Raw genomic sequence first — 56,120 nt, forward strand, 5'->3', positions numbered from 1 at the left:
GTCCGGGGCGAAGACCTCGTGGACGATGGCGTTCAGCTCCTCGGCCGACGCCAGGTCGTGGCCGAACGGCTTCTCGATCACCGCTCGCCGCCAGGAGCCGCCCGTCTGGTCGGCCAGCCCGTGCTTCTTCAGCTGCTGGATCACCACCGGGAACGACTTGGGCGGCACCGACAGGTAGAACGCGAAGTTGCCGCCCGTGCCCTGCGCCTTGTCCAGTTCCTCGATGGTGCCGCGCAGCCGCTCGAACGCCTCGTCGTCGTCGAAGGTGCCCTGGACGAACCGCATCCCCTGCAGCAGCTGCTGCCAGACCTCCTCGCGGAACGGGGTCCGCGCATGTTCCTTGACGGCGTCGTGCACGACCTGGGCGAAGTCCTCGTGCTCCCAGTCGCGGCGGGCGAAGCCGACGAGCGAGAAACCCGGCGGCAGCAGCCCGCGGTTGGCGAGGTCGTACACCGCGGGCATCAGCTTCTTGCGGGACAGGTCGCCGGTGACGCCGAAGATGACCAGGCCCGACGGCCCCGCGATACGCGGGAGCCGTCGGTCTGCGGGGTCACGCAGCGGATTGCTGCTTGACAATTTCTAGTCCTCCGAGGGAGCGAGGCGCTGCAGCTCGGCCTCGGTCGACTTCAGCAGGTCGTTCCAGGAGGCCTCGAACTTGTCGACGCCCTCGTCCTCCAGGAGCTGGACCACCTCGTCGTACGAGATCCCGAGCGCCTCGACGGCGTCGAGGTCGGCGCGGGCCTGCGCGTAGGTGCCGGCGACGGTGTCCCCGGTGATCACACCGTGGTCCTCGGTGGCCAGCAGAGTGGCTTCCGGCATGGTGTTCACCGTGTTCGGGGCCACCAGGTCGGTGACGTACATCGTGTCGCTGTACGCCTTGTCCTTCACACCGGTCGACGCCCACAGCGGACGCTGCTTGTTGGCGCCCGCCTTCTCCAGCGCCGCCCAGCGGTCGGAGGCGAAGGCCTGCTCGTACTCCTGGTAGGCAAGGCGCGCGTTGGCGACGGCCGCCTTGCCGCGCAGGGCCTTGGCCTCGTCGGTACCGAGCGCGTCGATCCGCTTGTCGATCTCGGTGTCCACCCGGGAGACGAAGAAGGACGCCACGGAGTGGATCAGGGACAGGTCCAGGCCGCGCTCCCTGGCCTTCTCCAGGCCGGTCATGAACGCGTCCATGACCTTGCGGTACCGGTCCAGCGAGAAGATCAGCGTGACGTTGACGCTGATGCCGTTGCCGATCGTCTCGGCGATCGCGGGCAGACCCGCCTCGGTGGCCGGGATCTTGATGAAGGTGTTGGGCCGGTCCACCAGCCAGGCCAGCTGCCGGGCCTCGGCGACGGTCGCCCGGGTGTTGTGCGCCAGCCGCGGGTCCACCTCGATGGAGACCCGGCCGTCCTTGCCGCCGGTGGCGTCGTGGACCGGGCGGAGGATGTCGGCGGCGTCGCGGACGTCCGCCGTGGTGATCATGCGGATGGCCTCTTCGACCGTCACCTTGCGGGCGGCAAGGTCCGCCAGCTGCTGCTCGTAGCCGTCACCCGACGAGATCGCCTTCTGGAAGATCGTCGGATTGGTGGTGACGCCCACGACGTGCTGCTGGTCGATCATCTCGGCCAGGTTGCCGGACGTGATCCGCTTGCGGGACAGGTCGTCCAGCCAGATCGCGACGCCTTCCTCGGAGAGGCGCTTGAGTGCGTCTGTCATGGAAAATGCATCTCCTACGTGTCGTATACGAGCGTCAGCGCCGCGCGTCGGCGAGCGATTCCCGGGCGGCGGAGGCCACGTTCTCGGCAGTGAAGCCGAACTCCCGGAAGAGCACCTTGCCGTCTGCGGAAGCACCGAAGTGCTCCAGGGAGACGATGCGGCCGGCGTCCCCCACGTACTTGTGCCAGGTCAGGCCGATGCCCGCCTCGACCGCGACACGGGCCTTCACGGACGGCGGCAGAACGCTGTCCCGGTACCCCTGGTCCTGCTCCTCGAACCACTCCACGCACGGCATCGACACCACGCGGGTCGGCACGCCCTCGGCCTGCAGCCGCTCGCGCGCCTCGACGGCGACATGCACCTCGGAGCCGGTGGCGATCAGGACGACCTGCGCCGCGCCGCCGTCGGCCTCGAAGAGGACGTAGCCGCCCCGGGCCGCGTCGTCGTTGGGCTCGTAGGTCGGCACACCCTGCCGGGTCAGCGCCAGACCGTGCGGGGTGCCCTTGCCGTACTCCTTGGTCCAGCGCTGCAGGACCTCGCGCCAGGCGATCGCGGTCTCGTTGGCGTCGGCCGGGCGGACCAGGTTCAGGCCCGGGACGGCGCGCAGCGAGGCCAGGTGCTCGACCGGCTGGTGGGTCGGGCCGTCCTCGCCCAGGCCGATGGAGTCGTGCGTCCACACGTACGTCACCGGCAGGTGCATCAGCGCCGACAGCCGCACCGCGTTGCGCATGTAGTCGGAGAACACCAGGAAGGTGCCGCCGTAGATACGGGTGTTGCCGTGCAGCGCGATGCCGTTCATCTCCGCGGCCATCGCGTGCTCGCGGATGCCGAAGTGGATGGTGCGGCCGTACGGGTCGGCCTCCGGCAGCGGGTTGCCGGCCGGCAGGAACGACGACGTCTTGTCGATCGTGGTGTTGTTGGAGCCGGCCAGGTCGGCGGAGCCGCCCCACAGCTCGGGGATCACCGCGCCCAGCGCCTGCAGCACCTTGCCGGACGCGGCGCGTGTGGCCACGCCCTTGCCCGCCTCGAAGACCGGGATCTTCTCCGCCCAGCCGGTGGGCAGCTCGCCCTTGGCCATGCGGTCGAACTCGGCGGCGCGCTCGGGGTTGCCGTCCCGCCACTGCTGGAAGGACTTCTCCCAGTCGGCACGGGCCGCCCGGCCCCGTTCCAGCGCCTGCCGGGTGTGCGCGAGGACGTCCTCGGCCACCTCGAAGGACTTGGCCGGGTCGAAGCCGAGGACGCGCTTGGTGGCCGCGACCTCCTCGTCGCCGAGGGCGGAGCCGTGGGCGGCCTCGGTGTTCTGCGCGGTCGGGGCCGGCCAGGCGATGATGGAGCGCATGGCGATGAAGGACGGCCGGTCGGTGACCTTCTTCGCCTCCTCGATCGCGGCGTGGATCGCGTGCGGGTCCAGGTCGCCGTCCGGCTTCGCCTCCACCCGCTGCACGTGCCAGCCGTACGCCTCGAACCGCTTCTCCGTGTCCTCGGAGACGGCGGTCTCGGTGTCGCCCTCGATCGAGATGTGGTTGTCGTCCCACAGCAGGATCAGGTTGCCCAGCTTCTGGTGGCCGGCCAGCGAGGACGCCTCGGCGGAGATGCCCTCCTGCAGACAGCCGTCACCGGCGATGCAGAAGATGAAGTGGTCGAAGGGCGACTCGCCCCGCGGGGCCTCCGGGTCGAACAGGCCGCGCTCGTAGCGGGCGGCCATCGCCATGCCCACCGCATTGGCGACCCCCTGGCCCAGCGGGCCGGTCGTCGTCTCCACGCCCGCGGTGTGCCCGTACTCGGGGTGGCCGGGGGTCTTCGAACCCCAGGTGCGGAACGCCTCCAGGTCTTCCAGCTCCAGGCCGAAACCGCCCAGGTACAGCTGGGTGTAGAGGGTCAGGGAGGAGTGGCCGGCGGACAGGACGAAACGGTCCCGCCCGGCCCAGTCCGGATCGGCCGGGTCGTGCCGCATCACCTTCTGGAAGAGGGTGTAGGCGGCGGGCGCCAGGCTCATCGCCGTACCCGGATGGCCGTTGCCGACCTTCTGTACGGCATCTGCGGCCAGGATGCGGGCGGTGTCGACGGCCCGGCGATCCAGCTCGGTCCACTCGAGGTCTGTGGTGGTCGGCTTGGTGCTCACCCTGAGTCAGGGCTCCTCTCCACATGTCGGTTGCCGGTGTGCGTGGGCGCCCACCGGCTGCCGGCTGTCTCGGCATCGGCCGGCCGCCGACGAGCCTACCCCCGTAAACACGTGCGTTTTTCCGCTGGATTCCAGAGTGCCGGGACTCGGTCGGGTCCGCCTCCCGACTGGGCGAAACGGCATTCGGCAAGTGAATACGGAGGCGCTCATCTGACCGCTCAATCGACTCCCGCCGCGCACGTCGGAGCATGTCCGCCAAACACGACCCGACCCCCGCGAGGGCCGGGGTAAGGGCAACGTCTAAAGTGGCGTGGTACGCGCGAGCCCATTACCGCCGCTTCACACGGGGGCTCGCTGGGATGTCTCTGTCAGGGGTGTGCGTGACGGCCGTTGAATCCCGTCCTGCGGATGGGGGCACCGCCCATGCCGTTAAGGCGATGGGGGAAATCGGGACGAGCCAGGGCCCGAGTCGCCGGCCGCTCGGGGCCCGTGTCAAGGCGTTCGTGGCGCTGACCAAGCCACGGATCATCGAGCTGCTGCTGATCACCACCGTTCCGGTGATGTTCCTCGCCGAGCAGGGCGTGCCCGATCTGACGCTGGTGCTGCTCACCTGCGTCGGCGGCTACCTCTCCGCGGGCGGCGCCAACGCCCTGAACATGTACATCGACCGCGACATCGACGCGCTGATGGACCGCACCTCGCAGCGCCCGCTGGTCACCGGCATGGTCAGCCCGCGCGAGGCGCTGGCCTTCGGCATCGCCCTCGCGGTGGTCTCCACCCTGCTGTTCGGCCTCACGGTCAACTGGCTCTCGGCCTGGCTGGCCCTCGGCGCCCTGCTGTTCTACGTCGTCGTCTACACGATGATCCTCAAGCGCCGGACCTCGCAGAACATCGTCTGGGGCGGCATCGCCGGCTGCATGCCGGTGCTCATCGGCTGGTCGTCGGTGACCAACTCGGTGTCCTGGGCGCCGGTGATCCTGTTCCTGGTGATGTTCTTCTGGACGCCGCCGCACTACTGGCCGCTCTCCATGAAGGTCAAGGACGACTACGCGCGCGTGGGCGTGCCGATGCTGCCGGTGATCGCCTCCAACAAGGTCGTCGCCAAGCAGATCGTGATCTACAGCTGGGTGATGGTCGCGGTCTCCCTGCTGCTCACCCCGCTCGGCTACACCGGCTGGTTCTACACCGCCGTCGCCCTGGTGGCCGGCGGCATGTGGCTGTGGGAGGCGCATGGCCTGCAGAACCGTGCCAAGGCCGAGGTCACGGGCGCCAAGCTCAAGGAGATGCGGCTGTTCCACTGGTCGATCACCTATGTGTCGGTGCTGTTCCTGGCGATCGCGGTGGATCCGTTCCTGCGCTGAACGCGCCTGCCGAGTACCCGTGTGACGGGAGGGGTGCTTGGCCAAGGCCACGCACCCCTCCCGTCGCCGTTTGATCTACCCGCCGGTAGCATCCTGACCATGGCAGACACGCAGCAGGCTGACTCCCGGGCCGAGCGCAAGGTCGCACGACTGGCCCGGCAGATCGACTCCTTCGCCAAGGCCCACGGCGGCGCCGGGGGCCAGGTGGCCTACCTCGGCGAGCGCGGTGCCCGGATCGTGCTCGTGGGCGAGGACGGCGGCTGGGGCGACCTGGTCGCTCCCTCCTACGAGATCGCCGAGAAGGCGGTGGAGAAGTCCGGGATCACCGTCCACGAGGCCTTCGACGGCGACTTCGCGGCCAAGGTGCGCACCGGTCCGTACGAGTGGTCGCGCATGGCCGGAATCCAGTTGGGCGGCCCGAGCAACACCTGACACCGGGGTCACCCGTTAGGACTGTAGAAGCCGTCAGGCCCAGGCCTCGCACCGGCACGGTCCAGTCACGGGGAGCCCGGATGATCGAAACGCCGTCCCTGGTGGACCAGTACTGCCACGGCGTGCTCAGAACAGAGCTGGGCCTCGGCACCTTCGAGGCCCAGCTGGCCCGCACGGAGGGCCCGCCCGCCCCGGGCACCACCCTGTTCGACACCCAGACCGGGTTCGCGGTACGCCGCTGGTGCCCGCCGCTGCTGGGCCTGGAGCCGCACTGCCCGCCGGCCCGCTATCTCGCCCGGCGCCGGGAGCTGGGCGTACTGGAGGCGGACCGCAGGCTGCTGCGTGGCAGCGGTATCACCACCTACCTCGTCGACACCGGTCTGCCGGGCGATCTCACCGGCCCCGGCGAGATGGCCACCGCCTCGGCCGCCGAAGCCCACGAGGTCGTGCGCCTGGAGCTGCTCGCCGAACAGGTCGCCGACACCTCCGGCACCGTGGAGTCCTTTCTCGCCAACCTTGCCGAGGCGGTGCACGGCGCGGCCGGCCACGCGGTCGCCTTCACCTCCGTCGCCGGCGTCCGGCACGGGCTCGCGCTCGCACCCGAACCCCCGGGGGCCGGGGAGGTGCGCGGCGCCGCGGCGCGCTGGCTGTCCGGGCGCGAGGTCGGCGGTGAGCTCAGCGACCCGGTGCTGCTGCGCCACCTGCTGTGGATCGCGGTGGCCTCCGGGCTGCCGCTCCAACTGCACGCGGGGCTCGGCGAACCCGGTCTGCGGATCGACCGCACCGACCCGGTGCTGCTCACCGACTTCGTCCGGGCCACCGCCGGTCTCGGCACCGACCTCGTCCTGCTGCACGGCTACCCCTACCACCGGCACGCCGCCCATCTGGCCGGCGTCTTCCCGCACGTCTACGCCGACTCCGGCGCCGCTCTGGTACGCACCGGCGCCCGCGCGGCGACCGTCCTGGCGGAGATCCTGGAACTGGCCCCCTTCGGCAAGATTCTGTTCTCCAGCGGCGCCCAGGGCCTGCCCGAGCTGCACGTGGTGGGCGCCCGCCTGTTCCGAGAGGCCCTCGGCCGGGTGCTCGGCGCCTGGGTGGCCGAGGGGGCGTGGTCCCTGGCGGACGCCCAGCGCGTGGCCGGAATGATCGCCTCGGCCAACGCGGCCCGGGTGTACGGGCTGGGATGACCCCCAGACTGGGCGGATGACGACCGAGCCCCCACCCGCGCGGTTGCCCACCGCCCGCCCGCCCGCCGTCCTCGGACCCGCCGTCCCGGCGTCGTTGTCCGGGCCCGGGTCTGCCGGAGAGGTGCCGCTTCGGTCCGGTGCCGCCGGGGTGGTGCCGCCCGGCTCCGTGGTTGCCGCGGTGGCACCCGCCGCGCCCCTGTCCGCGGGACCGGTGGCGACGCGCGCCCTGATCGACCGCTTCCTCACCGCCCTCGCCCCGCCGGCCCCGGCGGCCGTCTGGGCCCATGGCTCACTGGCCGGCGGCGACTACCAGGAGGGGCGCAGCGACCTCGACCTGATCGCGGTACTGGACCGGCCGGTGACCCCGGAGACGGTCTGGCGGCTGGCCCTGCTGCATGCCCGGCTCCGCGGCGACCCGCTCGCCGCCGGACTGCACTGCACCTACCTCGCCCCCGGCACCACCGGCGACGCCGCCCGCCGCCACCTCACCTGGGCGCACCGGCAGTTGCTCAGACGCCCGGTCACCCCGGTCACCCGGCGGGAGCTGCACACCTTCGGCCGGGTCCTGCACGGAGCGCCGCCCGTCGAGCTGCTGCCCCCGGTGCCCGACGACGAGCTCGCTCGCTTCGTCGTCCGGGACCAGCGCGACTTCTGGCGGCCGGCCGTACGCCGTCCACACCTGTGGCGGCGGGACGCCTGGGTCGACCTGGGCCTGCTGACCTTCGCCCGGGCCGCCGTCACGGTGCGCGAGAACCGGCTGATCTCCAAGCGGGAGGCGCTGGACGAGCTGCCCGGCCTGGGAGCGCCCGGCGAGCTCGTGGCCGACGTCCGTGGCCGCCGCTACGGCGGCGCAGCCCCCGCCGCCGCGGGCTGGACCGCCCGCCGGGCGCGGCTGACCCGGTCCTACCTGGGGCCGGCCATCGACAGGCTGGTGGCGTCGTACGCCTGAGTCCCGGGCTCCGGCCGCAGCGGGCCGGCCGGAGCCGCCTCCGGCCGCTCGCGCAGCGCCAGCATCACCCGCAGCACCGCGATCCAGGTCACGGCCGAGCCGAACATGTGCAGGCCGACCAGGATCTCCGGCAGATCGGTGAAGTACTGGACATAGCCGATGGCGCCCTGCGCGAGCAGCACCAGGAACAGGTCGCGGGTGCGGGCCGACGGGCCGCTGGGCGCGTCGACCGCTTTGAGCACGAACCACAGGGCGAAGGTCAGCGTCACCACGATCCAGGCCAGCACGGCGTGGATCTTGCTGATCGTCGCCCAGTCGACCGGCATCCGCTCGACCTCGCTGGAGTCGCCCGCGTGCGGGCCCGCGCCGGTCACCACCGTGCCGACCGCGATCAGCAGCACGGTGGCGGCGACCAGCACCCACACCAGCTGCTGCACGGCCGGGCCGGCCAGTGGACGCGGTGCCGCATCCCCCTCGCGGGCCCGCTGCCACATCACGGTGGCGACCGCGATCAGGGCGGTGGACAGCATGAAGTGCGCGGCGACCGTGTAGGGGTTGAGCCCGACCAGGACCACGATCCCGCCGAGGACCGCGTTGCCCATCACGACCCAGAACTGCGCCCAGCCCAGCCGGGTCAGGACGCGCCGGTACGGCTTCGTCGACCGGGCGGCGATGATCGCCCAGCCGACCGCGGCGCACAGTACGTACGTCAGCATCCGGTTGCCGAACTCGATGGCGCCGTGCAGGCCCATCTCACGGGTGGCGGTGAGCGAGTCGTCGGTGCACTTGGGCCAGGTGGGGCAGCCGAGCCCCGAGCCGGTCAGGCGCACGGCACCGCCGGTGACGACGATGACCACCGCCATGACGAGAGCGGCGAACGCCGCCCGGCGGACCGTCCGGGGGTCCGGGGTCCAGCGCGCGGCGATGAAGGCGAGCGGGTTGCGCACGGCCGCTGTGGCGTCGGCGCGGGTCAGGTTCGGCACGCGCCCCATCGTAGGCCGAGGCTTGTGCACGGTTTCACGAGGGTCCTCCTGTCCGGGCCCCACCCCGCCGGGCCGCTCACTCCCAGCGGAAGAACCTCCCGGCCGCCGCCAGTCCGGCGACCGCCCAGACGGCCATGATCCCGAGGGCGCCCCAGGGCATCCCGGCGCCGTGCTGGAGCACATCGCGCAGTCCGTCCGACAGCGCGGAGATCGGCAGCAGCCCCAGGACGGCCTGGGCCGCCTCCGGGAACCTGTCCAGCGGGACGACGACGCCGCCGCCCACCAGCAGCAGCAGAAAGACCAGGTTCGCGGCGGCCAGCGTGGCCTCCGCCTTCAGCGTGCCGGCCATCAGCAGGCCGAGACCGGAGAACGCCGCCGTGCCGAGCGCCAGCAGCAGCAGCACGGCGACGGGGTTGCCCTGCGGTGACCAGCCCAGCCCGAAGGCGATCGCCGTCAGCAGCACCACCTGGAGCACCTCGGTGACCAGGACGGAGAGCGTCTTGGCGGTCATCAGGCCCCACCGCGGCAGCGGAGAGGAGGCCAGCCGCTTCAGTACCCCGTACCGGCGCTCGAAGCCGGTCGCGATGGCCTGGCCCGTGAACGCCGTCGACATCACGGCGAGCGCCAGGACGCCGGGGGCGAGGAAGTCGACGGCCTCCCCGGCGCCGGTGTCGACGATGTCCACCGAGCTGAACAGCACCAGCAGCAGCGCCGGGATGACCACCGTCAGCAGCAGCTGCTCGCCGTTGCGCAGCAGCATCCGGGTCTCCAGGGCGGCCTGGGCCGCGATCATACGAGGGAGGGGCGCAGCGCCGGGCCTCGGCGTGTACGTCCCCGTACCGGTGGTCGTGGTCACGAGCGCAGCTCCTTGCCGGTCAGCTCCAGGAAGACGTCCTCCAGGGTGTGCCGCTCCACCGAGATCCGGTCCGGCATCACCCCGTGCTGGGCGCACCACGACGTCACCGTCGCGAGCAGCTGCGGGTCGACCTTGCCGACCACCCGGTAGGAGCCCGGGGTCAGCTCGGCCGCCGTGCTGTCCGCGGGCAGCGCCTTGAGCAGGGACCCGACGTCGAGCCCGGGACGGCCGGAGAACCGCAGGGTGTTCTCGGCGCCGCCCCGGCACAGCTCCTCCGGGGAGCCCTGGGCGACGACCCTGCCCGCGTCGATGATCGCGACATCGTCGGCGAGCTGTTCGGCCTCGTCCATGTGGTGGGTGGTGAGGATCACCGCGACACCGTCGGCGCGCAGCTCCCGCACCAGCTCCCAGGTGGCGCGGCGGGCCTGCGGGTCCAGCCCCGCGGTCGGCTCGTCCAGGAACACCAGCTCCGGACGGCCGACCACGGCCATCGCCAGGGCGAGGCGCTGCTGCTGGCCGCCGGAGAGCCGGCGGTACGCGGTCCGGCCGCAGGAGCCCAGCCCGAGCCGCTCGATCAGGGCGTCCACGTCCAGCGGATGCGCGTGCAGCTTCGCCACGTGCCGCAGCATCTCGTCGGCCCGCGCCCCGGAGTAGACGCCGCCGGACTGGAGCATCACGCCGATCCGGGGCCGTAGCCGTTCGGCCTCCCGGACCGGGTCGAGGCCCAGGACGCGTACCGTGCCGGAGTCCGGTCTGCGGTAGCCCTCGCAGGACTCGACCGTGGTCGTCTTGCCCGCCCCGTTGGGGCCGAGCACGGCGGTCACACCCGTTCGGGCCACCAGGTCGAGGCCGTTCACCGCGGTCTTCGTGCCGTACCGCTTCACCAGGGCCTGGACCTGGACCACGGGCTCGCTTCGCATGGGTCACGAGTCTAGGTAGCCGCGCGGCGTCCCAGGCGCGGGGGTGCGTGGCGCCCTCCTCACGGGGCCGGTCTCACGGGGCCGGCCGAGCGGCAGCCACCGCTCGGCGTGGGCCACCGCGTCCGCCACCGGGAAAGCCTGGCCTCGCGCCGCGCCGGCCGTCCTCCGCGCCACCGGCCGGTCCCGTGCGGCGTCATGGCCGGCGGGCGGTCCCGCCCGGAAGCCTCCCCGAGAGGGGTTTCACACGCCACCGTTTCTGATCGATCAATGATCGTTTTCGCAGGTCAGGTTAGCTTTACCTAAGTGACGCACGGCACCGCCGGGTGATCCCGACGCCGCTTGCCCGCCTTTGGCGAATTACGCAACAATGGCGTTGTGAAAAACGTCGACGAGGCCCCCCACGAGGAGCTCGCGACCGGTGAGCGGTCCACCCGCAACCGGGTCGCGCGATCCGTCCTGGACCACGGGCCCTCGACCGTCGCCGAGCTGGCCGGACGCCTCGGCCTCACCCAGGCAGCCGTCCGCCGGCACCTCGACGCGCTGGTCACCGACGGCGTCGTGGAGGCCCGCGACCGCCGTGTCTACGGGACGCGCACCCGTGGGCGCCCCGCAAAGGTGTTCGCCCTGACCGACTGCGGGCGGGACGCCTTCGACCAGTCCTACGACAAGCTCGCCGTGGACGCCCTGCGCTGGATCGCCGAGCAGGAGGGCGGGGAGCAGGCGGTCGCCGCCTTCGCCCGGGCCCGGATCGCCGCCCAGGGCGCCGCCTACCGCAAGGCCGTCGAGTCCGCGCCGCCGGAGCAGCGCACCGAAGCGCTGGCCAAGGCCCTGAGCGCGGACGGGTACGCTGCCACCGCGCGCAGCGCACCGGTCGGCGAGCAGCTCTGCCAGCACCACTGCCCGGTCGCCCACGCCGCAGAACAGTTCCCGCAGCTCTGCGAGGCCGAGACGGAGTTCTTCGCCGAGCTGCTCGGTACGCATGTACAGCGGCTGGCGACCATCGCCCATGGCGACGGCGTCTGCACGACGTTCATCCCCAAGACTTCTCCGACACCCACCAAGACCCACCACGCATCTGCAAGCACGGCCGGGAGGAACCCCGCATGACTCTCCCCACGGAGACTGCCCACCCCGAACTCGAGGGCCTGGGCAAGTACGAATACGGCTGGGCCGACTCCGACGAGGCCGGTGCCGCAGCGAAGCGCGGCCTGAGCCAGGCCGTCGTCCGTGACATCTCCGACAAGAAGTCGGAGCCGGAGTGGATGACCAAGCTCCGTCTCAAGGGCCTGCGGCTCTTCGAGAAGAAGCCCATGCCGAACTGGGGCTCGGACCTGTCGGGCATCGACTTCGACAACATCAAGTACTTCGTGCGCTCCACGGAGAAGCAGGCGGAGTCCTGGGAGGACCTGCCCGAGGACATCAAGAACACCTACGACAAGCTGGGCATCCCGGAGGCGGAGAAGCAGCGTCTCGTCGCCGGTGTCGCCGCCCAGTACGAGTCGGAGGTCGTCTACCACCAGATCCGCGAGGACCTGGAGGAGCAGGGCGTCATCTTCCTCGACACCGACACCGCGCTGAAGGAGTACCCGGAGCTCTTCAAGGAGTACTTCGGCACCGTCATCCCGGCCGGTGACAACAAGTTCGCCGCGCTGAACACCGCCGTGTGGTCGGGCGGCTCCTTCATCTACGTGCCGAAGGGCGTGCACGTGGAGATCCCGCTCCAGGCCTACTTCCGGATCAACACCGAGAACATGGGCCAGTTCGAGCGGACCCTGATCATCGTCGACGAGGGCGCCTACGTGCACTACGTCGAGGGCTGCACCGCTCCGATCTACAAGTCGGACTCGCTGCACTCCGCGGTCGTCGAGATCATCGTCAAGAAGAACGCCCGCTGCCGCTACACGACCATCCAGAACTGGTCGAACAACGTCTACAACCTGGTGACCAAGCGCGCCGTCGCCTACGAGGGCGCCACCATGGAGTGGGTCGACGGCAACATCGGCTCCAAGGTGACGATGAAGTACCCGGCCGTCTACCTGATGGGCGAGCACGCCAAGGGCGAGACCCTGTCCATCGCCTTCGCCGGCGAGGGCCAGCACCAGGACGCCGGCGCCAAGATGGTCCACATGGCGCCGAACACCTCGTCCAACATCGTCTCGAAGTCCGTGGCGCGCGGCGGCGGCCGTACCTCCTACCGCGGTCTGATCGAGATCGGCGAGGGCGCCCCGGGTGCGAAGTCCAACGTGCTCTGTGACGCTCTGCTCGTCGACACGATCTCGCGCTCGGACACCTACCCGTACGTCGACGTCCGCGAGGACGACGTCTCCATGGGCCACGAGGCGACCGTCTCCAAGGTCTCCGAGGACCAGCTCTTCTACCTGATGAGCCGCGGTCTGAGCGAGGACGAGGCGATGGCGATGATCGTGCGCGGTTTCGTCGAGCCGATCGCCAAGGAGCTGCCCATGGAGTACGCCCTGGAGCTCAACCGGCTGATCGAGCTGCAGATGGAAGGCGCGGTCGGCTGACCGCACGCCTGAGAAGCAGCAGCAGATTTCTGACGCAGGAAGAGAGCACAACGACAGCCATGGCTGAGGCCCAGAATATCCCCGTCGGGTCGACCACCGCGGGCTCGATCGCGGTCGCCGCCGAGTCGACCGTCGCCACCCGCATGAGCGCGCCCCCGTCCTTCGACGTGGCCGACTTCCCGGTCCCGCACGGCCGCGAGGAGGAGTGGCGGTTCACGCCGCTGGAGCGGCTGCGCGGCCTGCACGACGGTACCGCCGTCGCCACCGGCGAGGGCGTCAAGGTTGCCGTCGAGGCCCCCGAGGGCGTCACCGTCGAGACCGTCGGCCGCGACGACGCCCGGGTCGGCAGGGCGGGCACCCCGGTGGACCGCGTCGCCGCCCAGGCCTACTCCGCCTTCGCCCAGGCCTCGGTCGTGACCGTCCCGAAGGAGACCGTCCTCACCGAGCCGATCCGCATCGCCGTGCACGGCGAGGGCGGCACCGCCTTCGGCCACCAGGTCATCGAGCTGGGCGCGTTCGCCGAGGCCGTCGTGGTCATCGACCACACCGGCGACGCGGTGCTCGCCGCCAACGTCGACTACGTCCTCGGCGACGGCGCCAGGCTCACCGTCGTCTCCGTGCAGGACTGGGACGACAAGGCCGTGCACGTCGGGCAGCACAACGCCCTCGTCGGCCGCGACGCCGCCTTCAAGTCGGTCGTCGTCACCTTCGGCGGCGACGTCGTCCGGCTGCACCCCCGCGTGGCGTACGCCGGTCCCGGTGGCGAGGCCGAGCTGCTCGGCCTGTACTTCACCGACGCCGGCCAGCACCAGGAGCACCGTCTCCTGGTCGACCACAACGTCCCGCACTGCAAGTCCAACGTCGTCTACAAGGGCGCGCTGCAGGGCGACGACGCGCACGCGGTGTGGATCGGCGACGTGCTCATCGAGGCCAAGGCCGAGGGCACCGACACCTACGAGATGAACCGCAACCTGGTGCTGACCGACGGCGCCCGCGTGGACTCGGTCCCCAACCTGGAGATCGAGACCGGCGAGATCGTCGGCGCCGGCCACGCCTCGGCGACCGGCCGCTTCGACGACGAGCAGCTGTTCTACCTGATGGCCCGCGGCATCCCGGAGTTCGAGGCCCGCCGGCTGGTGGTCCGCGGCTTCTTCGCCGAGCTGGTCCAGCAGATCGGTGTCCCGGACATCGAGGAGCGGCTCATCGCCAAGATCGAGCAGGAGCTGGAGGCCTCGGTCGCATGACCTTCGTACGCGTCTGCGGAGCGGGCGAGCTGGAGGAGGACACCCCCAAGCGGGTGGAGATCGACGGCACGCCCATCTCCGTCGTGCGGACGGAGGGCGAGGTCTTCGCGATCCACGACATCTGCTCGCACGCGAACGTCTCCCTCTCCGAGGGCGAGGTCGACGACTGCCACATCGAGTGCTGGCTGCACGGGTCGCGGTTCGACCTGCGCTCCGGCAAGCCCGACGCCCTCCCGGCGACCCGCCCCGTCCCCGTATACCCCGTAAAGATCGAAGGGGGCAGCGTCCTTGTCGACGTACGCGCCTCCCTCACCCAGGAGTCCTGAGGCACCCATGGCAACGCTTGAAATCCGAGACCTGCACGTCACCGTCGAGGCCGACAACGCCACGAAGGAGATCCTCAAGGGCGTCGACCTCACCGTGAAGCAGGGCGAGACGCACGCCATCATGGGCCCCAACGGCTCGGGCAAGTCGACCCTCGCCTACTCCCTCGCGGGTCACCCCAAGTACACGATCACCGGCGGCACCGTCACCCTCGACGGCGAGGACGTCCTGGAGATGTCCGTCGACGAGCGCGCCCGCGCCGGCGTCTTCCTCGCCATGCAGTACCCGGTCGAGGTCCCCGGCGTCTCCGTCTCCAACTTCCTGCGCACCTCCGCCACCGCCGTCCGCGGCGAGGCCCCCAAGCTGCGCACCTGGGTGAAGGAGGTCAAGGAGGCCATGGAGCGCCTCAACATGGACCCTGCCTTCGCCGAGCGCAACGTCAACGAGGGCTTCTCCGGCGGTGAGAAGAAGCGCCACGAGATCCTGCAGCTGGAGCTGCTCAAGCCGAAGATCGCGATCCTCGACGAGACCGACTCCGGCCTGGACGTCGACGCGCTGCGCGTCGTCTCCGAGGGGGTCAACCGGGTCCGGGAGACCGGCGAGGTCGGCACCCTGCTGATCACCCACTACACGCGCATCCTGCGCTACATCAAGCCCGACCACGTCCATGTGTTCGCCGACGGCCGCATCGCCGAGTCGGGCGGCCCCGAGCTGGCCGACAAGCTAGAGGCAGAGGGCTACGAGGCGTACACGAAGGGGGGCGCATCCGCGTGACACACATGCCGGGCCTCCTCGACACCGAGGCGATCCGCAAGGACTTCCCCGTGCTGGACCGTCAGGTCCACGACGGCAAGAAGCTCGTGTACCTGGACAACGCGGCGACCAGCCAGAAGCCCCGCCAGGTGCTGGACGCACTCAGTGAGTACTACGAGCGCTACAACGCCAACGTCCACCGTGGCGTGCACGTCCTCGCCGAGGAGGCCACGGCGCTGTACGAGGGCGCGCGGGACAAGGTCGCGGAGTTCATCAACGCGCCCAGCCGCGACGAGGTGATCTTCACCAAGAACGCCTCCGAGTCGCTCAACCTGGTGGCGAACATGCTGGGCTGGGCCGACGAGCCGTACAAGGTCGACGCCCAGACCGAGATCGTCATCACCGAGATGGAGCACCACTCCAACATCGTGCCGTGGCAGCTGCTGGCTCAGCGCACGGGCGCGAAGCTGAAGTGGTTCGGTCTCACCGACGACGGCCGTCTGGACCTGTCCAACCTCGACGAGATCATCACCGAGAAGACGAAGATCGTCTCCTTCGTGCTGGTCTCCAACATCCTGGGCACCCAGAACCCGGTCGAGGCGATCGTGCGCCGCGCCCAGGAGGTCGGCGCCCTGGTCTGCATCGACGCCTCGCAGGCCGCGCCGCACATGCCGATGGACGTGCAGGCCCTGCAGGCCGACTTCGTCGCCTTCACCGGCCACAAGATGTGCGGCCCGACCGGCATCGGCGTCCTCTGGGGCCGCCAGGAGCTCCTGGAGGACCTGCCTCCCTTCCTGGGCGGCGGCGAGATGATCGAGACGGTGTCGATGCACTCCTCGACCTACGCCCCGGCCCCGCACAAGTTCGAGGCGGGCACCCCGCCGGTCGCCCAGGCGGTCGGTCTGGGCGCGGCCATCGACTATCTGCGGTCGATCGGCATGGACAGGATCCTCGCCCATGAGCACGCTCTCACCGAGTACGCGGTGAGGCGCCTGCTGGAGGTCCCCGACCTGCGCATCATCGGCCCGACCACGGCCGAGGAGCGCGGCGCGGCGATCTCCTTCACCCTCGGCGACATCCACCCGCACGACGTGGGCCAGGTCCTCGACGAGCAGGGCATCGCCGTCCGGGTCGGCCACCACTGCGCCCGCCCCGTCTGCCTGCGGTACGGAATTCCCGCGACCACGCGAGCGTCGTTCTATCTGTACTCCACGCCGGCGGAGATCGACGCGCTGATCGACGGCCTGGAGCACGTACGGAACTTCTTCGGCTGAGGGGCGTGCTGAAACGGTGAAACTGGATTCCATGTACCAGGAAGTCATCCTGGACCACTACAAGAACCCGCACGGGCGGGGCTTGCGGGATGGCGACGCCGAGGTACACCACGTGAACCCGACGTGCGGCGATGAGATCACCCTCCGTGTGAAGTACGACGGCACGACGATCGAGGACGTCAGTTACGAGGGCCAGGGCTGCTCGATCAGCCAGGCCTCGGCCTCCGTGCTGAACGAACTCCTGGTCGGCAAGGACCTCGCCCGGGCGCAGCAGATCCAGGAGACCTTCCTGGAGCTGATGCAGTCCAAGGGCAAGATCGAGCCCGACGAGGCGATGGAGGACATCCTGGAGGACGCGGTGGCGTTCGCCGGGGTGTCGAAGTACCCGGCCCGGGTCAAGTGCGCCCTGCTGAGCTGGATGGCCTGGAAGGACGCGACGGCCCAGGCGCTCGAGGGCGCCGGCGCCGAGAAGGAGACGGCATGAGCGAGACCGTGGAGATGAAGCCGGCCTCGGAGGAGGAGCTCCGCGAGGCCCTGATGGACGTCGTCGACCCCGAGCTGGGCATCGACGTGGTCAACCTGGGCCTGATCTACGGCATCCACGTCGACGACGCGAACATCGCGACCGTCGACATGACCCTGACCTCGGCGGCCTGCCCGCTGACCGACGTCATCGAGGACCAGGCGAAGTCCGCCACGGACGGCCTGGTCAGCGAGTTGCGGATCAACTGGGTCTGGATGCCGCCGTGGGGCCCGGACAAGATCACCGACGACGGCCGGGAGCAGCTGCGGGCGCTGGGCTTCAACGTCTGAGGCTGAGCGGTTCATCGGTTCGGAGAACGGCGGCACCTCCGGGTGCCGCCGTTCTGCCGTTCTCGTGCGCCCGGACCCGCCGTTATGTACGCTCGTACACATGGGATATCTGCTCCTGGCCGGAGCCATCGCCGCAGAGGTCGCCGCCACCACCGCCATGAAGTACAGCGACGGCTTCACCCGACTGCTGCCCTCCCTGCTGACCGCCCTCGGCTACATCGTGTCCTTCGCGCTGCTCGCCCAGACCCTGAGAACCGTCGCCGTCGGCACCGCCTATGCCATCTGGGCGGGCGTCGGCACGGCGGCGATCGCCACGATCGGAGTGATGTTCCTCGGCGAGGGCATGACCGCGGTCAAGGCACTCGGCATCGCGCTGATCATCGTCGGCGTGGTGGTGCTGAACCTGGGCGGAGCGCACTGATGCCCCGCCGCTACGACCCCGACCGGCGCCGGCGCATCATCGAGGCCGCGATCCGCGTCGTCGGGACCAAGGGCATCGCCGGCCTCAGCCACCGCACGGTGGCCGCCGAGGCCGACGTCCCGCTCGGCTCCACGACGTACCACTTCCGCACCCTCGACGAACTGCTGGTGGCAGCGCTGCGACAGGCGAACGAGGGCTTCGGCAAGGTCCTCGCGGCCCATCTGGGCCCGGCCCACCCGCACCCCGACCTCCCCCGCGAACTCGCCCGCGTCCTCGGCGAGTGGCTGGGCGGCGAGGGCGTCGAGCTGGAGTACGAGCTGTACCTCGCCGCGCTGCGCCGCCCCGCGCTGCGCCCCGTGGCCGCGGAGTGGGCCGAGGACGTCGGCGCACTGCTGTCCCGGTACACGGACCCGGTGACGACCCGGGCGCTGGTGGCGCTGATGGACGGCATCTGCCTGCAGGTGCTGCTGACCGGGGTGCCGTACGACGAGGGGTACGCGCGCGAGGCGCTGACCCGGGTGCTGGGCCGCCCGGACGGCGCGGACCGTCCCGACCGCCCGGACCGTCCCTGCCGCGCGGACCGCCCGGACCGTCCCGGCCGCCCCGTTCGCCCGGTGCCGCCCGGCACGTGAGACACCGCGCGGCCCGGTTCGCCCGTGGCGGCCCCCGCCGGTTAGGTTGCCCTCATGACCGACACGACTGCTTCCCGCACCACCGGTGCCGTGGCCGCCGGCCTCGCCACCGTCACCGCCGACGGCACCGTCCTCGACACCTGGTTCCCGGCCCCCGAGCTGGTCGCCGAGCCCGGCCCCTCCGGCACCGAACGGCTCTCCGCCGAACGTGCCGTGGAACTGCTCGGTGACGGCGCGGCTGCGGCGGTCGGCCCCGACGCCCGCCGCGGCGTCGAGGTGGTCGCGGTCCGCACGGTCATCTCCTCGCTCGACGCCAAGCCGATCGACGCCCACGACGTCTATCTGCGGCTGCACCTGCTCTCCCACCGCCTGGTCCAGCCGCACGGCCAGAACCTGGACGGCATCTTCGGCTTCCTCGCCAACGTCGCCTGGACCTCCCTCGGCCCGGTCGCCGTCGACACCATCGAGAAGGTCCGGCTCAACGCGCGCGCCGAGGGCCTGCATCTCCAGGTCACCTCGATCGACAAGTTCCCGCGCATGACCGACTACGTGCTCCCCAAGGGTGTCCGTATCGCCGACGCCGACCGGGTCCGGCTCGGCGCGCACCTGGCCGAGGGCACCACGGTCATGCACGAGGGCTTCGTCAACTTCAACGCCGGCACGCTCGGCACCTCGATGGTCGAGGGCCGTATCTCCGCCGGTGTCGTGATCGGCGACGGTTCGGACATCGGCGGCGGCGCCTCCACCATGGGCACGCTGTCCGGCGGCGGCAATGTGCGCATCACCATCGGCGAGCGCTGCCTGGTCGGTGCCGAGGCGGGCGTCGGTATCGCGCTCGGCGACGAGTGCGTCGTCGAGGCCGGCCTGTACGTCACCGCGGGCACTCGCGTCACGATGCCCGACGGGCAGATCGTCAAGGCCCGTGAGCTCTCCGGCGCCTCCAACATCCTCTACCGCCGCAACTCGGTCACCGGCACGGTCGAGGCCCGTCCGAACAACGCGGTGTGGGGCGGCCTGAACGAGATCCTGCACAACCACAACTGAATCACTGAGACCCGGACCGCCCCGGTGCCCGCCCGCGCGGGCACCGGGGCGGTCGGCCGTCAGGCCTCCAGGTCGTAGAGGAAGAACTCCTCCCAGGAGCCGCCGATGGTGGCGGAGCGGGCGCGCAGCACGTACTGCAGCGAACCGGTGTAGCCGTTCTCCATGGCGACGAAGTTCTCGTTCAGCGTGGACTGCAGCGCATAGCGGTCCAGCTCGTCGTTGTACCACAGGACGAACCGCTCCCAGCCGCCCACACTGGTGGAACGGGCCCGCAGCATGTTCTGCGCATTGCCGGTGAAGTTCTTCTCGACCGCCACATAGAGGTCGTTCGCGAGCGACCTCAGGGCGTACGTCCCGGTGCTCTCGTCCCACTCGAGGGCGAAGCCCTCCCAGGAACCGGCGTACACCTCGGACCGGGCGCGCAGCGCGCCGGTGTTCGGGGCGGGGTAGGTCTTCTCGGTCGCGACGAACTTCTCGTTGCGCACCGACTGCACGGCTATCGGCTCGGGCTCCTCGGCCAGGGCGGAGGCACCGTCGGCGGAGGCCCCACGCGAGGCGCCCTTCTCCGTGCCGATCGGGGCCAGTTCGGTCCCCTCCACCACCTCCCAGCCCGTGGGCGCGGCGGCAGCGGGCGCGGCCTGGGGGGCGGCACCGGCCACGGGCGCGGTCAGCGCGGAGGCCGCGAGCACGGCGCTCAGGGACACCAGGACGGAGGTCATGCGTCGCACAGATCTTCCTCACATGTCGTCAGAACGGGGTTCCGGAGCTGGGGACGACGGGGCCCACAAGAGCATCCAGGCCGCCCTCTCGGGAAAACGCGGCACGACCGGTGCGCCGGTCGATCCCTGGCATTCCGAGGACGGATTCCGCTGCATGGCGACACATCCCCGAATGCATCGGCGCCCCCCGCAACTGCGGTCAGTGCCCTCCCCGGGCACTTCGGCAGCGCCCCGCCACTCCGGCGAAGCCGCCTCAGAGTAACGGCTGGGGCGGGAATTCCCGCGGTGATTGAACCGGTATCCGAGAAATACGGAGCGGATCTCCCGGCATTATCGATTCCGCTGATTCCCCTTAATGTCACAGCAACCCCGGGTTTCCGTGCCGACCGGCCGGCCGGTGGATCCGGGCCGGTCCAGGCCGTGACCTCGTGGTGGTCCTGACAGATGAACAGCCCGGACGCGGAGTCCGATCACACGTCGAGCCGACGAGCCGACGAGCCGACGAACTTACGAACCCGCGAACCGGCGAACCCACGGAAAGAGGACCGGACATGGCTGGGACGACGAACGAGCGAGCACGGATCACGGCCCGACGACTGGTCGGCGCGGCTGTCCTGGCCCTGGCCTGCTGGCTCCCGGCCATGGGCGCCGCGCACGCCGACGAGACCCACACGGCCTCGCACAACGGCCACAGGGTGGGCCTGGTCAACGTCAACATCGGTCAGATCGACGACCCCATGGAGGACGTGCTGGAGCACACGCTGCTGCTCGGCGGCGGGCAGACCTGGAACTGACCGGGGAGTGGCAGGCCGGTCGACGGCTCCGGGCCGAAGCCACCCCACGCCACGCAGCCGGCCAGGACGGTCGCCGGGGCTTGGAACGAGCCAGGCGGCCGTCCTCCGGGACGCCCCGGCGGGACCGGACCGGCGTGACGACTCGGCGTGACGACGGGCCCGGCCGTCTCGGGCCGGGATCAACCGGTGGCGACCAGACGCTCGTAGGCCGCCCGCAGCCGGTCCGCGGTCACCGGGTCCGCGGCCCGCAGCGGTGCGCGGACCGGGCCCGCGGGCAGGCCGAGGCCGTTGAGCAGAGCCTTGGCCGTGACGGTCCCCGGCAGGCCCGCCGCCATCATCGCCTCGACCAGTTCGGACGCCCTCAGCTGCAGGCGGGCCGCCTCCGCGGCGCGCCCGGCCGTGAAGGCGTCCAGGATCGCGCGGACGCGGTCCGGGACCACGTTCGCCACCGTGCTCACGTACCCCGTGCCACCGGTCGCGCAGAGCGGGAGCACATGCTCGTCGCAGCCCGCGTAGAAGGCCAGTTCGGTGCGGGACAGCACCCGCTGGGCGCCGAGGGCGTCGTACGAGCAGTCCTTGACGGCGACGATCCGCGGGTGACCGGCCAGGCGGACCATGGTGTCCGGCTCGATACGGGTGCCGGTGCGGCCCGGGATGTCGTACAGCATCACCGGCAGCCCGGACGCGTCGGCGACCTCCCGGAAATGGGCCGCCAGCGCGTCCTGCGGCGGCCTGCTGTAGTAGGGCGCCACCACCAGTACACCGTCGGCGCCGGCCTTCTCCGCCGCCAGCGTCAGTTCCACGGTGTGCCGGGTGTCCGCCGTGCCCACCCCGGCCACCAGCGACGCGTCGTCCCCGACCGCCTCCCGCACCGCCGTGATCAGCGCGGCCTTCTCGGCGTCGGTGGTGGTCGGCGACTCGCCCGTCGTGCCGGACAGCACCAGCCCGTCGCAGCCCCGCGCCACCAGCCGGGCGGCCAGCCGCTGGGCACCGTCGAGATCGAGGCCGCCCGCCCGGGTGAACGGCGTGATCATGGCGCAGAGGGCGCGGCCGAAGGGGGCGGCGCCGGGGGGATGGGTCGTCATGGGAGTAGTGTCGGCACCCTCCGCAGTCAAGCTCCACTTAATTCTTCTTAGGATTACCGTTAAGGAACGCTGAGATGATCCTCTCGGGGCGGGCAGGGTAGCCGCGGCCCGCCCGGGGTACCCGGCGGTTCCGGACCGGGGGCAGGCGAGAGGTGCACCGATGACCGACGCGACGAGCGGAGACGGAAGGGGTGGGGCCAAGGGGCCCGACGAACTGCGCCGGCAGCTCCGGCAGGGCCCGGCCAAGGGCCGTGCGGGGCACGGCAGGGGCGGACGCGCCCGGGAGCGCGACGTGCCCGGGCCGGTGCACACCGCGGTCCGGCTGGGCCACCGGAACCCGCCGCCGGCGCTGGTGGCGGGTGCGGCGGCGGGCGCGGTCGTCGCGGCGGGCGTGTGGTGGCGGCGCCACCACGGGCAGCACTGAGCCGCCCGGCACCGGTCCCCGCGTCCGCCCGTCCCCGGTCCCGCTTGACCTCAAGCGGACTTGAGGTCGGAGGGTGGTGCGTACACCCGACGACCACCGTCCGGAGGCCGGCATGACCGTACGTACCGACGCCCACCCCTATCTCGTCCGCCCGGATGTCGGCGCACCCTTCTTCAGCACCTGGCACGTCGGGACCCCGGAGCGCCAGCGGCGGGCCGTCGAGGCGATCGCCGGCACCTGGACCGGCCGGCCCTGGCCCGACGACGGCCTGAAGAGCTACCACGTCTACACCGGGCACGACGGAGCGACCCTGCTGCACCACTCGCAGTGGGCGAGCGAGCAGGTGTACGAGGAGTTCTTCCACACGCACCGGCAGCAGCGCAACGACGAGATCGACACCGCCGTACCCGGCATCGAGCGGCTGTGGCTCGGCAGGTACCGCCGCTACCGCAGCAGTCCCCGGCCGGCGGCGGCGCCCGTGCCGGGCTGCATCGTGATCGTCGACGTCGAGTTCGACGGCCCCGACCCGCAGCGGCAGCGGGACTGGGCCGACGCCGTCCTCGAAGCCCTGGAGAACGACCCCGCCCTGCCGCCCGGCGCCGTCTCGGCCCACCTCCACCTCGGCACCGACGGCACCCGTGTCCTCAACTACGCCGAATGGGAGAGCGCCCAGGCCCACCTGGACGCCCTCGCCGCACTCGGCGACGCCATCGGATCGCCGACGGCCCGGTGGGAGCGGGTCCGGACCTGGTCCGGCCTCAGGAGCAGCACGGTCGCACGGTACGACCACGCCCTCGGCCTCGTGCCGGACTGAGCCGCCGGGACCCGCGCGGACCCGCCCCCGCCCGCGAACCGGCCGCTAGGGACGGAAGCGCAGCACCTGCGGGTCGTGGTCGCTGATCTGGTCGTGGAACTCGGCGTTGATGTGCACGCTGTCGTAGGACAGACCCCAGCCGCGCCGGATCGACGGGCTCACCAGGATCTGGTCCAGAACCTGGCTGTTGCCCTGGTAGACGTACGAGTAACGCTCGCTCCGGGGCAGCGACTTCACCGCCGACCACAGCGCGCCGCCGTCCTCCAGCAGCCGGGTGGTCTCGGAGAACTCGAAGTCGTTGATGTCGCCGAGGACGACGACGTCCGCGTTCTTCTGGACGTCGAGGATCTCCTTGACGAACGTGTTCACCGACGCCGCCTGGAGGTGCCGCTGCGCCTCCGAGCTCCGCGCCGGCGGCTGGTACTGCGAGGTCAGGGCCTGGTCGCCGCCCTTGGAGGCGAAATGGTTGCCGACCACGAACACCGTCCGGCCGCGGAACACGAACTCGCCGGCCAGCGGCTTGCGGCTGTCCTCCCAGGCGGCCCCCGCCGGGTCCACCCGGCCGGGGGAGGCCGTCAGGGCCGCCCTGCCGTACACCTCCGTCACCCGGGTCCCGGTGGTCGCGTCGCCGCCCGGACGGTCGGTGAAGGAGACCCGCTCCGGGTTGAACAGGAACACCGTGCGGATGTTGCCGCCCGGCTGTCCGCCGTCGGCCTTGTCGACCGGGTCGATCCCGCGCCAGTCGTAGCGCGGGCCGCCGGCCGCCACGATCGCGTCGATCAGCTTGCCGACCGTCTGGTCCGCGGCCACCGTGCCGTCGTCCTTCGCACCGCTGTTGTCCTGGATCTCCTCCAGGGACACGATGTCGGGCGAGGCGAGGTTGTCGACGATCGCGGCGGCGTGCGCGGCGAAGGTGTCGTCGGACGGGTCGAGGTTCTCGACGTTGTACGTCGCCACCGCCAGCTCGCCGCGCCGCTGGGCGCGGGTCGTCTCGCGCTCCAGACCGCCGCTCTCCGGCGTCCCCAGCTCGTTCGCGACCAGCGTGTAGCCGCCGTACTGGCTGTAGTCCAGCGGGCCGGAGGTGGTTCCGGTCAGGCGGTCCCCGACGTGTGCGTCGGGGAAGTCGGCGGCCCTGCCCAGCGACTGGATCTGCAGCCGGCCGGTGTTCTGCGAGGTGTAGGAGCCGTAGACGGTGCCGCCGCGGCGGTTGCGGTGCTCCCACGGCTTCACCGTCACCCACAGCTCGGTGTACGGGTCGGTGGCGCCGACGACGCGGGCGTCCGCCACCTGGACGTGCATGCCTTCCAGGGACTCGTAGTAGTCCAGGGCGTACCAGTGCGGGCGCAGCGGCCGATGGTTGATCGAGCCGTCCTCGGCCTCGTCCCCGGAGGGGGTGTAGAGGTACGGCACCGACCAGGAGTGGATCGTCCTGGCGGGCGGGAGCGCGTTGCCGCCGGAGACGACGGTGACCGTCGGGCGGGTGATCTCGGTCAGCGACTGGTTCCCGGAGGAGGTGCCGCCGGGGACGTACTCGGAGACCGTGCCGGAGACGGTGACCGCGTCCCCGACGGCGACCTTCGGCGTGGAGCCGGTGTAGACGAACAGACCCTCGCTGGTGGCCGGGTCCGCGTCCGGGCGGGGGTCCTGTATCCAGAAGCCCCGGGAGGAGCCGTAGGTGCGCACACCGGTGACGATTCCGGCCACGTCCGTGACCTGCTGCCCGGCGTACGGGGAGAGACGGGTGGTGCCCTGGATGTCATGGATGCGCACGGCGTCGGCGGCGTGCGCGGGTGAGGTGACGACGACCGTGGACGCGCAGCAGACGGCGGCAACGGTGAGCGCGGCGAGGCGCGCGGACGACTTGCTCGGCAACGGGATCCCTCCGGGGACGTGATTCAGCGCCGGGACGAGGGCGGACGTGGGACGGACGTACGCGGACGTGGGAACACGCCCGTGGATCTGGGGGCGCGAGGGGCCGCGGTGCACCACGGAATCTGAGTGAACACTTGTCCCCCGCTTTCTACGCGCGTCAATCTCCTGTGTGGCCACGCCAGTTGTCAAGGTTTCGGCCATGTACGGCCGCAGACGGGGAGATGAACCGGACGTCATGGGTGGAAACCCGTCTAGGCTGAGCGGTTGAGCCGTACGGTGCCCGCAGAGCCGTACGGCGGCCAAGGCACGCACGAGGAGAAACAGCCGATGTCAGACAGCTCCACCCTGCCGCCCGTGCGGCTGTATCCCGAAGCGGAGCTGGCCCGGGACGCCCTGTCCACCCCGCTGCTCTCCCGCGCCGCCCGGCTCGCCCGCTGGGCCGGACCGGACACCCGCGTCGACGCGGGCGGCCAGCTCGTCGACGACCAGCTCCCGGCCGCCGCCGAGGAGCTCGGCCTCACCGGCGAGGACGCCACCGCGTACGCGAGCGAGGCCTGGAGCGTCGCGGTGGACGCCGGGCTCGTCGAGATCACCGACGAGGAGCAGGGCACCGTGGCCGCGGGCGAGGACCTCGCCCTGCTCACCGGCGGCTCCCCGCAGGACGTGCTCGGCGTGTGGCTCGCCGCCCTGGAGACGGTGCTCGCCGACGCGAGCGCCCCCGACCTCGGCGGCCTGGTCGACGCGATGGCCGGGGCCGACGGCGAACTCGACCTGTCCTCCCTCGACTGGGACCCCGAGGCCGAGGCGGAGTTCCTCGACGGCGTGCTCGGCAACCTGTACCTGATCACCGTCGGTGAGGGCGGCCCCGGCGACACCCCGGTGCCGCTGCCCGCGCTCGCCGCCTCCGTGCTCGTCCCCGACGACATGGACGAGCCCACAGACGACGTACTGGAGCAGGTCTCCGACGCCATGGTGCGGCTCGACGACCAGTTCCGGCTGCTGGAGCCGATCGGCCTGGTCGCCTACCAGCCGGTCGACGAGGCCCTGCTCGCCGACACCGGCGACGACCCCGCGGCGACCGTCGAGGACACCGACGTCTCCCGCTACGGCATGGTGCGGCTCACCCCGCTCGGCCGCTACGGCATGCGGGCCCGGCTCCAGGAGGCCGGATTCACCGCACCCGCGGTCGGGGACCTGGCCGGCAAGGACGCCGACGCGCTGCTCGACGGCACCGCCGCCTTCCCGTCGGCGGCGGCCCACGCCGAGACCGAGCACTGGCTGGCCGGCCGCGAGCCGCTCGCCGCCGCCCGGGACCTGCTGGCCGCGGCCCGCGGCTCCGACGCCGGGGCACCGCTGCGCCGGCTGCGCTGCCAGCAGGCGCTGTCCCTGGTCGGCGCCGAGGCCGAGCCCGCGCTGCGCGAGGTCCTCGACGACGCCGAGCTGGGCGGACTGGCCCGCGTCTGGCTCACCGAGCACGGCGCCGCCGACGTCCCCGCCCCGCCGGAGGCCATGGTCTTCTGGCTGACCGTCGACACCGTCGCCGCGCAGCTCGCCGCCGAGGGCAACTCCGAGGAGCTGCGCGCCCTGGTGGAGGGCCTGGCGCAGCAGCACAGCGGCTTCTTCGACACCGCCTGGCGGGTCGACCACCCGGCCACCGCGGACGTCCTGGAGGCGATGGGCCGGCTCCACCCGGACAAGAAGGTTGCCAAGGAGGCCCGCAAGGCGGCGTTCAAGGCGCGCTCGCAGCACGGGAGTCAGTGACCGGGGCCGGGAAGCCGGGCGGCCGGATTCACGCAAGCGGGCCCGGCGTCGTCGACCGCCGTTCAACTGGAGTTCAGCGGGGGGCGGGACGGTATCGCGGACCCGAGGTCCGGCACCCTCCACGGCACGCCCACCGTCACAGGAGACACCATGTCGCTCACCCGCAGGGACTTCGCCAGACGATCCGCGCTCTCCGGCGCCGGTGTCGCACTGGCGGGAAGCGTCGGCGCCCTCGCCTCCGCCCCCCACGCGCTGGCCTCCACGGACACCGAGAGCGTGGGGGAGGAGCGCGACCACGACCGCTGCGGCATCGGCTACGGGCCGCTCCTGCCCGACCCGGACGGCATCGTCGCCCTGCCCGCGGGCTTCTCGTACCGCATCCTCACCCACTGCGGCAGGACGCGGCTGGAGTCCGGCGAGTTCACCCCCGCGGAGCACGACGGTACCGCCGCCTTCGACGGCCCGCGCGGCACCACCCTGCTGGTCAACAACCACGAGATGGACGGCCCCCGTTCCGAGGCCGAGTTCCCGGTCCCGCTCGCCGACGGCCTCGTCTACGACCCCGCGGCCCCCGGCGGCTGCACCGTCGTCGAGGTCCGCCCCGACGGCCGGGTCGCCGAGTGGGTCGGCATCGCCGGCACCGCCAACAACTGCGCGGGCGGCTCCACTCCCTGGGGCACCTGGCTGACCTGCGAGGAGAACGCCGACCGGGCCGACGAGAACGGCATGACCAAGGATCACGGCTATGTCTTCGAGGTAGACCCCTGCGACCGGCGCGCCAACCGCGACCCCGAACCGCTGAAGTTCTTCGGCCGATTCGAGCACGAGGCCGTCGTCATCGACCCCCGGCGCGGCCACGCCTACCTCACCGAGGACGCCGACGAACCCAACGGCCTGTTCTACCGCTGGACCCCGCCCCGCCACTTCGCGTACGGCCACCGCAGTCTCCGTGGCCTCGCCGACGACGCCGGTGTCCTCCAGGCGCCCCGGTGCTTCGACTCCGGCGGCCGGTACGTCGACGACCTCTCCCGCGCCACCCGGACCGGCACCGTCTACGGCGTCGACTGGATCGACGTCCCCGACCGGGACGCCCGGACCGTCGCGATCCGCGAGCAGTTCGGCCCCGGCGAGGTCACCCGCGCCCGCAAGCTGGAGGGCATGTGGTGGGGCGACGGCGGCGCCTACCTCGTCTCCTCCTACGCCCGCGAGGACGACAGCCCCGGCCGCCCGCACGACGGCCAGGTCTGGTTCTACGACCCCCGGCGCCGCACCCTCACCCTCAAGGTCCTCCTCGGCGTCAACCCCGACCCGTCGAAGGACGGGCACTACGACGGCCCGGACAACATCACCGTCTCGCCGTACGGCGGCCTCGTCATCGCCGAGGACGGCGAGGGCGTCCAACACCTGTTCGGCGCCACCGACAGCGGACGCACCTACCCCATCGCCCGCAACGAGCTGAACCTCGGCACCGAGGAGGAGCCCGAGTACAGCGAGTTCACCGGCGTCACCTTCTCCCCCGACGGCCGCACCCTGTACGCCAACATCCAGGAGCCCGGCATCATGCTCGCCATCACCGGACCGTGGAAGCGGCAGCGGCGCCGCTGAACGTAATTCGCTCGCCCGTTCCCGGGCCGCCCTCCTACAGTGATGAACGTCCAGGTGCGCAGGCAGGACCTACTTCCACTGATAATGGGGCGGTCGCGGGTTCGAGTCCCGCCGCCGGCACAACGCGCCGGTGTAGCTCAGGGGTCAGAGCACCTTGTCGGTCCGCCGATCTGAACTCTGGACAGTGAACGTCGTGTGCACCTCCCGGTGCGCAGGCAGCGGCTACTTCTCTTTCACAGAATCCGGGCCGCCGCCGACTTGATCTCGGGAGGCGCAGCGCCCGGTGGATGTCCGGTACGCAGACGCGGACCCGGGCGTCTTCCCGCTGCCGCGCCTCCCTCCGGAGAATTCGGGGGAATTCACCATGGCGCGTTTCAACACCAGGGCCGCGAAGGCCCGGCCGACCTCGCGCGTGACGTCCACGGGCCGGGTGCTGCGCACCTACGAGGGCGGCCGGGGCCGCGAGCGGGACACCCGCTCCGAGCTCTTCCTGCTCGCCGTGTCCGACTTCGTGACGCAGCAGACCTTCTACGAGTCCGGTGACGACCGCGACGACCGCTTCGCCCGGCTGGTCCGCGAGCTCGCGGTGAGCGACCCGGCGTGGACGGCGGGCCTGCTCGGCTGGCTGCGCGGCGCGGGCCGTCTGCGCACCGCCTCGATCGTGGGCGCCGCCGAGTACGTCAAGGCCCGCCTCGACGCCGGCGCCACCGACGGCCCGGCCAACCGGCAGGTCGTCGACTCCGTCCTGCAGCGTCCCGACGAGCCCGGCGAACTGCTCGGCTACTGGACGGCGGCCTACGGGCGCGCCGTGCCCAAGCCGGTCAAGCGGGGCGTCGCCGACGCCGTGCGGCGCCTGTACCATGCCCGGTCGCTGCTGAAGTACGACACCGCCTCCAAGGGCTACCGCTTCGGCGACATCCTCAACCTGGTGCACGCGGCACCGGACCCGGACAAGCCCTGGCAGGGCGAGCTGTTCCGGTACGCCCTCGACCGCCGGCACCACCCGGAGACGGCGGTGCCGCCGGCCTCCGACCGGGTCCTGACCGCGCACCGCGAGCTGATGGCGGTGCCCGTGGCGGAGCGCCGGGCGGTCGTCACGGCACCCGGCGGCGCCGAGCGGCTCGCGGCGGCCGGGATCACCTGGGAGATGCTGGCGGGCTGGCTGCAGGGGCCGATGGACAAGGCGGCCTGGGAGGCGGTGATCCCGTCCATGGGGACGATGGCGCTCCTGCGCAATCTGCGGAATTTCGACGAGGCCGGTGTCGGCGACGAGGCGGCGGAGCAGGTCGCGGCGCGGATCAGTGACCCGGCGGAGGTGGCGCGCTCGCGGCAGTTCCCGTTCCGGTACCTCGCCGCGTACCGGCATGCGCCGTCGCTGCGCTGGTCGTACCCGCTGGAGCGGGCGCTCGGCCACTCGCTGGCCCAGGTGCCCGCGCTGCCCGGCCGGACGCTGGTCCTGGTGGACCGCTCGGGCTCGATGTTCTACGCGCGGCTCTCGGACCGCTCGGAGCTCACCCGGGCCGACGCGGCGGCGATCTTCGGTACGGCGCTTGCGCTGCGCGCGGCCGAGGCGGATCTGGTGGAGTTCGGGACGTCGAGCGGCCGGGTGCGGTTCCGGCGCGGGGAGTCGGTGCTGAAGGTCCTGGGACGCTTCGGCGACCTGGGCGGCACCGACACCACCGAGGCCGTCCGGCGGCACTACCGGGGCCATGACCGGGTGCTGATCGTCACCGACGAGCAGTACGCGTACAGCCGCCACGGCGACCCGACCGAGCAGGTCCCCGCGGACGTGCCGGTCTACACCTGGAACCTGGCCGGGCACCGCGCGGGCCACGGGGTGTCGGGCACGGGGAACCGGCACACCTTCGGCGGTCTCTCCGACGCCGCCTTCCGCATGGTCCCGCTGCTGGAGCGGGCGCGGGACGCGGACTGGCCCTGGGCAGGCTGAGCGGTGCGGCCCGCACCCCCGTCGCGGGGTGCGGGCCGCCGCCCCGCGGTCACAGGGCCTGGGCGGCCGGCTTGACCATCCCGCGGACCGTGCGGGACTTGACGAAGCTGCCCATGGCGGTCATCTCCCACTCGCCGGAGAACTGGCGGATGAGCTTCGCCATCAGCACGCCGGTCTGCGGCTCGGCGCCGGTGAGGTCGAACCGGACCAGTTCCTCGCCGGTGGCGCCGTCCAGGAGGCGGCAGTAGGCCTTGGCGACCTCGGTGAACTTCTGGCCGGAGAAGGAGTTGACGGTGAAGACCAGGCCGGTCACCTCCTGCGGGAGACGGCCGAGGTCGACGGTGATCACCTCGTCGTCGCCACCGCCCTCGCCGGTGAGGTTGTCACCGGAGTGGCGGATGGCGCCGCCCACGATCTGGAGCTTGCCGAAGTAGCAGCTGTCGATGTGGTTGCGCTGCGGACCGTAGGCGATCACGGAGGCGTCCAGGTCGATGTCCTTGCCGCGGAAGGCCGGCTCCCAGCCGAGGCCCATCTGCACCGAGGACAGCACCGGCCGACCGCCCTTGACCAGGGAGACGGTCTGGTTCTTCTGCAGGCTGACCCGGCCCTTGTCCAGGTTGATCTTCCCGGCGCCCGGCGCGGCCGCGGGGGCCGGAGGGACGGCAGGCGGGGTGGCAGGAGAGGCGGGCGCCGTGGCGGGCGGGGCGGCGGGCGGCTGCGGCGGGGCCGTGGGCTGGGCCGGGGCGGCCGGCTGTGCGGGGGCGGCCGGCTCCTCCACCGAGACGCCGAAGTCCGTGGCGATGCCGGCCAGGCCGTTGGCGTACCCCTGGCCGACCGCGCGGGCCTTCCACGCGCCGTTGCGCAGATAGATCTCCACGATCACCAGGGCCGTCTCGGAGCCGAGCTGCGGGGGCGTGAAAGTGGCCAGCACGCTGCTGTCGTCGGCGCTGCGGATGGTGGCGGTCGGTTCGATGCCCTGGAAGGTCTGGCCGGCGGCGTCCGGGCTGGCGGTGACGACGATCTTCTCGATACCCGGCGGCACGGCGGCGGTGTCGACCGTGATCGCGTCGGGTGCGGCACCGCCGCCGGAGCGGTAGGTGACACCCGGGCCGGCGGGCTGGTTGTAGAAGATGAAGTCGTCGTCGGAGCGCACCTTGCCGTCGGCGGTGAGCAGCAGGCCCGATACGTCGAGCCGCACCGGAGCGGCGACGTCCACCGTCACACGGGCGGTGGAGAGGGGGATGTTCGAGCCGGGGGTCATAGCTGTCATGCCCGGTGAACGAGCGAAGGCGTTTTACCGTTCCCTTACCCGGCGGCCAATCGGGTCGGCCTCACTCCGGCACCACCACGATCTTGCGGCCCACGCCTGCCGCGAACTGCTCCAGGGCCTCCGGGTAGCGGTCCAGGGGGACGCGGTCGCTGATGAAGACGTCCGGGTCCAGCACCCCGCCCGCGAAGAGCTCCGCCGCGCGTTCGTAACTGTGCAGCACCGCCATGGAGCCGGTGATGGTGATCTCCTGGTTGTAGATGCGGTACGGGTCGATCGTCACCCGCGTCGCGTAGTCGGCCACGCCGAACTGCAGGAAGGTGCCGGCCTTGGCCACCCGGCCCAGGCCGTCCTGGATCGCCGCGGCGTTGCCGGTGGCGTCGATCACCAGGTCCCAGCCCTGCGGGCGGTCCAGTTCGTCGGCGTTGGCGGCGGACGCCGAGACGCCCAGGCCGCGGGCGGTCTCCAGCCGGACCGGGTTGACGTCGACCACGTCGATGCTGGCCGCGCCGGTGCGCTTGGCCAGTTCCAGCATCATCAGACCCATCGTCCCGGAGCCGTAGATCAGTACGTGGGCGCCGAGGCGGGACTGCAGGACGTCGTAGCCGCGGACCGCGCAGGACAGCGGTTCGATCAGGGCGGCGTCCTGGGTGCGGACGTGGTCGGGCAGCCTGACGCAGTTCGCCACCGGGGCCACCGCGTACTGGGCCGCGCCGCCGGCCGTGGTGACGCCGATGGCCGCCCAGCGCTCGCAGAGGTTGTTGTGGCCGGTGCGGCAGTGGCGGCACTCGTAGCAGTAGAGGGACGGGTCCACGGCCACGCGGTCGCCGGGGGCCACCTCGGTGACCTGGGTGCCGACCCCGACCACCTCGCCCGCGAACTCATGGCCCGGGACGACGGGCAGCTTCGGTGCGAACTCGCCCTGCAGGATGTGCAGGTCGGTGCCGCACAGGCCGCACGCCGCCACCTGGACGACCACCTCGCGCGGCCCGGGGGTGGGGTCCGGCACCTCGGTGACGACGGCCCGGCCCACGGACTCGATGACGGCGGCCTTCATTTCACGGCTCCCAACGACAGGCCCTGGACCAGCTTGTCCTGGGCGGCGAACCCCGCGGCGAGCACCGGCAGGGAGATGACGAGCGACGCGGCGCACACCTTGGCCAGGAACAGGCCCTGGCTGGTGATGAAGCCGGTCAGGAAGACGGGGGCGGTCTCGGCGACGACGCCGGTCAGCACGCGGGCGAAGAGCAGTTCGTTCCAGCTGAAGATGAAGCAGATCAGGGCCGTTGCCGCGATGCCGGGGAGGGCGATCGGCGCCACCACCCGCCACAGGATCGTCGGCAGCTTCGCACCGTCGATCTGCGCCGCCTCGATGATCGCGACCGGCACCTCGGAGAGGAAGGACTGCATCATCCAGACCGCGATCGGCAGGTTCATCGCCGTGTAGAGCACGACCAGCGCCCAGACGTTGTCCAGGAGACCGGTGTTCTTGGCGAACAGGTAGATCGGCAGCAGGCCGGCCACCAGCGGCAGCATCTTGGTGGAGAGGAAGAAGAACAGGACGTCTGTCCATTTCTTCACCGGCCGGATGGACAGCGCATAGGCGGCCGGCAGGGCGAGGGCCAGAGTCAGCAGGGTGGAGGCCACCGAGGCGGTCATGGAGTTGATCAGGGCGGGCCAGGGGCTGGCGCCGCCGCCCACGCCGAAGAACTCGCGGTAGCTGTCCAGGGTGAGCGAGGCGGCAAGGGAGGGCGGGTTGGTCGCGGCGTCCGCCTCGGAGTGGAAGGACGTCAGAGCCATCCAGAGGATCGGCAGCACGAAGGCGATGCCCGCCAGCCAGGCGGTCACACCCAGGGCGGTGCCCTGGAAACGGCATCGTGAGCGGAGCCTTCGGGGGCGTGCGGCGGTCGTGGCGACGGTCATCAGCGGGACACCTCCGCACGGAACAGGGACGACACCACGCGGAGCGCGAAGGTCGCGAGGACGAGCGAGCCGATGACCACGAGGACGCCGGCCGCGGAGGCGACGCCGTTCTCGTGCGCCTGGTAGAAGGTCTGGTAGATGGTGTACGGCAGGTTCGCCGTGCCCAGGCCGCCGGAGGTGATGGTGTAGACCGCGTCGAAGTTCTGCACGATGTAGATCGCCCCGAGCAGCACGCTGAGCTCGATGTAGCGGCGCATGTGGGGCAGCGTGATGTGGACGAACACCTGCCATTCGTTCGCGCCGTCCATCCTGGCCGCCTCGATCAGCTCCGAGTCACGGCTCTGCAGACCGGCGAGCAGGATCAGCGTCATGAACGGGGTCCATTGCCAGATCAGCGACGCCTCGACCGCCACCAGCGGCATCTCGGAGATCCAGTCCGGCTGGACCGCCCCGTCCCCGCCGATCCAGTGCAGGACGCCGTTGAACAGGCCGTACTCGGGGTTGAACAGCACATGCTTCCACAGCAGCGCCGAGGCGATCGGAACCAGCAGGAAGGGCGCGATGAGCATGGTGCGCACGGCGGCCCGGCCCCGGAAGCGGCGGTTCAGCAGCAGCGCGAGGATCAGCCCGAGCACCAGGCTCACCAGCACGACCGTGACGGTCAGCAGGACGGTCGTCCACACCGACCGCCGCAGCTCGGGTGTGCTGAGCACCTCCGAGTAGTTGCCGAAGCCGGTGAAGTGGCGGTCGTCCGGGTACAGCGCGTTCCAGTCGAAGAAGGAGATCACCAGGGTCGCGACGAAGGGCAGCTGCGTCACGACGATCATGAAGATCAGCGCCGGCAGCAGTGGCGCCCGGGTGGCCCACGCGCGCATGCGGTTCGGCGGCCGGGTCGCCGGCCGCACGGGGGCGGCGACCCGGGTGGGACGAGTCGTGGTGGCCATGACTACTGGTACTTCTTCCCGACGGCTTCGGCGAGCTTCTGAGCCTTGCTCAGGGCGCTGTCCACGGACTGCCGGCCCGCGATGGCGGAGCTGATCTCCTGGGAGACCTTGGTGCCCAGATCGGTGAACTCGGGAATGCCGACGAACTGGATGCCGGGCGCGGGACGGGGCTGCACGCCCGGGTCCTCCGGCCTGGCCTCGGCGATGGCGTCCCGGGTGACGTCCGCGAAGGCGGCGGCCTGCTCGCGGTATTGCGGAATGTCGTAGGTGGAGGCCCGCTTGCCGGCCGGCACGTTGGCCCAGCCGATCGACTCGCCGACGAGCCGCTCGTAGTCCTTGCCGGACGCCCACGAGATGAACTTCCAGGCGTTCTCGGCGTTCTCGGAGGCCTTCTGGATGCCCCAGGCCCAGGTGTAGAGCCAGCCGGCGTTCTCGGTCTTCTCCACCGGGGCCGGGACGTAGCCGATCTTGCCCTTGACCGGGGAGTCGCTCGCCTCCAGAGAGCCGGCTCCGGCGGTGGCGTCGTACCACATGGCCGTCTTGCCCTGGGTCATGTTGTTCAGGCACTCGGCGTAGCCCGCCTGGGCGGCGCCGGCCTCGCCGTGCTCGCGCACCAGGTCGACGTAGAACTGCGTGGCCTCCTTGAACTCCTCGGAGTCCAGCCGCGCCTTCCAGTCCTTGTCGAACCAGGTGCCGCCGAAGGTGTTGACCACGGTGGTCAGCGGTGCCATGACCTCGCCCCAGCCGGGCAGGCCGCGCAGGCAGATGCCCTTCATGCCGGACTCGGCGCCGTCCACCTCGGCGGCGAGGGCGGCGACCTCTTTCCAGGTGGGTTTGTCGGGCATCGTCAGGCCGGCGTTCTCGAAGACGTCCTTGCGGTACATCAGGAAGGAGGACTCGCCGTAGAACGGCTCGCCGTAGAGCTTGCCGTCCTCGCCGGTCAGGGCCTGCGTCATCGAGGGGAGGACGTCGTCCTGATCGAAGGCGGGATCCCCGGCGACGTACGAGTCAAGATCGTGCAGCCAGCCGTTCCCGGCGTAGATCGGTATCTCGTAGTTGCTGAGAGTGGCGACGTCGTACTGGCCGGCCTGGTTGGCGAAGTCCTGGCTGATCTTGTCTCTGACGTCGTTCTCCGGCAGGACGGTGAAGTTGACCTCGATGCCGGTGTCCTTGGTGAAGTTGTCGGCGGTGAGCTTCTGCAGCTCGACCATCTGCGGGTTGTTCACCATCAGGACGTTGACGGAGGGGCCGCCGGACGATCCGGACCCGCCGGCCCCCGAGCAGGCGGCGAGGGGAGTGATCAGCGTCCCTGCGGCGGCCACGACCATGAGGGAGCGTGACGCTCGTCGGCTCTGGGTTCGCATGAGGTACTCCTGAGAATTTCGGGTGCAAAGTGGGATGAATCGATCGAGGAGAGGGCGCTCTGCCGGGTGAGTCGGTCGGCCTTTCGAGCCGTAGAGCCTTCGGGCGCGGATGAGGCCGGCCCGGACCTCAGACGCGGATGACCTGTGGACCCAGCAGGGAGTAGCGGTGGGCCTCGGCGGTCGGTAGCTGGGTACTGGTGACGATCGCCTCCAGGGCGCCGATCTCGGCGAACCGGCAGAAGCTGACCGCCCCGAACTTGGTGTGCACACCGGCGAAGACCGTGCGGCGCGCCGCCCGGACGGCCTGTGTCTTGACCTCGCTGACCGCCGGGTCGGGGGTGGTCAGGCCGTGTTCGCGGGAGATGCCGTTGGCGCCGATGTAGGCGAGGTCGACGACGAATCCGGCCAGCATCTTCGTCGTCCAGTGGTCGACGGTGGCCAGCGTGCCCGAGCGGACCCGGCCGCCGAGCAGCAGCACGGAGTGGTCGCCGGATCCGGCGAGTGCGCCGGCGACCGGCAGCGAGGCGGTGACCACGGTCAGCGGCCGGCCCTTGGGGAGCGCCTCGGCGATGAGCTGCGGGGTGAAGCCCTCGTCGACGAAGACCGTCTCCGCGTCCCCGAGCAGGTCGACCGCCGCGGCGGCGATCCGGCGCTTCTCGGGCACATGGCTGGTGGCGCGGAAGGCGAGGTCCGTCTCGAACCCGGCGCTCTCCACGGGGTAGGCGCCGCCGTGGGTGCGGCGGACCAGGCCGTGGTCCTCCAGAGCGCGCAGATCGCGCCGTACGGTCTCCCTGGCGACGCCGAGGTCGGCCGCGAGCGCGGTGACATCGACCGAGCCGGTGGCGCGCGCGACCCGGACGATCTCCCGCTGGCGCTCTTCCGCCGCCCTCGATCCCATGCCGCTCTGCCTTCCGCGTACCTGCCCGTTCGGGCCCGGGTCGGGCCCATGGGGGAAGTTCTACAGCGGGGGAGCGGCGCTCACCAGGTCTGTTGCCAAGTCGATGCTGCCCGTTTGGGCCCGTTTCAACGGACGGTTGACCGCCTCGGACCTGGGGCGCAGTGCGGCGGGAGGTGAGATCGGGCAGCTGTGGTGCCCGAATGGGGCGGGAGCGAGCCCGTTCGCTGCCCGTACGCCGCCAGTCGGCGACGGGTTCCGGTCAATGTGGCCGGATCGGCGGGTCGGTCACGAAGTGCCCGCCGAGCCTGGTGTGCGCCGGGTTCCCCGGGTCCAGTTCTCCCTGTTCGGCGACGAGCCGCGCGGCGTACTCCTCGGAGTCGTCCTGCGGCTCGTAGCCGAGCGCCCGCGCGGAGGACAGGTCCCACCACAGCCGGGTGTTGGCCGAGGAGCCGTACACCACGGTGTGGCCGACGTTCTCGGCGGTCAGGGCGGCGTGCAGCAGCCGGGCGCCGTCGGCGGGGCTCAGCCACAGCGACAGCATGCGCACGCTGGTCGGTGCGGGGAAGCAGGCGCCGATGCGGACGGAGACGGTCTCCAGGCCGTGTTTGTCCCAATAGAGCTGGGCGAGGTCCTCACCGAAGGCCTTGGACAGGCCGTAGAAGGTGTCCGGGCGGTGCGGGGTGCCGACCGGGATCGGCGGATCGCCGTCGAGCGGGCGCGGGACACAGCCGACGGCGTGGTTGGAGGAGGCGAAGACGATGCGCCGTACGCCCTCCTCGCGGGCTGCCTCGTAGAGACGGTACGTGCCCTCGATGTTCGCCCGGAGGATCTGCTCGAACGGGGCCTCCTGGGCGATGCCCGCGAGGTGCACCACCGCGGTGGTGCCGCGGACCGCCTCGCGCACCGCCGCCCGGTCGGCGAGGTCCGCGGTGATCGCGTCCGGCTCACCCGGGATCGGGCGCAGGTCGAACAGGCGCAGCTCGTGACCGAATGCGGGGAGCAGGTTCCGCATCAGGGTGCCTACCCCGCCCGCGGCGCCGGTGAGAAGAATGGTCATATACGCGGACACGCTAGGAAGACGGGTGGTGCGCGTCAAGCACCCCGGCCGGGCGCCGTGCGAGCGGCACCAGCGCCCCCAGCAGCGCCACGGCGACGCAGGGCAGCAGCCGCAGGCCGGCCGGGTCCACCAGCGCCGGCCCCGGCCGCAAGTCCGAGCACGTTCGGAGTGAACACCAGGGTGTTGGCGGTGGCCGTGACCCGGCCCAGCAGCGGCGCCGGCGTCTCGCGCTGCACCGTGGTCAGCACCGCGATCAGCACCGCGGGCAGCCCCGCGCCGATCGCCGCGCTGCACGCCGGCGCCACCGCCTCCGACGGCACCGCACGCACCGCCACCCCCACGGCCGACAGCACGATCCCGCACGCCGCGAACCGCCGCCCGCCCAGCCGCCGCAGCCCCGGACCGGCCAGCAGCCCGACCGCCACCGACCCGGCGCCCTGGACGGCGTACAGCACACCGGCGTACGAGGGAGGCCGGCCCAGGGCGTCGGCCACCGCGTAGACCGCGGCACCGCCGGCACCCGCGCAGAGCATCGTCAGACCGCCCGCGAGGATCAGCGGACGCAGGCTGGGGTGCGCCCAGAGGAACCGGGTGCCCTCGGCCGTGCGTGCCCGCCGGCCGGCGGTGGGCCGCTCCGGCCGCTCCTCGCGGACCCGTACCGCCGAGTACACCCCCGCCGCCGGCACGAACGTCGCGGCGTCGAGCAGCGCCACGCCCGCGCCGCCGTACGCCGCGTACGGGCCCGCTCCCGCCGGCGGCGCCAGCAGCTTCATGCCCTCGTTCGCGGTCATCCGCAGCCCGTTGAAGTCGCCGAGCAGCCGGGTGTCGACGGCGGTGGCGACCAGCGCCGACTCGGCCGCGTCCTGCACGACGCCCGCGCGCCGTGGCAGAACAGCACCGCGAACAGCAGCCACAGGCGGCCCGCGGAGTCCACGGCGAGGAGCACAAGCAGCAGTCCGGCCGTGAGCAGGTTCAGGGCGATCAGCAGCGGCTTGCGGCGGACCCGGTCGGCGAGCGTGCCCAGCGCCGGTCCGGCCGGGGCCGGCGCCCACAGCGCGAGCATGCTCGGCGCGGCCGGCCCGTCCGAGCCGGTGAGGTCCTTCACCCACATCCCGGAGGCCGGCCACAGCGCCGAGGTGCCGAAGCCGGAGACCACCGCCCCGGCGAGATACCGTCCCGCGCCGCGGTCGCGCAGCACGCGGACCACCGTCCACGTCGTCGTCATGCCCGGTCATCGTGGTGCTGAGAGGGGTACCCGCGGATCGGGCAGATGCCGTAGGGATCCGGCGGCGCGACCGATGACTTCTCCGGCCGCCCCCGGTCTACCTTCCAGGAGACCGTCCGACGCACGGTCCGACGCACCGTCCGATGTACCGACCGATGCACCGTCCGATGTACCGACCGATGCACCCACCGGTGAAGACCGCCCGTCCCGCGAGGAGCAGATATGACCGACCACGACCGGCCCACCGACACCACTCTCGACCTCGGCCCGCAGACCCGTGCCGTCGCGCGCCTCGCGGACGGGGTCGACGACGCGCAGCTCACCGGCCCGACGCCGTGCCCGGAGATGGCGGTGCGCCATCTGCTCGGCCATCTGACCGGCCTGTCCGTCGCCTTCCGGGACGCGGGGCGCAAGGACCTGGGCGCCACCACCGACACCGCCCCGGGGTCGGCGCTGCCCGACATCGGCCCCGGCTGGCGCGAGGACCTGCGCAAGGCGCTCGACGAGCTCGCCGAGGCGTGGCGCGACCCGGCGGCGTGGACCGGCATGACCCGGGCCGGCGGCGTCGACCTGCCCGGAGAGGTCGCCGGTGTCGTCGTCGCCGACGAACTCGTGATCCACGGCTGGGACCTGGCCCGCGCGACCGGCCAGGAGTACACGCCCGACCCCGCCGCGCTCCAGGCCTCGTACGGCCTGCTGCGTGCAGCGGCCGAGGAGCCGGACCGCGACCCCGGCCTGTTCGGTCCCGTGGTCTCCGTCCCGGACGGCGCACCGCTGCTGGACCGTGCGGTGGGACTGAGCGGACGGGACCCGGCCTGGACCCCGTGACGGACGGCGGACTCAGCTGCCGAGCGCCGCCTGCATCATCGCCTTGGCCACCGGGGCCGCCAGGCCGTTTCCGCTGACCTCGGAGCGGGCCGCGTCCGACTGCTCGACCATGACCGCGACGGCCACCTCCTCGCCCGTGGTGTCCGACTTGGCGTACGAGGTGAACCAGGCGTACGGGATCTTGCTGTTGTTCTCGCCGTGCTGGGCGGTACCCGTCTTGCCGCCCACCGTCGCGCCGGACATCCGCGCGTTCGAGCCCGTGCCCTCCTCCACCACGGTCTGCATGGCCGACTGCAACTGCCCCGCGGTGTCGGAGCCGACGACCCGCTCGGTCCGCGCACCGTCGTCGTAGTCCTGCAGCACGTCGCCGCTGCCGTCGGTGAGCTGCGACACCATGTGCGGAGACACCAGCTCGCCGCCGCTCGCGATGACCGCCGACACCATCGCCATCTGCAGCGGCGTCGCCGTCACATCGAACTGGCCGATGCCGGTCAGAGCGGTCTGCGGCCGGTCCATGTCCTCGGGGTACACGCTGGGGTACGCGCGTACCGGGACGTCCTGCGTCGTGTCGTTGAAGCCGAACTTCTCCGCCATCGCCCGCACCTTGTCCTGTCCCAGGTCCACGGCCATCTTGGCGAACACGTTGTTGCAGGAGTACTGCAGGGCGGTGCGGATCGTGGCGTTCTCGCAGGGAGCGCTGGGGTTCTCGTTGCTCAGCACCCGGTCGGTGTCCGGCAGGGTGTACGGATCGGGGCTGTCGGTGCGCTCGTCCACGGAGCCGTACAGCCCGTCCTCCAGTGCGGCCGCCGCCACCACCAGCTTGAACGTCGAGCCCGGCGGCAGCGGCTGCCGCAGCGCGCGGTTGGTCAGCGGCTTGTCCTCGTCCGCGTTGAGCTCCTTCCACGCCGCACCGGCGGTGTCGGCGTCGGTCAGCGACGACGGATCGTACGACGGCGTCGACACCACTCCGAGGATCCTGCCGGTCTTCGGGTCGAGGGCGACGGCCGCGCCCTTCTTGTCGCCGAGTGCCTCCAGACCGGCCTTCTGCACCGCCGGATCGATGGTGGTGACCACGTTGCCGGGCTCGGACCGGCGGTCCGTGATCGTGTCCATGACGTTCCCGAGCCGCGGATCGGCGCCGTTGAGGACGTCCTCGTAGATGCCCTCCAGCTGCGTCGGCGCGTAGGCCTGCGACGCATACCCCGTGACCGCCGCATACAGTTCGCCGTCCTCGTACGTCCGCTTGTACGCGAGGTCGCTCCCCTCCGTCCGTGCCGATCCGGTGACCGACTCCCCGGCCACGATGATGTTCCCGAGCGGCTCCGCGTACGTCCTGATCGCGTTGCGCCGGTTGTCCGTGTCGTCCGCGAGCGCCCGGCTCTCGTAGAACTGCACCCAGGTCGCCCTGACCAGCAGGGCGAGCACCAGGAGCAGCGTGAAGACCGAGGCGCGCCTGATCGTCTTGTTCATCCCGCTGGAGGGACGAGCGGAAGGGAGGGAATCGTTCCCTTCCGGCCGGGTCCATCCGGTTTTCTCATCGCCCGTTCATGAAGCCGGAGGCGAACCCGGCCTCGTAGGCCAGGATGACCGCCTGGGTGCGGTCCCGGGCGCCGGTCTTCGCCGGCACCGACGCCACCTGGGTCCTCGCCGCAGCCGGACCCACCCCCGTCCGCCGCGCGAACTCCGGGGTCGGTCTCCGGCACCCGGCGCGCCGCGCTCGCCTGCAGCGTGACCGCGCCCAGCGCGTGCCCGACGGAGCCGTGCAGCTCGCGTGCGAGCCGGTTGCGCACGGCGAGCCGGAGTCAGAGCCTGCGGGTTGCCAGTCCCAGCCGCTCGCGGGCGTCGAACAGGGCGTCCTTCACCAGCTGTTCGTGCGCGGGCGTCAGCCGTGCCGCCGGCACCGAGCAGCTGACCGCGTCCCGCGCGGGGGTGCGGTAGGGGATCGCGACGCCGAAGCAGCGCAGCCCCAGCGTGTTCTCCTCACGGTCCACGGCGAAGCCCTGCTCCCGGACCTGGTGCAGCTCCTCGATGAGCTGCTCCCGGTCGGTGATGGTGTGTTCGGTGACAGCGGGCAGGGTCTCCGGCAGGAGCTCGCGGACCCGGTCGTCGGAGTAGGTGCTCAGCAGCGCCTTGCCCAGCGAGGTGGAGTGCGCGGGCAGCCGGCGGCCGACCCGGGTGAACGGGCGGAGGTGGTGCTGGGACTGACGGGTGGCGAGATAGACGACGCTGGTGCCGTCCAGGCGGGCGAGGTGGATGGTCTCCGCGGTGTCGTCGGAGAGCCGGTCCAGCGTCGGCCGGGCCGCGGCCACCACCTCGTCGCCGTCGATGTAGGAGGTGCCGACCAGCAGGGCGCGTACGCCGATGCCGTACCGGGTGCCGGTCGCGTCGGTCTCCACCCAGCCCAGCTCGACCAGCGTGCGCAGCAGCATGTACAGGCTGGACTTGGGATAGCCGACGGCCTCCTGGACCGAGGCGAGGGAGTGCATGCCGGGGCGGCCGGCGAAGTACTCGAGCAGTTCCACGGTCCGCACCGCGGATTTGACCTGGGCCCCGCCGCCTGTCCCGGCTGCCGACATCGCCCTCGACCCCTTCTTCGACGGGTGGCTGGAGTTGTGGTGGGAGTTGTAGTCTCCGAGCGTTCATCATCAGAGACAGCGTTCAATATACCGAACGCCCCCAGAGGTGGGAGGGACTCGCGGTGGCAGCAGCACCAGTCTGGAGCGTCGACCCCCGGACCGGGAAGCAGCGGGAACAGGTTGCGGTGGCGGCCACGGGCCAGGAGGTGGACGCCGTCGTACGGGCCGCGCACGCCGCGCGGGACGCGCTCGCCGACCGCACCGTCCGCGCCGCGTTCCTGCGCACCGCCGCCGACGAGCTGGAGGCCGCCCGGGACGGCCTGATCGAGGCCGCCGACGCCGAGACCGCGCTCGGCCCGGTCCGGCTCACCGGCGAACTCGCCCGCACCTGCTATCAGCTGAGGTCGTTCGCCGGCATCGTCGAGGAGGGTGCCTTCCTCGATGTCGTCATCGACCACCCCGACGGCACCGCCACTCCGCCCGTCCCCGACCTGCGCCGCTACAAGGTGCCCCTCGGAGTCGTCGCCGTCTACGCGGCCTCCAACTTCCCGTTCGCCTTCTCCGTGCCCGGCGGCGACACCGCCAGTGCGCTCGCGGCGGGCTGCCCGGTCGTGGTCAAGGCGCACCCCGACCATCCGGCGCTGTCCGAACTGGTGGCCAAGGTGCTGCGGCGGGCCGCCGCCCGGCACGGCCTCCCCGAGGGCGCCCTCGGACTGGTCCACGGCTTCGACGCGGGCCTGGAGCTGATCCGGCACCCGCTGGTCGCGGCGGCGGGCTTCACCGGTTCCGTCCGGGGCGGCCGGGCGCTGTTCGACGCGGCGGCGGCCCGCCCGGTACCCGTCCCCTTCCACGGCGAACTGGGCTCCCTCAACCCGGTCCTGGTCACCGAGGCGGCGGCGGCCGAGCGCGCCGAGGCCGTCGGCACCGGGCTGGCCGGCTCGATGACGCTGGGCGTCGGCCAGTTCTGCGTCAAGCCGGGCCTGGTCCTGGTGCCCTCGGGGGCTGCCGGTGACGGCCTGGTCAAGGCGCTCACCGAGGCCGTCAGCGACACCGAGGCCGGGGTGCTGCTCGACCACCGTATGCGGGACGCCTTCCTGACCGGGGTCGCCGAGCGCGCCGCCCTGCCCGGGGTGGAGTCCCCGGTGACGCCGGGCGCGGGCGGCGAGCACACCGTCGGCGCCGGGTTCCTGACCGTCCCGGCGGCGCGGCTGGCCGCGGAGGGCGAGCACGACCTGCTGCTGGAGGAGTGCTTCGGACCGGTCACCGTGGTGGCCCGCTACACGGACGAGGCCGAGGCGCGGGCCGTGCTGGCGCGGCTGCCGGGCAACCTGACGGCGACCGTGCAGCTGTCCGAGGAGGAGGCCGCGGGCGACGGGCGCGGTGCGGAGCTGCTCGCCGAGCTGACGCCGCTGGCCGGGCGCGTCCTGGTGAACGGCTGGCCGACCGGCGTGGCGGTGGCGCCCGCCCAGCACCACGGCGGCCCCTACCCGGCGACCACCTCCACCTCCACCTCGGTGGGCGGCACGGCGATCGAGCGCTGGCTGCGCCCGGTGGTGTACCAGGGGGCGCCCGAGGCCCTGCTCCCGCCGGAGCTGCACGACGCCAACCCGCTGGGACTGCCGCGGCGGTACGACGGGCGGCTGGAGCGCTGAGCGCTCCGCCGGGGGTGCCGCGACATGCGGTCGGTCCGTGCCGCGATGCGTGACCGGCCCGCTGCGGCGCCGTCGTGGCCCGGTGCGCAGTTCCCCGCGCCCCTTCGCGGAGCCACCGAACCGCAGCCGGGCAGTGGTCCTGAGCGCGTCGCCGCAGGTGGGCGGGGTTATATAAGGATTGCTTAGGGGAAGCGCGTAGAAATACGCAATGGACGGGGGGTTCGGTTCGGCCCCAGAGTGGTGCCATGGAGACCTTCGAGAATCTCGTCCGTGCCGAGTTCGCCCCGGAGAACACCTATCTGAACACCGCCGGGACCGGGCTGCTGCCCGCCCGCACCGTCGCCGCCGTACGGGACGCCGTGGCGTCCGCCGCGACCGGCCGGCCGCTGGACATGTTCGCCGATGTCCAGGCGAGCCGGGCGTCCTTCGCCCGGATCGCCGGGGTGCCGGTCACCCGGGTCGCGGCAGGGGCCTCCGTCGCCGTCTACAGCGGGCTGGTCGCGGCCTCGCTGCCGCAGGGGGCCGAAGTCCTGACCGCGGAAGGGGACTTCAGCTCCCTGGTCAACCCCTTCCATGTGCGCGGCGACCTCAAGGTGCGCAGCGTGCCGCTGGAGCGGCTCGCCGAGTCGGTCGGCTCGGACACCGCGCTCGTCGCGGTCAGCTCCGTCCAGTCTGTCGACGGACGGCTCGCCGATCTGGCCGCGCTGCGCGACGCCACCCGGGCGCACGGGGCGCGGCTGCTGATCGACGCCTCCCAGTCGGCCGGGTGGCTGCCGGTGCCGGCCGACGACGCCGACTATGTGGTGGCGGTCGCCTACAAGTGGGTGCTCTGCCCGCGCGGCGTCGCCTTCCTGATCGCACCGGCGGACTTCGGCGGGCTGACACCGCTGTTCGCCGGCTGGGCGGCGGGGGAGCACCCCTGGCGGAGCACCTACGGCCCGGTCGAGGAACTCGCCCGCTCCGCCCGCCGGTTCGACGAGAGTCCCGCGCTGCTGTCCTACACCGGTGCCCGGCACTCGCTGGCGCTCATCGAGGAGCTCGGGACGGACGCCGTGCGCGCCCACGACCTCGCCCTCGCCGACCGGTTCCGGGAGGGGCTGCGGTCCCTGGGGCACGAGCCGGTGCCCGCGCCGGGCTCCGCGATCGTGTCCGTTCCCGGGCTGGGCCACCGGCAGGGCGAGGTGAGCCGCGCCGGTGTGGAGGTCTCCGACCGGGCGGGCAACCTGCGTGCGGCGTTCCACCTGTACAACACCGCCGCCGACGTGGACCGGCTGCTGGACGTGCTCTCCGGCTGACCGCCGCCCGCCCGGCCGCCGGGAGACGCAGCCGGGCCGGTCCCTCTCGTCCCACACGAAGAGGCACCGGCCCGGCGGTCCCGCAGGGCGGAGCGGCGTCAGACGGTCACTTCACCGGGGTGAAGTCCCGCGCACCGATGAAGTCCGGCCGGCGGATCGGCGCCGCGAACGGCTCCACGGCCGTGTTCTCCACGCTGTTGAACACGATGAAGACGTTGCTGCGCGGGAACGGCGTGATGTTGTCGCCCGAGCCGTGCATGCAGTTGCAGTCGAACCAGGTCGCCGAACCGGCCTTGCCCGTGAACAGCTTGATGCCGTACTCGGAGGCCATCTCGGTCAGCGCCTCGTCGGAGGGCGTGCCCGCGTCCTGCATCTGCAGCGACTTCTTGTAGTTGTCCTTGGGCGTGGCTCCCGCGCACCCGAGGAACGTCCGGTGCGACCCCGGCATGATCATGAGGCCGCCGTTGGTGTCGTAGTTCTCGGTCAGCGCGATCGAGACGGACACCGTGCGCATCCGGGGCAGCCCGTCCTCGGCGTGCCAGGTCTCGAAGTCCGAGTGCCAGTAGAAGCCACTGGCACCGAACCCCGGCTTGACGTTGATCCGCGACTGGTGGACGTAGACGTCCGAGCCGAGGATCTGCCGGGCGCGGCCGACGACCCGCTCGTCGCGCACCAGATTCGCGAACAGCTCGCTGATCCGGTGCACCTCGAAGACGGAGCGGATCTCCTTCGACTGCGGCTCGACGATCGAGCGCTCGTCGTCGCGGATCCGGGGGTCGGTGACCAGCCGGTTGAGCTCGTCACGGTAGACGGCGACCTCGTCCTCGGTGATCAGCTGGTCGATGGCGAGGAAGCCGTCGCGTTCGAAGGACTGCAGGTCGCCGGGCACGATCGGCCCGGGCGCGTCAGGCGCGCCCCAGACGACCGGGTCCTGCCGGGGGGTGGACACCTCGGTGGTGCCTCGGCTGGGGTAGAGATCGGTGACGGTCGCGGTCACGGGGACTCACACCTCCTCGGTGAGCAGCGGGTAGACGCCGTTCTCGTCGTGGTCCTCCCGTCCGGTGACGGGCGGGTTGAAGACACAGATGCAGCGGAAGTCCTCCTTCACGCGCAGCGTGTGCCTCTCGTGCCCGTCCAGGAGGTACATGGTTCCGGGCGTGATGGTGTACGTCTGCCCGGTCTCGCGGTCGGTCAGCTCGGCCTCGCCCTCGACACAGACGACGGCCTCGATGTGGTTGGCGTACCACATCGACGTCTCCGTACCCGCGTACAGGACCGTCTCGTGGAGGGAGAAGCCGACCTTCTCCTTGGCGAGGACGATCCGCTTGCTCTCCCACGTCCCGGACGCTGATTTCACGTGCCGGTCGGTGCCTTCGATGTCCTGGAAAGAACGGACGATCACGGTGTTGCGATGCCTCCTCGGTGAGTGTTGCGTGAGTCCGGCGGGCGGGAGCCCGCCGGACGGGTCAGGCGGTCTCGCGGACGGCGCGGGCGAGGGTCTTCAGGCCCTCCTCCAGCTCGTCGGGGGTGATGGTAAGGGCGGGGAGCAGCTTGACGACCTCGCTCTCCGGGCCGGAGGTCTCCACCAGCAGCCCGAGCTCGAAGGCGCGCTTGGCGATCTTTCCGGCCCGCTCCTTGTCGTGGAACTCCATGCCCCACACCAGGCCGCGGCCCCGGTACTCCTTCACGTCGGCGAGGTTCTCCTCGGTGATGGAGATCATGTGCTGCTCGACCTGCTCACCGCGGGCGCGGGTCTGCTTCTCCATCGCCGACCCGTCGGCCCAGTAGGCCTCCAGCGTGGCGGTGGCGGTGACGAAGGCCGGGTTGTTGCCGCGGAAGGTGCCGTTGTGCTCGCCCGGCTCCCAGACGTCCAGCTCGGGCTTGAACAGGGTCAGCGCCATCGGCAGGCCGTAGCCGCTGATCGACTTGGAGACGGTGACGATGTCCGGCGTGATGCCCGCCTCCTCGAAGGAGAAGAACGCGCCGGTACGGCCGCAGCCCATCTGGATGTCGTCGACGATCAGCAGCATGTCCTGGCGCTCGCACAGGTCGGCCAGGGCACGCAGCCACTCGGGCCGGGCCACGTTGATGCCGCCCTCGCCCTGCACGGTCTCGACGATCACGGCGGCCGGCTTGTTCAGGCCGGAGCCCTGGTCCTCCAGCAGCCGCTCGAACCACAGGAAGTCCTCGACGGTGCCGTCGAAGTAGTTGTCGAACGGCATCGGCGTGCCGTGCACCAGCGGGATGCCGGCGCCGGCCCGCTTGAAGGCGTTGCCGGTCACCGCGAGCGAGCCCAGCGACATGCCGTGGAAGGCGTTGGTGAAGGACACGATGGCCTCGCGGCCCTTGACCTTCCGTGCCAGCTTCAGGGCGGACTCCACGGCGTTGGTGCCGGTCGGGCCCGGGAACATGACCTTGTAGGGCAGGTCACGCGGGCGCAGGACCAGGTTCTGGAAGGTCTCCAGGAAGCGGCGCTTGGCCGTGGTCGACATGTCGAGACCGTGCGTGACGCCGTCCCGCTCCAGGTAGTCGATCAGCGCGCGTTTCAGCACGGGGTTGTTGTGGCCGTAGTTGAGCGACCCCGCTCCGGCGAAGAAGTCGAGGTACTCGTGGCCGTCCTCGTCGTACATGCGGCTGCCGTGCGCACGGTCGAAGACTGTGGGCCAGCCACGGCAGTAGCTGCGTACCTCGGACTCCAGGGTCTCGAAGACGCTCAGGTCGGGCTGGGTGATGGTCACGACGAATCGCTCCTCGATGCGTGAGGTTCGGTGAGTGGGGAGGTCGGTCGGAAGTCGGGGGACCGGTGCGGTGTCAGCCGACGTCGGACAGCGGTCCGATGCGGTACAGCACCTCGGGGTCGTGCGGTCCGTCGGGGAACACGCCGGTGTCGAACAGGACCTCGCGCTCCAGCGGGGCGCCATGGCGCTCGGCGAACGCGGTGAACAGCCGCTCGGACGCGGTGTTGCCGGGGGAGATGGTGGTCTCCAGGGTGCTCAGCCCGCGTTCCGCGGCGACGCGGGCGACCAACTGGTCGAGCAGGGAGGCGGCGAGCCCACGCCCACGGTACGCCTCGTCCACCGCCACCTGCCACACGAGCAGGGTGTCCGGCCGTTCCTGCCGGACGTAGCCGGTGATGAAGCCGACCGGCTCCCCGCGCTCGTCGCGGGCGACGGCCGACGTGGCGGCGAAGTCGCGGCACCACAGCAGGTAGCTGTACGACGAGTTGAGGTCGAGGGTCTTCGAATCCCTTGCTATCCGCCACAGCGCGGCGCCGTCCGCCACTCCCGGACGATCGATTTGTAGGTCTGCTTGTGCGGCAGTCATGCAAATTGAACTTACCGAGGGAAAAATGAAATTGCATCGCCGGACGGGGTTACGCGTGAGCAGATTCTGTGCTATCACGCGGGCGCGAGGGCGGTTGATGTTACTCGCCAGTATCGCCCTATTTGCCCCGGATTTAAGGGGTGAATCGGGCACGATGTGGATCGGGTCACAATCGCGTAACCCACGCGAAGTCCGCCCGAAATGACCCCTTCGCGTTATCCAAATCTTTGTGTTTAGCCTCGGGGAAAGCGGGCAGAAGAATACGGGAAGCTGCTCTCGAGTGAATATCTGAAATTGTGTTTGACGATGCCGCGCCAATTACCGTGAATTCAGACTTCCGAAACGTCGGCCGCCCGTGCTGCGCCGGGCTCTCCGTCAGCGCCGCGCCGAGCGCCGCCAGTGCGCCGAGCACCGCCCCACGGCTCGCGGCCGGCCCGTAGTGATTGACCCGGATCATCTCGAGAGTAACCGTCGCCGGCTCCACCACTCCGCCCGGACGGCTTCCGTTGCCACACCCTCACGGCCGGAACCACGGCTTCCGCCGGCTCCCGCCCCGCCGGCTCCCGCCCCGCCGGCTCCCGCCCCGGCAGCGCCGCCCGGGGACCGACAGACCGGCGCCACGGGCCCTCGAGCACCCCGGGGACCACCGTCTAAGGTGCGGAACATGAGCGATCACGCGGTGCTGCACGTCAAGGGGCGGGTGCTCGTCGGGCCGGAGGAGGTCCGGGACGAGGTGTGGGTCGTCGGCGGCCGGATCTCCTACGACCGCCCCGCCGGGGCCGCGGACGTCCGGACCGTCGCGGGCTGGGCGCTGCCCGGCCTGGTCGACGCGCACTGCCATGTGGGCCTCGACCGGCACGGCGCGGTTCCCGAGGACGTCGCCGAGAAACAGGCGCTCACCGACCGGGACGCCGGCACGCTGCTGATCCGCGACGCCGGCTCGCCCTCCGACACCCGCTGGATCGACGACCGCGAGGACCTCCCGGAGATCATCCGGGCCGGCCGGCACATTGCCCGCACCCGCCGCTACATCCGCAACTACGCCTGGGAGGTCGAGCCCGAGGACCTGGTCGCCCATGTCGCCCGGGAGGCCCGGCGCGGCGACGGCTGGGTGAAGCTGGTCGGCGACTGGATCGACCGCGAGGTGGGCGATCTGACGGCGTGCTGGCCGCGGGAGGCGGTGGCGGCGGCGATCGCCGAGGCGCACCGCCTGGGTGCGCGGGTGACGGCGCACTGCTTCGCGGAGGACTCGCTGCGGGACCTGGTGGAGTCGGGCATCGACTGCATCGAGCATGCGACGGGCCTCACGGACGATCTGATCCCGCCGTTCGTGGAGCGCGGCGTGGCGATCGTCCCGACCCTGGTCAACATCGCCACCTTCCCCGGGCTGGCCGACGGCGGCGAATCCCGGTTCCCCCGCTGGTCGGCCCATATGCGCCGGCTGCACGCCCGCCGCTACGACACCGTCCGCAACGCCTACGACGCCGGCATCCCGGTCTACGTCGGCACGGACGCGGGCGGCTCCCTCGCCCACGGCCTGGCGGCGGCGGAGGTCGCGGAGCTGGTGAAGGCGGGCATCCCGCCGGTCCGGGCGATCGCGGCGACGACCTGGGCGGCCCGCTCCTGGCTCGGCCGCCCCGGCCTGGAGGAGGGCGCCCCCGCCGACCTCGTGGTCTACGACGCGGACCCGCGCGAGGACGTCCGGGTGATGGCGGATCCACGCCGGGTGGTGCTGAACGGCCGGGTCGTGGGCTGAGCGCTGCCGGGTCGGCGGCCCAGCGCAGCCGGGCCGCGGGCGGGGGGAAGGCGAAGCCCTGATCGCGGCCGGGACGTCGTCGCCGTACTTCACGGCCTTCGCCGCCGTCGCCCCGTACCCCGCGAACGTGATCGCCGACGCACACGACAGACCCGCGTCCAGGTAGTTGCCCTCGGCCGCGTACCAGCCGCAGTCGGCCAGGTCCGCGGCCTCGCCGACCACCGGCACCAGGCCGACCCCGTCCAGCGTCGTACGGCCGATGTCCGACCACGACAGACCGAACAGACGGCCGTCGATCCGGTCGGCTTCCTCCCCCTCCTGAGGAGGGGGAGTCCTACGGCTCGCGCCGTAGGGGTTCCTGCTTCAGGGCAGGCTGCCCGCCCGGAGTGCGCCGTTGAGGTCTTGCGCCGGCTCCGCACACAGACGCCGTCAGCCCGACGGCCAGAAGTGCCAATGACACATCAAAGGGGTGGTGGATTCCGGACTTGACAGAACGTGACGAGTGAGGCCGAGTGTCGTTGTACACCAAGCGCTTGCGCCGGAGTGTCACCTCGTGCGCTCGAATGAAATCTGATGTCCCCGTGAAGATGTGGAACACCGGTGCCGGAAGAATCGAATCTGCTGACGAAAACCCCACGTTCGGGTGAAGCGCCGCGGGATTGCCGCCCATTCACTCTCCGTACGTAATTCTTACCGGGTCCCGAAGCATGTCTCGTATGGGGGTCCCACACCGTGAACGGCACCAACTTCCGTATGCCCGCACGCCGTTTCGCCGTCGTCGCGGCGGCCACTGTCCTCGCCGCCGGTCCCGCGGCTCTGGCCGGCGCCGGCTCCGCACACGCGACCGACGACGGCACGGCGAGCGCCGTCGTGCTGCGCACCGGGCTCGACGTGAGCCTGCTCAACAGGACCGTGAACGTCCCGCTCACGGTCACCCTGAACGAGGTCCGGGCGCCGCAGAGCGCCGAGAAGACCGCGCTGACCGCGACGCTCGACGGCGTCGACGGCGGAAAGCCGTTCAGCGTCCTGCGCGCGGAGGTGGCCTCGGCCCGGGCGACCGTCTCCGACGGCAGTGCCGAGGCGAGTACCCGGCTTGTCGACGCGCGTGTTCAGGTACCCGGCCTGCCGCTGCTGTCCCTGATCGAGGTCGAGGAAGTCACGTCGAAGGCGGTCTGCGCGGCCGGGGAGGAACCGGTGGCCGAGTCCGATGTGCTGGGGGCGGTCACGGTCCTCGGGAAGCGGGTGACGCTGACCGCCGGTGGTACGACGTCGGTGAAGGTGCCCGGCGTCGGTGACGTGACGCTGGATCTGTCCGAGCGGGAGACCACGTCCCGTACGGCCGCCGCGACCGCGCTGGAACTCGAGGTGTCCGTGAACCCGCTGGAGCTCAACGTGGCGGAGGTGGCGGGGGTGGTGACGCTGGCCAGGGCCACATGCGAGGCGCCTGCCGCGCCGGCCTCCGAGAATCCGCCGGAGCCGGAGCGTACGCCGGAGGCGGCAGGGGCGGCAGCTGCCGAGCCCGCGGGCGAGGTGAGGCCCCAGGGCGCCAAGGCCGAGGCGGACCTTGCGGAGACCGGCGGCAGCGCGATGACGCCGTACGTCGCGGGTGGTGCGGTGGCCCTGTTGGCGGTCGGCGGGGGAGCGGTGGCGGTCGCCCGGCGCAGGGGGTGACGTCCGCGGTGGCGCGCCTGCGGGGTGGTGGGGCCTCGCGCCCGCGCGGCGGAGCAGCACATCGAGCAGCAGCCCCGCGCCCTCAGGTCCGCTCCACCACCCCCCTCAGGGCCGAGAGGAACCCGTCGGTCGTCACCCGGTCCCGTACCGCCAGCCGGAGCCATTCCTCGCCCAGCCCGGGGAAGGTGTCCCCCCGCCGGACCGCGTACCCCAGGTCACGCAGGTGCCGGCGGACGGCGGCGGCTCCCGGCAGCCGTACGAGGACGAAGGGGCCCTCGGCCGGTTCCACCACCCGCACCCCCGGCACGGCCGCGAGGCCCGCCGTCAGGTGGGCGCGGTCGGCCGCGATGCGGTGGGCCGCGTGGGCCGCCTCCGCCAGGGCGCGCGGCGCGACGCACGCCTCCGCGGCGGCCAGCGCGGGTGTGGACACCGGCCACAGGGGCTGGGCGCGCTCCAGTTCGGCGACGGTCTGCGCAGCGGCCAGGACGTAGCCGATGCGCAGCCCGGCCAGCCCCCAGGTCTTCGTCAGACTGCGCAGCACGACCAGCCCCGGCACGTCGGTCCGCCCGGCCAGGGCCTCCCGCTCGCCGGGCACCGCGTCCATGAACGCCTCGTCCACCACCAGCGTCCGCCCGGGGCGGGCGAGCCCGGCGACGGTGCCGGCCGGGTGCAGGACCGACGTCGGGTTCGTCGGGTTGCCGACCACCACCAGGTCCGCGTCCTCGGGAACCGCCGCCGGATCGAGCCGGAAGCCGTCCTCCGGCCGCAGCAGCACCCGGTCCACGGTGTGCCCCGCGTCCCGCAGCGCCGCCTCCGGCTCGGTGAACTGCGGGTGTACGACGACCGGTCGACGGACCTTCAGCGCCCGTGCCAGCAGCACGAAGGCCTCCGCCGCACCCGCCGTCAGCAGCACCCGCTGCACCGGCAGCCCGTGCCGCGCCGCAACCGCAGCCCGCGCGGCCCGCCCGTCCGGGTAGGCCGCGAGCGCGCCCAGCGAGGCGGCGATGCGCTCGCGCAGCCATGCCGGGGGCGTGTCCGCACGGACGTTCACCGCCAGGTCGACCAGTGCCGCGCCGTCGTCGCGGATCTCGGCGTCCCCGTGGTGCCCGAGGTCGGGCCCGCTCTCCCCGTCGTCAGTGCGCATGGGAGTGCACATGGCCGTGCTGGTGCCCGTGCCCGTGCCCGTGCCCGTGATGGTGGTGGCCGTCGTCGTCGGGGTGGAAGTGCGGCTGCTGCGGCAGCCCCACCTTGTCCTCGAAGCCCGGCAGCGCGATCCGGTACACGCACGAGTCGCAGTTCATCCGCAGATCGCCCCTGACCGCCTCCTCGTACCGCTCCCACACCAGGTCCAGCAGCTCCGGCTCCGGCCCGATGACGTCCGCCGACCGCACCTCCGTCCCCGGGTGCGCGGCAGCCCACTCCTCCGTCTGCCGCCGCACCCGGTCCGGAAGGATCCCGGTGAACAGGAAGTAGGGGAGTACGACGATCCTGCGCGCCCCCAGCCGCGCGCACCGGTCCAGCCCGCCGGGCACGTCCGGCCGCGCCAGCGACACGAAAGCCGTCTCCACCCCGGCGAAGCCGCGCCCCTCCCACAGCAGCCGCGCCGCCTTGTGCACCTCGGCGTTGGCGTCCGGGTCCGTGGAGCCCCGCCCCACCAGCAGCACCGTCACCTCGGAACGCTCCCAGGAGGGGTCGACCGCCTCCTCCAGCCGCCGCTCCAGCACGCTCAGCAGCGACGGGTGCGGGCCCAGCGGGCGCCCGTAGGCGTACGAGATCCCCGGGTGGCGCTCCTTCTCCCGGGCCAGCGCCGCCGGGATGTCGCCCTTGGCGTGCCCGGCGGACACCAGCATCAGCGGCACCGCGGCGAACCGGCGCACCCCCCGCTCCACCAGTCCGGTGACCGCCTCGCCCAGCGGCGGCGGGGACAGCTCGATGAAGCCGCCCGCGACGGGCAGCTCGGGGTGGCGGCGGCCCAGCTCCCGCACGAAGTCGCGGAACGCCTCGGCTCCGGCCTCGTCCCGGGTGCCGTGGCCGGCGATGAGCAGGGCGGGCGGAGTGGTCACGGTTTCTCCTCAGAGGTCACGGGGTGGTACAGCAGGGCGTTGAGCGCGGCGGCGGCCACCGCCGACCCGCCCTTCTCGGACACGTTGCTCACGGCGGGCAGGCCGCTCTCGCGCAGCGCGGCCTTGGACTCGGCGGCTCCGACGAAACCGACCGGCAGCCCGATGACGAGCGCCGGATCGGCGGCCAGGGTCAGCAGCTCCTCCAGCGCGGTCGGCGCACAGCCGATCACCCACAGCGCGCCGGGCCCGACCCGCTCGTACGCCAGCCGTACCGCGTGCGCCGAACGGGTCAGCCCGGGGCCGGACCCGGCCTCCCCCAGCCGGCAGACGGTCTCGCGCCGGGTGATCCCGGCCGCGACCATCTCCACGTCCACGACGACGGGCGCCCCGGCGTGCAGCGCGGCATGCGCCCGCACCAGCTCGCCCTCGTCCATGACCAGGTCGTCGGCGTACTCCAGGTCGGCCGCGGAGTGGATGACCCGCTCCACGACGGCCCGGGTCAACGGGGGGAGGTGCGAGGTGTCGAGGCGGGCGCGCAGCCGCCGGAAGGACTCCTGCTCGATGGGGTGCACGACCCGGTTCACTTCGGCTCCTCCCGGTGCTGCCAGCGGTAGCCGCGCGGCGTCACCATCCGCCCGGCGATCTCCCGGGTGGCGGTGTTGCCGACCGTCACGACCGTCATCATGTCGACCGTCGCCGGGTCGAGTTCCGACAGCGTGGTCAGCCTGCTGGACTCGTCGGCGCGGGAGGCGTTGCGCACCACACCGACGGGCGTCGACGGCTCCCGGTGCCCGGCGAGGACCGCCAGCGCCTCGGGCAGCTGCCAGTCGCGGCCCCGGCTGCGCGGGTTGTAGAACGTCACCACGATGTCGGCCTCGGCCGCCGCCCGCACCCGCCGCTCGATGACCTCCCACGGTGTGTGCAGGTCGGACAGGCTGATGGAGACATGGTCGTGGCCGAGCGGTGCCCCCAGCACCGCCCCGGCGGCCAGCGCCGCCGTCACCCCCGGCACCCCGACCACGTCGATGTCGTCGGAGGCCTCGGCGAGCGCGGGTGACGCCATGGCGTACACCCCCGCGTCCCCGCTGCCGACCAACGCCACCGCGTGCCCGCGCCGGGCCTCCTCGACGGCGGTGCGGGCACGTTCCTCCTCGGCGCCGAGCCCCGACTCGATCACCCGGGTGCCCGGCCGCAGCAGGTCCCGGATCTGGTCGACGTACTGGTCCAGGCCGACCAGCACCGACGCCCGGCGCAGCTCCGCCGCGGCCCGCGGCGTCAGCAGGTCCCGGGCGCCCGGGCCGAGCCCCACCACCGCCAGCCGCCCGCGCCCCGGCCGCCGCACCACGGCACAGGTCACCCTCGCGGGCCCGCCGTCCGCACGCTCCGATCTGCGCTTCGGCACCAGGAGTTCGCCCCCGCCGGCCAGCGCCGCCGCCTCGGCGACGGACGGGGTGCCGACCGCGGCCAGCGGTGCGTCGGACGGGTTGGGCACCGCGATCCGCGCCAGTTCCCCGGCCGGGTGCGTCACCAGCGGCACGCCGAGCCGCCCTGCCGCCGCGACCACGCCCGGCTCGTCCGCCTTGGCGTCCACGGTGGCCAGCGCGGCGACCGACGCGGCGGCCAGACCGGCGTCCCGCAGGGCGGCCTCGACCAGCCCGAGCACCTCCTCGGCCGGGGCGCCCCGGGAGGCACCGACACCGATCACCAGCGACGGCGG

General features: G+C 71.9%; 51 protein-coding genes and 5 pseudogenes (1 of these 56 running past the window's edge). 26 read left to right on the top strand and 30 right to left on the bottom strand.

Going from position 1 to position 56,120, the window contains the following annotated elements:
- The 3 genes and pseudogenes from V5O46_RS26840 to tkt all read right to left on the bottom strand — a co-directional run.
- A pseudogene (locus V5O46_RS26840) lies at positions 1-576 on the bottom strand (glucose-6-phosphate dehydrogenase); the annotation flags it as partial.
- 3 nt (positions 577-579) lie between these two features.
- Entirely contained in the window at positions 580-1,698 is a 1,119-nt protein-coding gene (gene tal, locus V5O46_RS26845) for a transaldolase (protein ID WP_332887294.1), read from the bottom strand.
- 34 nt (positions 1,699-1,732) lie between these two features.
- The gene (gene tkt, locus V5O46_RS26850) at positions 1,733-3,820 is read right to left on the bottom strand and encodes a transketolase (protein WP_332887295.1); all 2,088 of its coding nucleotides are present in this window, start codon (positions 3,818-3,820) and stop codon (positions 1,733-1,735) included.
- Positions 3,821-4,194: 374 nt separating this feature from the next.
- On the opposite strand from tkt, the gene V5O46_RS26855 reads away from it, so the two are divergent.
- The 4 genes from V5O46_RS26855 (at position 4,195) to V5O46_RS26870 (ending at position 7,749) form a co-directional block, all read left to right on the top strand.
- A complete protein-coding gene (locus V5O46_RS26855) occupies positions 4,195-5,181 on the top strand; it encodes a heme o synthase (RefSeq protein ID WP_332887349.1) in 987 nt (328 codons plus the stop codon).
- A gap of 99 nt (positions 5,182-5,280) precedes the next feature.
- Positions 5,281-5,613 (top strand): hypothetical protein, encoded by a 333-nt coding sequence (locus V5O46_RS26860; RefSeq protein WP_332887296.1) that lies wholly within the window; start codon positions 5,281-5,283, stop codon positions 5,611-5,613.
- A gap of 80 nt (positions 5,614-5,693) precedes the next feature.
- Positions 5,694-6,800, top strand: coding sequence for an amidohydrolase family protein (locus tag V5O46_RS26865; protein WP_332887297.1), 1,107 nt, complete (start codon positions 5,694-5,696; stop codon positions 6,798-6,800).
- Between the two features lie 211 nt (positions 6,801-7,011).
- Positions 7,012-7,749 (top strand): nucleotidyltransferase domain-containing protein, encoded by a 738-nt coding sequence (locus tag V5O46_RS26870; RefSeq protein ID WP_332887350.1) that lies wholly within the window; start codon positions 7,012-7,014, stop codon positions 7,747-7,749.
- Here the strand turns inward: V5O46_RS26870 and V5O46_RS26875 are convergent.
- The 4 genes and pseudogenes from V5O46_RS26875 to V5O46_RS26890 all read right to left on the bottom strand — a co-directional run.
- Positions 7,704-8,741: a COX15/CtaA family protein gene (locus tag V5O46_RS26875; RefSeq protein ID WP_332887298.1), complete on the bottom strand. Its 1,038-nt coding sequence runs from the start codon at positions 8,739-8,741 to the stop codon at positions 7,704-7,706. The two genes, V5O46_RS26870 and V5O46_RS26875, sit on opposite strands and share 46 nt — an antisense overlap.
- Positions 8,742-8,808: 67 nt before the next feature.
- Entirely contained in the window at positions 8,809-9,525 is a 717-nt protein-coding gene (locus V5O46_RS26880) for an ABC transporter permease (RefSeq protein ID WP_332887351.1), read from the bottom strand.
- Between the two features lie 59 nt (positions 9,526-9,584).
- Entirely contained in the window at positions 9,585-10,508 is a 924-nt protein-coding gene (locus tag V5O46_RS26885) for an ABC transporter ATP-binding protein (RefSeq protein ID WP_332887299.1), read from the bottom strand.
- Between the two features lie 3 nt (positions 10,509-10,511).
- Positions 10,512-10,709 (bottom strand): annotated as a pseudogene (locus V5O46_RS26890) (hypothetical protein); the annotation flags it as partial.
- Positions 10,710-10,883: 174 nt separating this feature from the next.
- Here V5O46_RS26890 and V5O46_RS26895 point away from each other — a divergent pair.
- The 11 genes from V5O46_RS26895 to dapD all read left to right on the top strand — a co-directional run bounded on the left by V5O46_RS26895 (position 10,884) and on the right by dapD (position 19,538).
- Positions 10,884-11,615 carry a helix-turn-helix transcriptional regulator gene (locus V5O46_RS26895; RefSeq protein ID WP_332887300.1) on the top strand — a complete coding sequence of 244 codons (732 nt, stop codon included), beginning with the start codon at positions 10,884-10,886 and terminating at the stop codon, positions 11,613-11,615.
- The gene (sufB, locus tag V5O46_RS26900; RefSeq protein ID WP_332887301.1) at positions 11,612-13,033 is read left to right on the top strand and encodes a Fe-S cluster assembly protein SufB; all 1,422 of its coding nucleotides are present in this window, start codon (positions 11,612-11,614) and stop codon (positions 13,031-13,033) included. The genes V5O46_RS26895 and sufB overlap by 4 nt, the downstream gene beginning before the upstream one ends.
- Positions 13,034-13,092: 59 nt before the next feature.
- Complete coding sequence (gene sufD, locus V5O46_RS26905; RefSeq protein ID WP_332887302.1) at positions 13,093-14,277, top strand: Fe-S cluster assembly protein SufD; 1,185 nt, start codon at positions 13,093-13,095, stop codon at positions 14,275-14,277.
- A complete protein-coding gene (locus V5O46_RS26910) occupies positions 14,274-14,603 on the top strand; it encodes a non-heme iron oxygenase ferredoxin subunit (protein ID WP_332887303.1) in 330 nt (109 codons plus the stop codon). The genes sufD and V5O46_RS26910 overlap by 4 nt, the downstream gene beginning before the upstream one ends.
- Positions 14,604-14,610: 7 nt before the next feature.
- Complete coding sequence (gene sufC / locus V5O46_RS26915; RefSeq protein WP_332887304.1) at positions 14,611-15,375, top strand: Fe-S cluster assembly ATPase SufC; 765 nt, start codon at positions 14,611-14,613, stop codon at positions 15,373-15,375.
- Entirely contained in the window at positions 15,372-16,628 is a 1,257-nt protein-coding gene (locus V5O46_RS26920) for a cysteine desulfurase (protein ID WP_332887305.1), read from the top strand. The genes sufC and V5O46_RS26920 overlap by 4 nt, the downstream gene beginning before the upstream one ends.
- Before the next feature lie 16 nt (positions 16,629-16,644).
- Positions 16,645-17,112 (top strand): Fe-S cluster assembly sulfur transfer protein SufU, encoded by a 468-nt coding sequence (gene sufU, locus V5O46_RS26925; RefSeq protein ID WP_332887306.1) that lies wholly within the window; start codon positions 16,645-16,647, stop codon positions 17,110-17,112.
- Entirely contained in the window at positions 17,109-17,441 is a 333-nt protein-coding gene (locus tag V5O46_RS26930; RefSeq protein WP_030403776.1) for a metal-sulfur cluster assembly factor, read from the top strand. The genes sufU and V5O46_RS26930 overlap by 4 nt, the downstream gene beginning before the upstream one ends.
- A gap of 100 nt (positions 17,442-17,541) precedes the next feature.
- Entirely contained in the window at positions 17,542-17,862 is a 321-nt protein-coding gene (locus V5O46_RS26935) for a DMT family transporter (protein ID WP_332887307.1), read from the top strand.
- Positions 17,862-18,494 carry a TetR/AcrR family transcriptional regulator gene (locus V5O46_RS26940; RefSeq protein WP_332887308.1) on the top strand — a complete coding sequence of 211 codons (633 nt, stop codon included), beginning with the start codon at positions 17,862-17,864 and terminating at the stop codon, positions 18,492-18,494. Before V5O46_RS26935 ends, V5O46_RS26940 begins: the two co-directional genes overlap by 1 nt.
- 54 nt (positions 18,495-18,548) lie before the next feature.
- The gene (gene dapD, locus V5O46_RS26945; protein ID WP_332887309.1) at positions 18,549-19,538 is read left to right on the top strand and encodes a 2,3,4,5-tetrahydropyridine-2,6-dicarboxylate N-succinyltransferase; all 990 of its coding nucleotides are present in this window, start codon (positions 18,549-18,551) and stop codon (positions 19,536-19,538) included.
- 59 nt (positions 19,539-19,597) lie between these two features.
- Here dapD and V5O46_RS26950 read toward each other — a convergent pair whose 3' ends face one another.
- Positions 19,598-20,257 (bottom strand): fascin domain-containing protein, encoded by a 660-nt coding sequence (locus V5O46_RS26950; RefSeq protein ID WP_332887352.1) that lies wholly within the window; start codon positions 20,255-20,257, stop codon positions 19,598-19,600.
- A 551-nt stretch (positions 20,258-20,808) separates the two neighbouring features.
- Between V5O46_RS26950 and V5O46_RS26955 the strand changes: the two genes are divergently transcribed.
- A complete protein-coding gene (locus tag V5O46_RS26955; RefSeq protein ID WP_332887310.1) occupies positions 20,809-21,051 on the top strand; it encodes a hypothetical protein in 243 nt (80 codons plus the stop codon).
- Between the two features lie 179 nt (positions 21,052-21,230).
- Here V5O46_RS26955 and dapA read toward each other — a convergent pair whose 3' ends face one another.
- Positions 21,231-22,136, bottom strand: a complete 906-nt coding sequence (dapA, locus tag V5O46_RS26960) for a 4-hydroxy-tetrahydrodipicolinate synthase (protein ID WP_332887311.1) — start codon at positions 22,134-22,136, stop codon at positions 21,231-21,233.
- A gap of 160 nt (positions 22,137-22,296) precedes the next feature.
- On the opposite strand from dapA, the gene V5O46_RS26965 reads away from it, so the two are divergent.
- Together V5O46_RS26965 and V5O46_RS26970 are read left to right on the top strand one after the other, a co-directional pair.
- Complete coding sequence (locus V5O46_RS26965) at positions 22,297-22,560, top strand: DUF3618 domain-containing protein (protein WP_332887312.1); 264 nt, start codon at positions 22,297-22,299, stop codon at positions 22,558-22,560.
- Positions 22,561-22,672: 112 nt separating this feature from the next.
- Positions 22,673-23,374 carry an antibiotic biosynthesis monooxygenase gene (locus V5O46_RS26970; protein WP_332887313.1) on the top strand — a complete coding sequence of 234 codons (702 nt, stop codon included), beginning with the start codon at positions 22,673-22,675 and terminating at the stop codon, positions 23,372-23,374.
- A 45-nt stretch (positions 23,375-23,419) separates the two neighbouring features.
- On the opposite strand, the gene V5O46_RS26975 is transcribed toward V5O46_RS26970, so the two are convergent.
- On the bottom strand, positions 23,420-25,246 hold the full coding sequence (locus tag V5O46_RS26975) for an endonuclease/exonuclease/phosphatase family protein (RefSeq protein WP_332887314.1): 1,827 nt from the start codon (positions 25,244-25,246) through the stop codon (positions 23,420-23,422).
- Positions 25,247-25,573: 327 nt separating this feature from the next.
- Between V5O46_RS26975 and V5O46_RS26980 the strand changes: the two genes are divergently transcribed.
- The 3 genes from V5O46_RS26980 (at position 25,574) to V5O46_RS26990 (ending at position 30,560) form a co-directional block, all read left to right on the top strand.
- The gene (locus tag V5O46_RS26980; protein ID WP_332887315.1) at positions 25,574-27,007 is read left to right on the top strand and encodes a hypothetical protein; all 1,434 of its coding nucleotides are present in this window, start codon (positions 25,574-25,576) and stop codon (positions 27,005-27,007) included.
- 150 nt (positions 27,008-27,157) lie between these two features.
- Positions 27,158-28,612 carry an alkaline phosphatase PhoX gene (locus V5O46_RS26985; protein ID WP_332887316.1) on the top strand — a complete coding sequence of 485 codons (1,455 nt, stop codon included), beginning with the start codon at positions 27,158-27,160 and terminating at the stop codon, positions 28,610-28,612.
- A 364-nt stretch (positions 28,613-28,976) separates the two neighbouring features.
- Positions 28,977-30,560, top strand: a complete 1,584-nt coding sequence (locus V5O46_RS26990; protein WP_332887317.1) for a TROVE domain-containing protein — start codon at positions 28,977-28,979, stop codon at positions 30,558-30,560.
- Positions 30,561-30,609: 49 nt separating this feature from the next.
- Here V5O46_RS26990 and V5O46_RS26995 read toward each other — a convergent pair whose 3' ends face one another.
- From V5O46_RS26995 to V5O46_RS27030, 8 genes and pseudogenes are all read right to left on the bottom strand, one after another.
- Positions 30,610-31,821, bottom strand: a complete 1,212-nt coding sequence (locus V5O46_RS26995; protein ID WP_332887353.1) for a TerD family protein — start codon at positions 31,819-31,821, stop codon at positions 30,610-30,612.
- Positions 31,822-31,891: 70 nt separating this feature from the next.
- Positions 31,892-32,884 (bottom strand): zinc-dependent alcohol dehydrogenase family protein, encoded by a 993-nt coding sequence (locus tag V5O46_RS27000; protein WP_332887318.1) that lies wholly within the window; start codon positions 32,882-32,884, stop codon positions 31,892-31,894.
- The gene (locus V5O46_RS27005; RefSeq protein WP_332887319.1) at positions 32,881-33,750 is read right to left on the bottom strand and encodes a carbohydrate ABC transporter permease; all 870 of its coding nucleotides are present in this window, start codon (positions 33,748-33,750) and stop codon (positions 32,881-32,883) included. Before V5O46_RS27005 ends, V5O46_RS27000 begins: the two co-directional genes overlap by 4 nt.
- Positions 33,750-34,694, bottom strand: coding sequence for a carbohydrate ABC transporter permease (locus V5O46_RS27010; RefSeq protein WP_332887320.1), 945 nt, complete (start codon positions 34,692-34,694; stop codon positions 33,750-33,752). The genes V5O46_RS27005 and V5O46_RS27010 overlap by 1 nt, the downstream gene beginning before the upstream one ends.
- A gap of 2 nt (positions 34,695-34,696) precedes the next feature.
- Entirely contained in the window at positions 34,697-36,058 is a 1,362-nt protein-coding gene (locus tag V5O46_RS27015) for an ABC transporter substrate-binding protein (protein ID WP_332887321.1), read from the bottom strand.
- A 127-nt stretch (positions 36,059-36,185) separates the two neighbouring features.
- Positions 36,186-36,956: a DeoR/GlpR family DNA-binding transcription regulator gene (locus tag V5O46_RS27020; protein ID WP_332887322.1), complete on the bottom strand. Its 771-nt coding sequence runs from the start codon at positions 36,954-36,956 to the stop codon at positions 36,186-36,188.
- A 259-nt stretch (positions 36,957-37,215) separates the two neighbouring features.
- Positions 37,216-38,013 carry an NAD-dependent epimerase/dehydratase family protein gene (locus V5O46_RS27025; protein ID WP_408649067.1) on the bottom strand — a complete coding sequence of 266 codons (798 nt, stop codon included), beginning with the start codon at positions 38,011-38,013 and terminating at the stop codon, positions 37,216-37,218.
- Between the two features lie 13 nt (positions 38,014-38,026).
- Positions 38,027-39,238 (bottom strand): annotated as a pseudogene (locus V5O46_RS27030) (MFS transporter).
- Positions 39,239-39,460: 222 nt separating this feature from the next.
- On the opposite strand from V5O46_RS27030, the gene V5O46_RS27035 reads away from it, so the two are divergent.
- On the top strand, positions 39,461-40,066 hold the full coding sequence (locus V5O46_RS27035) for a TIGR03086 family metal-binding protein (protein ID WP_332887324.1): 606 nt from the start codon (positions 39,461-39,463) through the stop codon (positions 40,064-40,066).
- 12 nt (positions 40,067-40,078) lie between these two features.
- On the opposite strand, the gene V5O46_RS27040 is transcribed toward V5O46_RS27035, so the two are convergent.
- From V5O46_RS27040 to V5O46_RS27055, 4 genes and pseudogenes are all read right to left on the bottom strand, one after another.
- Entirely contained in the window at positions 40,079-41,536 is a 1,458-nt protein-coding gene (locus V5O46_RS27040) for a peptidoglycan D,D-transpeptidase FtsI family protein (RefSeq protein ID WP_332887325.1), read from the bottom strand.
- A gap of 64 nt (positions 41,537-41,600) precedes the next feature.
- A pseudogene (locus V5O46_RS27045) lies at positions 41,601-41,750 on the bottom strand (DNA-binding response regulator); the annotation flags it as partial.
- A gap of 1 nt (position 41,751) precedes the next feature.
- A pseudogene (locus V5O46_RS27050) lies at positions 41,752-41,862 on the bottom strand (histidine kinase dimerization/phosphoacceptor domain-containing protein); the annotation flags it as partial.
- 6 nt (positions 41,863-41,868) lie between these two features.
- Positions 41,869-42,642 carry an IclR family transcriptional regulator gene (locus tag V5O46_RS27055; RefSeq protein WP_332887326.1) on the bottom strand — a complete coding sequence of 258 codons (774 nt, stop codon included), beginning with the start codon at positions 42,640-42,642 and terminating at the stop codon, positions 41,869-41,871.
- 122 nt (positions 42,643-42,764) lie between these two features.
- Here V5O46_RS27055 and V5O46_RS27060 point away from each other — a divergent pair, with 122 nt between their 5' ends.
- Together V5O46_RS27060 and V5O46_RS27065 are read left to right on the top strand one after the other, a co-directional pair.
- On the top strand, positions 42,765-44,294 hold the full coding sequence (locus V5O46_RS27060) for an aldehyde dehydrogenase (NADP(+)) (protein ID WP_332887327.1): 1,530 nt from the start codon (positions 42,765-42,767) through the stop codon (positions 44,292-44,294).
- A 245-nt stretch (positions 44,295-44,539) separates the two neighbouring features.
- The gene (locus V5O46_RS27065) at positions 44,540-45,589 is read left to right on the top strand and encodes an aminotransferase class V-fold PLP-dependent enzyme (RefSeq protein ID WP_332887328.1); all 1,050 of its coding nucleotides are present in this window, start codon (positions 44,540-44,542) and stop codon (positions 45,587-45,589) included.
- Between the two features lie 106 nt (positions 45,590-45,695).
- Here the strand turns inward: V5O46_RS27065 and thpD are convergent, their stop codons facing one another.
- The 4 genes from thpD to ectA all read right to left on the bottom strand — a co-directional run bounded on the left by thpD (position 45,696) and on the right by ectA (position 48,913).
- The gene (gene thpD, locus V5O46_RS27070) at positions 45,696-46,586 is read right to left on the bottom strand and encodes an ectoine hydroxylase (protein WP_332887329.1); all 891 of its coding nucleotides are present in this window, start codon (positions 46,584-46,586) and stop codon (positions 45,696-45,698) included.
- A 6-nt stretch (positions 46,587-46,592) separates the two neighbouring features.
- Positions 46,593-46,991 (bottom strand): ectoine synthase, encoded by a 399-nt coding sequence (locus tag V5O46_RS27075; RefSeq protein ID WP_332887330.1) that lies wholly within the window; start codon positions 46,989-46,991, stop codon positions 46,593-46,595.
- Positions 46,992-47,055: 64 nt separating this feature from the next.
- Positions 47,056-48,327 (bottom strand): diaminobutyrate--2-oxoglutarate transaminase, encoded by a 1,272-nt coding sequence (ectB, locus tag V5O46_RS27080; protein WP_332887331.1) that lies wholly within the window; start codon positions 48,325-48,327, stop codon positions 47,056-47,058.
- A gap of 73 nt (positions 48,328-48,400) precedes the next feature.
- Positions 48,401-48,913 (bottom strand): diaminobutyrate acetyltransferase, encoded by a 513-nt coding sequence (ectA, locus tag V5O46_RS27085; RefSeq protein ID WP_332887332.1) that lies wholly within the window; start codon positions 48,911-48,913, stop codon positions 48,401-48,403.
- 664 nt (positions 48,914-49,577) lie between these two features.
- On the opposite strand from ectA, the gene V5O46_RS27090 reads away from it, so the two are divergent.
- Together V5O46_RS27090 and V5O46_RS27100 are read left to right on the top strand one after the other, a co-directional pair.
- Positions 49,578-50,669, top strand: coding sequence for an amidohydrolase family protein (locus tag V5O46_RS27090; protein ID WP_332887333.1), 1,092 nt, complete (start codon positions 49,578-49,580; stop codon positions 50,667-50,669).
- Between the two features lie 732 nt (positions 50,670-51,401).
- Entirely contained in the window at positions 51,402-52,340 is a 939-nt protein-coding gene (locus tag V5O46_RS27100; RefSeq protein ID WP_332887334.1) for an SCO1860 family LAETG-anchored protein, read from the top strand.
- An 82-nt stretch (positions 52,341-52,422) separates the two neighbouring features.
- On the opposite strand, the gene cobC is transcribed toward V5O46_RS27100, so the two are convergent.
- The 4 genes in view from cobC to cobJ are tightly spaced (each overlapping or abutting the next) and all read right to left on the bottom strand, a layout consistent with a single transcriptional unit that may run on beyond the window.
- On the bottom strand, positions 52,423-53,484 hold the full coding sequence (cobC, locus tag V5O46_RS27105; RefSeq protein ID WP_332887335.1) for an Rv2231c family pyridoxal phosphate-dependent protein CobC: 1,062 nt from the start codon (positions 53,482-53,484) through the stop codon (positions 52,423-52,425).
- Positions 53,474-54,403, bottom strand: a complete 930-nt coding sequence (locus V5O46_RS27110) for a sirohydrochlorin chelatase (RefSeq protein WP_332887336.1) — start codon at positions 54,401-54,403, stop codon at positions 53,474-53,476. The genes cobC and V5O46_RS27110 overlap by 11 nt, the downstream gene beginning before the upstream one ends.
- Entirely contained in the window at positions 54,400-54,987 is a 588-nt protein-coding gene (locus V5O46_RS27115) for a precorrin-8X methylmutase (protein WP_332887337.1), read from the bottom strand. Before V5O46_RS27115 ends, V5O46_RS27110 begins: the two co-directional genes overlap by 4 nt.
- Positions 54,984-56,120 carry the 3' portion of a precorrin-3B C(17)-methyltransferase gene (cobJ, locus tag V5O46_RS27120; protein ID WP_332887338.1) on the bottom strand. The gene runs 561 nt beyond the window's last position, so the window shows 1,137 of its 1,698 coding nt (coding positions 562-1,698); its start codon lies beyond the right edge, outside the window; the stop codon is at positions 54,984-54,986. The genes V5O46_RS27115 and cobJ overlap by 4 nt, the downstream gene beginning before the upstream one ends.

It is taken from the genome of Streptomyces poriticola, from assembly GCF_036689765.1.
GTDB lineage: Bacteria > Actinomycetota > Actinomycetes > Streptomycetales > Streptomycetaceae > Streptomyces > Streptomyces poriticola.

Coding starts and splice junctions, on each gene's coding strand:
- V5O46_RS26995 (WP_332887353.1), bottom strand. CDS start 31,821: ATGACCCCCGGCTCGAACATCCCCCTCTCCACCGCCCGTGTGACGGTG.
- V5O46_RS26955 (WP_332887310.1), top strand. CDS start 20,809: ATGGCTGGGACGACGAACGAGCGAGCACGGATCACGGCCCGACGACTG.
- V5O46_RS27065 (WP_332887328.1), top strand. CDS start 44,540: ATGGAGACCTTCGAGAATCTCGTCCGTGCCGAGTTCGCCCCGGAGAAC.
- V5O46_RS27000 (WP_332887318.1), bottom strand. CDS start 32,884: ATGAAGGCCGCCGTCATCGAGTCCGTGGGCCGGGCCGTCGTCACCGAG.
- V5O46_RS26885 (WP_332887299.1), bottom strand. CDS start 10,508: ATGCGAAGCGAGCCCGTGGTCCAGGTCCAGGCCCTGGTGAAGCGGTAC.
- V5O46_RS26935 (WP_332887307.1), top strand. CDS start 17,542: ATGGGATATCTGCTCCTGGCCGGAGCCATCGCCGCAGAGGTCGCCGCC.
- V5O46_RS27025 (WP_408649067.1), bottom strand. CDS start 38,013: ATGACCATTCTTCTCACCGGCGCCGCGGGCGGGGTAGGCACCCTGATG.
- sufD (WP_332887302.1), top strand. CDS start 13,093: ATGGCTGAGGCCCAGAATATCCCCGTCGGGTCGACCACCGCGGGCTCG.
- V5O46_RS27035 (WP_332887324.1), top strand. CDS start 39,461: ATGACCGACCACGACCGGCCCACCGACACCACTCTCGACCTCGGCCCG.
- V5O46_RS27090 (WP_332887333.1), top strand. CDS start 49,578: ATGAGCGATCACGCGGTGCTGCACGTCAAGGGGCGGGTGCTCGTCGGG.
- V5O46_RS27015 (WP_332887321.1), bottom strand. CDS start 36,058: ATGCGAACCCAGAGCCGACGAGCGTCACGCTCCCTCATGGTCGTGGCC.
- V5O46_RS27055 (WP_332887326.1), bottom strand. CDS start 42,642: ATGTCGGCAGCCGGGACAGGCGGCGGGGCCCAGGTCAAATCCGCGGTG.
- V5O46_RS26860 (WP_332887296.1), top strand. CDS start 5,281: ATGGCAGACACGCAGCAGGCTGACTCCCGGGCCGAGCGCAAGGTCGCA.
- ectA (WP_332887332.1), bottom strand. CDS start 48,913: ATGACTGCCGCACAAGCAGACCTACAAATCGATCGTCCGGGAGTGGCG.
- V5O46_RS26880 (WP_332887351.1), bottom strand. CDS start 9,525: ATGATCGCGGCCCAGGCCGCCCTGGAGACCCGGATGCTGCTGCGCAAC.
- V5O46_RS26970 (WP_332887313.1), top strand. CDS start 22,673: ATGACCGTACGTACCGACGCCCACCCCTATCTCGTCCGCCCGGATGTC.
- V5O46_RS26940 (WP_332887308.1), top strand. CDS start 17,862: ATGCCCCGCCGCTACGACCCCGACCGGCGCCGGCGCATCATCGAGGCC.
- sufB (WP_332887301.1), top strand. CDS start 11,612: ATGACTCTCCCCACGGAGACTGCCCACCCCGAACTCGAGGGCCTGGGC.
- V5O46_RS26910 (WP_332887303.1), top strand. CDS start 14,274: ATGACCTTCGTACGCGTCTGCGGAGCGGGCGAGCTGGAGGAGGACACC.
- V5O46_RS26965 (WP_332887312.1), top strand. CDS start 22,297: ATGACCGACGCGACGAGCGGAGACGGAAGGGGTGGGGCCAAGGGGCCC.
- V5O46_RS26875 (WP_332887298.1), bottom strand. CDS start 8,741: ATGGGGCGCGTGCCGAACCTGACCCGCGCCGACGCCACAGCGGCCGTG.
- V5O46_RS27010 (WP_332887320.1), bottom strand. CDS start 34,694: ATGGCCACCACGACTCGTCCCACCCGGGTCGCCGCCCCCGTGCGGCCG.
- sufC (WP_332887304.1), top strand. CDS start 14,611: ATGGCAACGCTTGAAATCCGAGACCTGCACGTCACCGTCGAGGCCGAC.
- V5O46_RS26985 (WP_332887316.1), top strand. CDS start 27,158: ATGTCGCTCACCCGCAGGGACTTCGCCAGACGATCCGCGCTCTCCGGC.
- V5O46_RS26980 (WP_332887315.1), top strand. CDS start 25,574: ATGTCAGACAGCTCCACCCTGCCGCCCGTGCGGCTGTATCCCGAAGCG.
- cobC (WP_332887335.1), bottom strand. CDS start 53,484: ATGCGCACTGACGACGGGGAGAGCGGGCCCGACCTCGGGCACCACGGG.
- V5O46_RS27020 (WP_332887322.1), bottom strand. CDS start 36,956: ATGGGATCGAGGGCGGCGGAAGAGCGCCAGCGGGAGATCGTCCGGGTC.
- tal (WP_332887294.1), bottom strand. CDS start 1,698: ATGACAGACGCACTCAAGCGCCTCTCCGAGGAAGGCGTCGCGATCTGG.
- V5O46_RS27005 (WP_332887319.1), bottom strand. CDS start 33,750: ATGACCGTCGCCACGACCGCCGCACGCCCCCGAAGGCTCCGCTCACGA.
- V5O46_RS26950 (WP_332887352.1), bottom strand. CDS start 20,257: ATGACCTCCGTCCTGGTGTCCCTGAGCGCCGTGCTCGCGGCCTCCGCG.
- V5O46_RS26990 (WP_332887317.1), top strand. CDS start 28,977: ATGGCGCGTTTCAACACCAGGGCCGCGAAGGCCCGGCCGACCTCGCGC.
- dapD (WP_332887309.1), top strand. CDS start 18,549: ATGACCGACACGACTGCTTCCCGCACCACCGGTGCCGTGGCCGCCGGC.
- V5O46_RS27040 (WP_332887325.1), bottom strand. CDS start 41,536: ATGAACAAGACGATCAGGCGCGCCTCGGTCTTCACGCTGCTCCTGGTG.
- V5O46_RS26930 (WP_030403776.1), top strand. CDS start 17,109: ATGAGCGAGACCGTGGAGATGAAGCCGGCCTCGGAGGAGGAGCTCCGC.
- V5O46_RS26865 (WP_332887297.1), top strand. CDS start 5,694: ATGATCGAAACGCCGTCCCTGGTGGACCAGTACTGCCACGGCGTGCTC.
- dapA (WP_332887311.1), bottom strand. CDS start 22,136: ATGACGACCCATCCCCCCGGCGCCGCCCCCTTCGGCCGCGCCCTCTGC.